The following is a 43,983-nucleotide window of genomic DNA, read 5'->3' on the forward strand; positions in this document are numbered from 1 at the left end:
CCTGGACGCGTCGGTCCTTGCGAACGCACTCGCCGACGATGGCGAGGACGGCCGCCGAGCGCGCGAGGAACTCCTAACCCAGGAGCAGCTCGCGGCTCCGGACCTCATCGACGTAGAAACGGTCTCGGTGCTCCGGAAGCGCTGGCTCGAGGGCACGGTATCGGACTCACGTTTCGAGACCGCTCTTGACGACCTCGAGACCCTCGAGCTTGACCGCTATCCCACGCTTCAATTGATGAGGCGGGCATTTGAACTTCGTGCCAACGTCACGCCGTACGACGCGGCGTATGTTGCTCTTGCCGAGGCGATGGACTGCGAGTTGCTGACCGCGGATGAACGGCTGGCAAGGTCGCCCGGACCTCGCTGTCGGTTCCGCGTGCTGGCCTGACGGCAAGCTCGACACGCACTGCCCCCGAACGCTGCCGGATCGTCAACTCATGAGGATCGCGACTGGGAGCACGCGGAAGATTGTCGCTCAGGGGTGGATCGATTCGTTGCGCCCCGCGTCCCACAATGCCGGGGCGTAGGCCTTTTGCCCTCGCCAGGCCTACCACGAGGTGCCCCTGAACAGTGAGCACTGCACGCGTTCTGCTTGACCTCTTGATCAAGGAGGGCAGTCCTAGAGAGCACCCCGGGGTCAAGGACGGCCTCGTCGTAGTGCCTCGATCCAGGGGTGGCTCCGCGTTTGTGTCGGAAGGGGTAGCTCAGACGCCCGCCGCTCGATTGCGTCTTCAAGCCAGCCTCGCTCGCGTGCCGTGAGGAGGGGTAGAGCGGTTTCGAAATCTGCTTGGTCCTGGGCGCGGAAGGAGAAGGCGCGAAGGAACAAGATGACCGCGAGCGCGAGATGCGGTACGCCGCAACGGCTGGTGACTGCCTCGGCCATCGGAAGGCGAATCGCCGGTTCGTCGGTGAAGACCCAATCGGCACCATCGGGCTCGCAGAATGCGAACTGGGTCGGTAGCGGGAGCTCCGGCGCGACGATGACCAAACGGTCCCCCGGCTTCAGCGTCGGCGTACCACTACCCCAGGGTCGTGGCGGATCCCCGAGTTCGAAGGCGACACCGCTCAACTGTGCAGGCAGCGCCATTGCATCGCCCGCGACCATGTACAGGTCAATCCCGTTGTGGGGCCGGGAGACATAGCCAACGGCGAGGTCAATTGCCCATCCTCCGGTCAGCCACCACGGGAGGCGGAGCGCGGAAAGCAGGTTGAGAACCGGCCGGAGCGGCTGAAAGCCCTCCGGGAACTCAGGCTGCTGCATACAGGAAGTCTCGCCGGACCTCCCCGTGATCGCCACGGCCGCCAGCTCGCCCCAGCTGATCGCCGAATACTTCCCGGGGGTCAGGTCGGCAGCCCGCTGTTGTTCTGCGCGTCCTCGACCGAGTGCCCCTAAAGCTCTTGTCAGCTCCGGGGCGGTTGCCCGACGTTTATGTTCGCTTAGGCAGCCACGAAGAACTGCTGAACGTGACGCGGCGCGATGGGTGTGATGACCCTCTCAACGGATGAAAACGCCGGGGTCCTCGTAAAGATCCGCCTCGTACCGGGCAAGCGTGGTAGGTGAAAAGAGTTCAGCGAACAGCACGTCACCCTGCTCATCGACGGAGTACGCCACGCCGTCGCCCGCCGCTACGTAGCGGACACATCCCTTCCCCGCGCGCGACCTCAGTGCTACGGGCTCCGATCCGACTGCGGCCGAAAGATCACTCGCCGACGGACTCGTCCATCCGAGATCCGAAGACAGGTACGCGAGGACGACCTTCCCGTCGAGGGCGAAAATCCGCCCAGGAAAGGTCGTCTTCTGCTGATACGCGACAAGGCCAGAGAGCTTGCCGTAGCTGACGTCCCACCACGGTCGCTTTCGCGAAGGAAGGATCCTCGCCCGGCTGATGGAGCTCGCCACTGAAACGGAGTCCCGGCGCCTACAGCGATCGGTGGCTCCCAGCCACGTACGGCGTTCGGGATGCGTGATGAGCTGGGCGCTCGGGGATCCGCGAGTCGAAGGCCTCGAGCAAGTACGTAGCCTCGTCGGCCACGCATCGGAAGGAGCTACATGTCAGGAGTTCGGGTTCACAACTTCTCCGTCTCGCTTGAGGGCTATGCCACCGGCGAGGGTCAGAGTCTCGAGTCACCCTTCGGGCACGCGGGGGCCAAGCTCCACCAATGGTTCTTTCCGACGAGAACCTTCCGCGAGATGCAGGGCCAGGCAGGTGGAAGCACGGGAGTCGACGATGCCTTCGCGAGCCAATGGGCCTCAGGCATCGGGGCGGAGATCATGGGGCGGAACAAGTTCGGACCGCAACGCGGTCCTTGGGCCGATGAGGAATGGAAGGGCTGGTGGGGTGACGACCCACCCTTCCATTCCCCGGTGTTCGTGCTGACCCATCACCCGCGGCCCTCGGTCGAGATGGAGGGTGGCACCACGTTCCACTTCATCGACCTCAGCCCTCGGGAGGCCCTGCAGAAGGCACAAGATGCGGCCGGTGGCCTGGACGTCCGCATCGGCGGAGGAACGGCGACCGTCCGTCAGTTCCTCGCGGCGGACCTCATTGATCACCTCCACGTCGCGATCGTGCCGATCCTGCTTGGACGGGGGGAACGTCTGTGGGACGGATTCGAGGATCTCGAGCACCGCTTCGAGGTGGAGGCCGTCAGCTCGCCGAGTGGCGTCACGCACGTCACATTCAGTCGCTAATCGACGCCGCGTTCCGTTCGCCACGTAGATCGTTCCGTCGGGGACCGCTTCCGAGTCCGTGACGCGAAGGTGGGCGATCGTCGAGATCGACCCCGAGGGCGATACGGACTGCAGGGCGGTTGCCTCGCCGAGGTAGACGACGTTGCCTGACCCAGCAACTGCGCTCTGGATCGGGAGGCTCGCGTGGGCGAACGGGATCAACTGCGAACCAGCGAGCTTGAAGAGCTCCGAACCGCTTGCGACGTAGAAAGTGCCGAGTGCCTCGCAAGGCAGGCAGCGCCGTAGTCACGGGTTTGTATGAGCCGGTCCGTAGCGACGGCGCGTCAGGAGGTGAGCGTCACTGAAACCGGCGCGGGCGCGGGGACCTGGAAGCTGGCCCGGTACGTCACCGAGTACGTCCCCGCTGGCAACGACGGTGCCGGGCATGACGGCGACTTGGCGGTCGCTTGCGCCGGATTCTGGGTGCACTGCTGGTACGTCGTCGGCACGGTGATGCGCACGGTTGTCGTGCCCGGCTCGATGACGTACGTGCATCCAACTCCTCCGGATGCGCCACCGGTAGCCAACTGGCTGTTGCTCAGCGTGATTGTGGAATTCTCCGGGCAGCCACTCACGAGGACCGCTGCGCCGGGGTTGTCGACAACGAACGAGGCCGAAATCGGGGTGCCCGCCGCAACCGTTGCCTCATCCAGCTCGATCGACGTCGTGATCGGGGCGGTAGGTGTGGGGGCGATAAAGGTGAAGCGAGCCGACGTCGACCGAGCGCTCCTCCCGCCTGTCGTGACCACGCTCACCGGGGCAGTGCCCCGACGATGCGCGGGAGCGCGAACGGTGCACTGCGCCGTCGTCTCGCATACCGCGGGGACACTGACAGAGCCGAAGAGGACGTGGGGCCGGCCATTTCCCCTGGCCAGGCCGAGGCCCTGAACGGACATGAGACTGCCCCCGGCAGTTGACCCGAACGTCGGCATGACCTTCACGATCACGGGGGAGGATGGGGGCATTGCGAGCGCCCAGCGCTACGGCCGGTACCGCCGGCACGGCCATGGCGACGCCGATGGCGACGAGGAGGATCATCGACGTCCGATGCCGCTGCACGATCGCCTCCATCGTCGGATCGAGCGTTCGCGAGAGGGTAACAATCGACGCCCGGAGCTCCTCCTACTGAAGGACGCGATCGCGGACGAGGAGCTCGAGGAAGGGCTCCTTCGGGAGCGATCCGAGCTCCGCGAGGGAGATCCAGCGGACCTCGAGGGTCTCGTCGGCGTCCGGCGCTGCGTCTCCGCCGGTCACGTGACCGTCGTACACCACCGAGACGTAGGAGATCTCGTCGCCGTTGGCATAGGTCTTCCGGTAGTCGGGGCCACCGACGACCGCCCGCACGCCGTCGAGCCGCACGGTGAGGCCGGTCTCCTCGAGCGTCTCTCTCACCGCGGCCTCCTCCGGGCCCTCCCCGGGCTCGATCACCCCTCCGGGCGGGCACCACTTGCCGGAGTCGCGTTCGAGGACGACGAGCACGCGCCCCGCTGTGTCACGGCAGAGCACCGCCACGGAGGGGAGCTGGAGCAGCTGCTGGCCGACCTGCGAGCGCAGCAGCGCGACGTGCGGCGAGATCGGCATGGGACGAATGATGACCGAGTCCCGTTGTGCCGCGGGGCCGCCGATGGCGCGCACAGTGGTGAGCCCCCCGTCGCAGCCGCTGCGCCATCGGCGCCGCGCACGACGCGAAAGTGCCCCGGTCAGTGCGGGAACACCGCCGGGGCTATCGGCATCCAAACCACTGGAGGCGACCCCGCGATTCTACAGGCGAGCGCTCAGGAGGCGTCGAGCAAGAGCAGCAGGTTCAGCGATACGCCAACAGCTGTCGCCGCTCCTTGCCGGAGTGGAGCAGCGTCACGGTGACCGGGGCTTCTCCGCTCGGCCGCCCCCGACGCCGCCCAGTACCCTCGGCTCTTGTGACCGTCGACCCCGCTGCTCCTGACGGAGCGAGCGGCGGGGAGCCCCGAGGCACCGAGGTCACCGCGCCGGTGCCTCCGGAGCGCCCTCGGGAGGCGGTGGCCGAAACCCCGCCCGCGCGGCGCCTCGCCATCTTCGCGGTCGTCGCGATCGCCCTCCTCATGAGCTCGCTCGACGGGACCATCGTCGCCACCGCGCTGCACGCGATGAAGGAAGGTCTGCACTCGTCGATCAACTGGACGGCCTGGTCGATCACGGCCTACTCGGTCGGCATGGTCCTCATGTTGCCGCTCGCCGGCAAGTTGAGCGGGCGCTACGGCCGGCGGCGCTTCTTCCTCGCCTCGGTGGTCATCTTCGCCGGCGCCTCGCTGTGCTGCGGCCTGGCGAGGAGCATCTACGTCCTCGTCGCGTTGCGCGCCGTGCAGGCGGCCGGGGGCGCGGGCTTCACGCCCTCGGCGACCGGGATCGTCGTCGAGCACTTCGGTTCGTCGCGCGACAAGGCGGTCGGCCTCTTCGGCAGCATCTTCCCGATCGGTTCGATGATCGGGCCGATCTTCGGGGGTCTCTTCGTCGCCTACTGGTCGTGGCGAGGCATCTTCTTCGTGAATGTCCCGATCGGGATCCTGCTCGTGGTGCTGTGCCTGCGGTACGTCCCCCGTGATCCGCCGCGCGACGCCGTGGCGCGCCGCCCGCTCGACGTGAAGGGCATGGCGTTGCTCGGCGCCGGCGTGCTGGCCCTCATGACCGCGATCAGCTACCTCGGCCAGGCGGGGACCCGCGTCTCGTCGCCGCTGTTGATCGGTTCCTCGGTGGTCGCCGTGCTCGCGCTGGCGCAGTTCGCGCGCCACATCAACCGCGCCACGGACCCCTTCATCGAGCCGCGCCTCATCCGCGGGCGGGGCTTCGCCGCGGTCAATGTGATCAACATCGTCTACGGGGGAGCGGCGAGCGGCCTCCTCGTGCTCGTCCCGCTCTACGCGGTCACCCGTTACCGGATCGACCCCCTCGGCTCGGGGACGCTCCTCACCGCCGAAGGGGCCTCGGTGATCGTCGTGTCGGGGCTCGCCGCGATGGCGTTGCGCCGCACCGGCTACCGGTCGCCGCTGTACGTCGGCTCGCTGTTGATCGCCGCCGGGATGGCCGCCCTCGCCGTGCGCCCCTCGGGGGTGTCGGCCTACGTCTGGCTGGCGTGCTGCTGCTGCGCGGTCGGCCTCGGGATGGGCTTCTCCTCCCCGGCGAGCCGCAACGCCGGCCTGCAGCTCGCTCCCGAGCACTCCGCCTCCCTCGCCGCGCTGCGCACCACCGGGCGGCAGGTGGGGTCGATCGCGGCGATCTCGATCACCACCGCGATCCTCGCCCAGGCGCTCCATCCGGGCGAGGTGCAGGCCAAGGTGTACGCGGCGTTCGCCCTGCTGCTGATCCTCTGCCTGCCGGTGATCTCACGCATCCCCGAGCACCGGGGGTCATGGTGACGGCGGGTGGGGTTGCCTCGGGAAAGGCGGACGACGATGGGTCGACACAGCGCGCGGCGAGCTGAGCGGCGCCAGCGCAAGCACGAATTACGTTGGGTCCGGCGCTTCCGGAGGGCCCTCTGGTTCGTCCCGCAGACGCGGTGGCTGAGGGTTCTCGGCTTCGTCCTCTCGGTGCCCGTGCCGATCGCCTGGCGTTTCCTCCGAAAGCGCAGGAGCGCCCCCCCGAGCGGCGGGACGCCGTGAGGGGCGGACGACGCCGGTGCCCGCCTGCCGGTCGGCGGGGACCCGGAAGTCGATGCTGAGCGTCACCGGCCCGTCGAGGACGAGGTGGTGCGCGACCTCGGGTGGGATCGCCTGACGGTCGCCAACGCCGACGAGCCGGGCGAACGGTGGGTCGACCGCCATCACGAACCGCACGGACCCTTCGAGCACGAGTAGCTCGCCCCAGGTGCCGCGCGCCACCCGGTGATCCCTGAGCAACCCCCCCGGGAGGGTGCTCGCGTCGAAGGGCCCCGCCGTTCTCGCCAACGCGAGCCCTTCCGGCAGTTCCGCGCGGTCGCAGAGCGGGCAATCGATCTCCGAGCCGATGTGCGAGCTCCTCCCGGCTGCGCTCAGCACCCAGGGCCGCTCGAGGAAGGGCGGGCGGTGGCGGACGTGCTGGTTGTGCAGGCAGGAGAGCTCCGCGACCCAGTCACACGACTCGTCCTCGTGCAGGCCGACGATCATGCGCTCCACCGCCTAAGCATGTCCGATTCGGGCACCGATCTCGCGGCGCTCAGTCGGCAGCGAGGGCGTCGAGGCCCGCCATCTGCGTCGGGGTGAGGGTGAAGCCGAAGAGATCGCGGTTCTCCGCGATGCGCTCACGGCGGGCGCTCTTCGGGAGGACGACGACGCCGTGCTGGAGGTGCCAGCGGAGCACCACCTGGGCGGGGGTGACCTCGTGGGCCGTCGCGGCCGCGACGAGGACGGGGTGCTGCAGGCTGCTGAGGGCGAGCGGGCTGTAGCCTTCGAGGCAGACCTCGCGCTCGTCGAGGTCGCGACGGATCGCCTCGTCGTGGCGAAAGGGGCTCCAGGGGATCTGGTTCACCTCGGGCGCCTCCCCCGTCGTTGCGATCAGCTCGTCGATCTCCTCGGTGCCGTAGTTGCTCACCCCGACGGCGCGAGCCAACCCTTCGTCGCGGAGGGCGAGCATCTCCGCGAACAGCCTCGGTGAGGAGCCCTCCGACGGTCGGTAGGACTGGGCGGGCGGCCAGTGGATGAGCCACAGGTCGACGAAGTCGACGCCGAGGTCCGCGAGGCTCCGCTCGAGGGTCCTTCGGACCTCGGTCGCGTTCCCCGGGAGCTTCGTGGTGACGAAGACCTCGGTGCGCGCGAGGCCGCTGTCGGCGAGCGCGTCACCGACCTCCCGCTCGTTTCCGTAGACGGTCGCGGTGTCGAGGTGCCGGTAGCCGAGCTCGAGGGCGGCGGCCACCGCAGCGTGCGCCGCGGCTCCGGTGATCTGCCAGGTCCCGAAGCCGACGAGAGGGATCTGCGAACCCCGTCGGAGCAGGCGGGCGTCGGTCTCGGCGGGTCCCTGGTCGGTCACGGGGGCACCTTACGCGGGGCCGCGCCCCCGTCCGGCCACCGATCCCCTCCGCCCGACGGCGCTCGGCTGACGGTCGGGGCTCACCGCGCCTCCGCCGCTTCGCACGGTTCGGGTCCTGGGAGCAGATCACAAGAGGCGAAGCCCTCACGCTCGAGCTGTTCGCCCGCTCCGATCGCGACGGGCGAGGAGAAGCCGGGGCCGTCCCAGACGAAGGTGTGGAACTCACCGCGCTCGCCGCAGGGATCGACCGCGGCCGGCAGCTCGTCGAGCAGTGCTGCGTCAAAGGCGCGCCCCACGAAGCGGGCGTCGAGCTGCGCGGTGTCCACGCAGGTGAGCACGGCCCGCAGCCCCGACGCCAGCATCTCCCGAGCGAGCGCCGGGGTGGGTCGCTGCCACAACGGGAAGACGGGCTGGACGCCCGTGCCCGCGAGCTGCGCCTCTCGGTAGGCCCGCACGTCGCGGAGGAAGAGGTCGCCGAAGGCGATGTGCGTGACCCCGTCGGCGACCGCCGCGGAGACGGCTTCGGCCATGCGGGCTTGGTAGAGCTCGTTCGGGCACGGTGAAGGGATCTCGACGGTAACGAGGGGGAGGCCGACGGCGCGAGCCTGCGCCTCGAGGAGCGTGCGCCGGACCGCGTGCATGGCCACCCGCGCCGCTTCCGCGTTCACGGTGCACAGCAGCGCCGTGACGTCGAGCTCGCCGCCCGCACGAAGGGCAGCCAGTGCGGTGGCGCTGTCCTTCCCGCTGCTCCAGCTCATCCAGGCACGGGCGCGTGCGGTCAACGGTGCGTCGCTCAGCGCGCCGGCGTGCAGTCGACGGCGATGGCCTCGATCTCGACGAGCACCTCGGCGCGGCCGAGCCGGCTGACCACGCAGAGCGTGGCGGCGGGGAACGCGCCGTCCGGGAAGAGCACGGGCCAGAGCTCCTCGCGGAGCGTGACGAGCTCGGGCATGTGGTCGGCGTTCACCAGGTAGTAGTTCAGCTTCACGACGTTCCCGAAGTCCATGCCCGCCTCGGCGAGCACGGCACCGATGTTCTCGAAGACGCGCCGCGTCTGCGCCGTGAAGTCGTCGCTCACGATCCGGCCCTCGCTGTCGCTCGCGGTCTGGCCGGCGACGTAGAGGATGCGGCCCGGCGCCTCGGCGAGGACGCCTGGCGAGTAGGTGCCCCTCGGCGGGCCGAAGCTCGCCGGCCGCAGCATTGACAGTCCTTCCGCGGGCATCGCGCCTCCCTTGGTCCGTCGGGTACACCGTCGAGTCTCGTCGAGCGCACGGTCGCGGTGGACGTGGCCGCCGCCTGCCGGCCGATCGCGGCGGGGCCGCCTCAGGTGGTTGCGGCGGCCCTCACGCACTCCGCGCGGCGCGCACGATCACGGTCGCGTGCCAACGCTCGACCGCACCGCAGGTGGGCGCACCCGAAGGCGCCGGCCCACAGGCGGGACGCGCCGCGCTCAGCACGACGGTCCCGGCGCGCACCGCTCGGAAGTTCGTCCCGGTGCTGCCTCGCCTGAACATCAGCGTCAGCGGAGCGATCTGCAGCACGCCGGCCCTCGAAACGTGGATCGCGCGCCACGGCGCAGCGCTCGGGCTCGGTCCGCTCAGCACCACCAAGAGCCGCTCGCCGGTCGCCACACAAACGCTCCGGCCGTTCTGTCGGTTGCCGATCGACGCGTCGTATCCGGGGCCACCCCCGCGCGGCGTGCTGCAGGTGACGGTCGACGCAGACGCTCGCGGCGCCGGGCTCGCGCTGTTCGTGGCCGCTAGGAGACCGCCCGCGATCGCGGCCGCCGCGAGGACTGCCACGAGGGCGGCGGTCCTCGTCGTCATCCCCGGACCGCCCCGCCGGCCGCGGTCATCGGCCCGGCGCGCTGCCGCTCGGTCGGCCGGGCGGGGCCGCGAACCCGTCGGGCGGGGCGCTGCGCCGGCACGTCACAGTCGGCTTGCCGCCACTGCCGTCAAGTGTCGCGAGAGCGATCCCGGAAAGGAGGCCCCGATCGCCGTCAGGGTGAGCGTCTGCTCCTCGTCGCCCCTCACGTAGTCGGTCACCGTCAGCTGGACCTTCAACGTCGTTCCCTGGGAGGTCACCGGGAAGCTCATCACGAAGTTGGCGGTCGAGGGTGCGAAGTCCGCGGCGGGGGCCCTCGTCACCGCGACCTTCCCGAGGTGAGTCCCCGCGCCTAGCTGGCCGACGAGTTGCGACCTCGCCGTCCCGTTCATGAGTGTGGTGAGACAGGACGGCGCCTTCGGGTTGGCGAGGCTCTCGTAGTCCGCCCTCGCCGAGGCCGCCGAGGAGTACACCGACGCCGAGTCCGAGACGGTGAGGAGGCCGTCCGCACTGTTGAAGTCCGGGCTGGTCGCGCTCGGAGGGTTGCTCGTGACCACGCTCGTCGCGACGCCGAGGCACCGCGCCAGCTGCGACGACCCCGGAAAGGCACCGCCGCCACCGGACGAGGACTTCGAGGAGGTCCAGCCCTTCGGCATGTCCGTGAGGCGAAGGAGCGCCTTGCCCGCGGTCGCGACGGGGGAGGTGCGGGCGGTCGCGACGGCGCCCGCAGGGCTACTCGCGGCGCCGACAGCGAGGACGAGGGCCACCCCGCACGCGAGCGCGATGCCTGCCGGGTTTCGTCCGCTTCGCCGCATCTCGTTCCCCCCGATTCGTAGACGAAGCCGCGCCGCGCGCTCCGTCGCTCTGATCCGTCGACCGCCCGGCAACCTCGCGGCCGGGGGTGACCGCAGGCTACGCGCCTTCTAGCGGCACGGCCCCGGGTCGGCCGTGCGGTTCCCGGCCGGCCGCCGCCGGCCGGGAACCGCACGCCGACGCCGGCGGTGCATCCTCGCGGTCGGCGCCCATAGGCTGAGCCGCTATGAGCACCGAGACCACGCCGCCGGCCAACCTGAAGATCCGCAGCCACGAGGTCACCGACGGCCCGCGGCGCGCCGCGGCGCGGGCGATGCTGCGCGCCGTCGGGATGCGCGACGAGGACTTCGACAAGCCGCAGATCGGCATCGCTTCGACCTGGAACGAGGTCACACCCTGCAACCTCTCGCTGGCGCGCCTCGCGCACCGCGCGAAGGACGGGGTGCGCGCCGCGGGCGGCTTCCCCCTCGAGTTCGGGACGATCACCGTCTCGGACGGCATCTCGATGGGCCACGAGGGGATGCGGGCCTCGCTCGTCAGCCGCGAGGTGATCACCGACTCGGTGGAGACCGTGATGCACGCCGAGCGCTTCGACGGCTTCATCGGCCTCGCCGGTTGCGACAAGTCGCTCCCGGCGATGCTGATGGCGGCGGCGCGCCTCGATCTGCCGATGGTCTTCGTCTACGCGGGGACGATCCTCCCCGGCCACTGGCGCGACCAGACCCTCGACGTGGTGAGCGTCTTCGAGGCGATCGGCGCGCACGCCGCAGGGCAGATCGACGACGAGACGCTCTACCAGATCGAGCGCAACGCCTGTCCCGGCGAGGGCGCCTGCGCCGGCATGTTCACGGCGAACACGATGGCGGCGATCGGCGAGGCGATCGGGATGTCGCTGCCCGCGGGAGCCTCGGCGCCGGCCGTCGACCGCCGTCGCGACGACAACGCCTTCGACTCCGGCAGGGCCGTGATCGGCCTCCTCGAGAAGGGCATCCGCCCCCGCCAGATCATGACCCGCGCCGCCTTTGAGAACGCGATCGCCGTGACGATGGCGCTCGGCGGCTCCACCAACGCCGTGCTGCACCTGCTCGCGATCGCCGCCGAGGCCCACGTCGACCTCTCGATCGACGACTTCGCCCGCATCGGGGCGCGCGTCCCGCACCTCGCGGACATGAAGCCGCACGGCAAGTTCCACATGGTCGACCTCGACCGCGTCGGTGGCCTCCCCGTGGTCTTGAAGGCGCTCCTCGACGCCGGCCACCTGAACGGTGACTGCCTCACCGTCACCGGCTCGACGCTCGGGGAGAACATCGAGCGCCTCGACCCGCCGGCCCCGGACGGGGTCGTCGTCCACCCCCTCGAGGCGCCGATCCACCGCCGCGGCGGCATCGTCATCCTCCGGGGGTCGCTCGCGCCCGCGGGGGCGGTCGTGAAGATCGCCGGCACCGACCTCATGCGTTTCGAGGGCACGGCGCGGGTCTTCGACGGGGAGGACGGCGCGATGGACGCGATCCTCGCCGGCTCGGTCGTGCCGGGCACGGTGCTCGTCATCCGCTACGAGGGGCCGAAGGGGGGCCCGGGGATGCGCGAGATGCTCGCCGTCACCGGGGCGCTCACCGGGGCGGGGCGCGGCGGCGACTGCGCCCTCATCACCGACGGCCGCTTCTCGGGTGGGACGCGCGGCTTCTGCGTCGGCCACGTCGCCCCCGAGGCGAGCGTCGGTGGCCCGATCGCCTTCGTCGCCGACGGCGACCGCATCGTGATCGACGCCGAGAACGGCTCGATCGAGCTGCTCGTGGACGAGGCCGAGCTCGACCGGCGCCGAGAGCGCTTCGACCCGCCGCCGCCCCGCTACACCTTCGGCGTGCTCGCCAAGTACGCCCGCCTCGTCACCGGCGCCGAGCGGGGCGCGATCACCGAGGCCTGAGGACGGCTTTACAGTGGCGCGGCGGGCTGGCAAGATCGGGGCCGTGACTGTTTCGCCCGCGCACCTGGTAGTCCTTACGTAGCAACGACGGCATCTCCGTCGTTGCCCCGCGGCCTCCCGAAAGGGAGGTCGTTTTGTTTCCCCGGAGCGCCCTCCGGGACGCGGAGCCCGAGACCCAGCCAACCCATCGACCGACACGACGAGGGAACAGGAAGGAGTGGAGCGAGTGGAGCTCACCGGCGCGCAAGCACTCATCAAGAGCCTCGAGCACGAGGGGGTCGAGGTCGTCTTCGGTCTCCCCGGCGGGGCGATCCTGCCCGTCTACGACCCGATCATCGACTCTTCGATCCGTCACATCCTCGTCCGCCATGAGCAGGGCGCCGGTCACGCCGCCGAGGGCTACGCGCAGGTGACGGGCCGCCCCGGGGTGGCGATGGTCACCTCCGGCCCAGGGGCGACGAACATCGTCACCCCGCTCGCGGATGCCTACATGGACTCGATCCCGCTCGTCGTCATCACCGGCCAGGTGGCGACCGCGGCGATCGGCACCGACGCCTTCCAGGAGGTGGACACCACCGGCATCACGATGGGGGTGACCAAGCACAACTGGCTCGTCACCGACGCCGCCGAGATCCCGAACGTCGTCGCGGAGGCCTTCCACGTCGCGACGAGCGGTCGCCCGGGCCCGGTGCTCATCGACTTCCCGAAGGACGTCGCCAACGCGAAGATGACCTGGCACTGGCCCGAGCAACTCGACCTCCCCGGCTACCACCCGGTGCGCGAGCCCGAGGCCGCGGCGATCGCCGCCGCCGTCGAGCTGATCACCGCGGCCGAGCGCCCGGTGCTCTACGTGGGCGGCGGCGTGCTGAAGGCCGACGCCTCGCCGGCGCTCGCCGAGCTCGTCGAGCTCACCGGCATCCCGGTCGTCACGACGCTGATGGCGCGCGGCGCCTTCCCGGACTCGCACCGCCGCCACCTCGGGATGCCCGGCATGCACGGCAGCTACGCGGCGGTCACCTCCCTGCAGCGCGCCGACCTCCTCGTCGCCCTCGGCGCGCGCTTCGACGACCGGGTGACCGGCAAGATCTCCGCCTTCGCGCCCGGGGCCAAGGTGATCCACGTCGACATCGACCGCGCCGAGCACGGCAAGGTCCGCCGCCCCGACGTGGCCGTGGCCGCCGACTGCCGGCTCGCGATCGAGGCGCTCATCACCGGGATCGCCGCCGCTCACGACCGCGGCGCCGGGGAGCGCCTCGGGCCCTGGGTGGCGCAGTGCGAGGCCTGGCGGGAGCGCTTCCCCTTCACCTACGACGCCTCCGGCGAAGCCGGCGTGCTGAAGCCGCAGTACGTGATCGAGCAGCTGCGCGCCGCCAACGACGACGACACGATCCTCGTCTCCGGCGTCGGCCAGCATCAGATGTGGGCGGCCCAGCACTGGCGCTTCGAGCGCCCGCGCAGCTGGGTGAACTCGGGCGGCCTCGGGACGATGGGCTTCGCCGTGCCGGCGGCGATCGGCGCCAAGGTCGGCCGCCCGGACCGCACGGTGTGGGCGGTGGACGGCGACGGCTGCTTCCAGATGACCGCCCAGGAGCTCGTCACCGCCTCCTCCGAGCGGATCCCGGTGAAGATCGCGATCCTCAACAACGCCTATCTCGGCATGGTCCGGCAATGGCAGCACATGTTCTACGAGGAGCGCTACTCCGAGGTCTACCTCTCGCCCGACCTCCCCGACTACGTGCGCTGGGCCGAGGCGATGGGCTGCGTCGGGCTGCGGGTCACCGAGCCCGAGGAGGTGGCGCCGGCGATCGACAAGGCGAACTCGATCGACGACCGCCCGGTGGTGATCGACTTCCGCACCGACTCGATGGAGCAGGTCTTCCCGATGGTCGCCGCCGGCTCCTCGAACGACGACATCATCGTCCACCCGAGCCAGCGCGAGCTGCCGCGGTGAACGCCGTCGCCACCCACCACCTGCTCACCCTGCGGGTGGAGAACAAGGCGGGGGTCCTCGTGCGGGTCGCGGGCCTGTTCGCGCGCCGCGGCTACAACATCTTCTCCCTCGCCGTGGCGCCGACCGACGACGAGCGCTTCAGCCGCATCTCGATCGTCGTCGACGTCGAGTCCGCCCCCCTCCAGCAGGTCCTCGACCAGCTGAACAAGCTGATCCCCGTCGTCGAGATCTCCGAGCTGCACCCCGCCGACGCGCACGAGGCCGAGCTGCTGCTGGCGACGGTGTCCGTCGAGCGCGCCGCCGTCTCTGACCTCGAGGGCCGCTGCGCGGCGGTCGGGGCGACCATCGCCGAGCGGGGCGAGGGGGCCGTCACGGTGAGCTTCGCCGCCTCCCCGGAGGCCCTCGACGCCTTCGAGGCCGAGCTCGCCACCTATCCGATCCGCGAGCTCCAACGCACCGGCCGGATCGGTCTTCCTAAGCTGACCGCTGCCCGCTGACGGGCTATCGAGAGGAGCACCAAGGCAATGCCGACGCTGTATTACTCCGCCGACGCCGATCACGGCCTGATCGCCGACCGAAAGGTGGCGATCCTCGGCTACGGCTCCCAGGGCCACGCGCACGCGCTGAACCTGCGCGACTCGGGGATCGACGTGCGCGTCGGCCTCCGTCCGGGCTCCTCCTCGAAGGAGAAGGCCGAGGGTGCCGGGCTGCGCGTGCTCTCCATCGCCGACGCCTCCCGTGAGGCGGACCTCGTGATGATCCTGCTCCCCGACACCGAGCAGGCCGCCGTCTACGAGGCCGAGATCGCCCCCAACCTGAGTGACGGCGACGCCGTCTTCTTCGCGCACGGCTTCAACATCCGCTACGGGACGATCACGCCCGCCGCCGGGCTCGACGTCGCGATGGTCGCCCCGAAGGGCCCCGGCCACCTCGTGCGCCGCACCTACACCGAGGGCGGCGGCGTGCCGTCGCTCATCGCGGTCGAGGCCGACGCCTCCGGCAAGGCGATGGACCTCGCCCTCGCCTACGCCGACGCGATCGGCGCCACCCGCGCCGGCGTGCTCGTCACGACCTTCCGCGAGGAGACCGAGACCGACCTCTTCGGGGAGCAGGTCGTCCTCTGCGGCGGGCTCACCTCGCTCATCACCGCCGGTTACGAGACCCTCGTCGACGCCGGCTACGAGCCGGAGTCGGCCTACTTCGAGTGCCTGCACGAGGTGAAGCTGATCGTCGACCTGATGTACGAGCAGGGGATCGCCGGGATGCGCTTCTCGATCTCGGACACCGCTGAGTACGGGGACCTCACCCGCGGGCCGCGGGTGATCAACGACGCGGTCCGCCAGGAGATGCGGCGGATCCTCGACGAGATTCAGGACGGCCGCTTCGCGGAGGAGTGGATCGCCGAGAACAAGGCCGGGCGCAACCGCTTCAACGCGCTGCGCCAGGCCGCCCAGGTGCACCCGATCGAGAAGGTCGGCGGCGAGCTGCGTGCGCTGATGCCCTTCATCGCCGGTGGCCGGGAGCGCTTCGAGGACGTCTCGGGGGGCTGAGCGCCGCGGGCGCCCGCGCCCGCACTCGCCCGACACGCGGGCCGTCTTCGGGCGGCCCGCGTGGCGCGCACGGGCGCGACCGCCGGGGGAGCCCGCAGAGGGGCCGCCACTACGATCGGCACTCGCCGGGGAGGGCGTTCATGCACGAAGCGACCGAGCACGACATCTTCAGCCAGGGGGGCGGTGGGGCGCAGCTGCGCGGCCGCCAGCTCGTGACGATCGGCGTCGATGTCGGCTCGACGACCTTCCACTTCCTCTTCGCCCGCCTCGTCTTCGGCAAGGGCGGGGGCGAGGAGGGCGGCGACGGCGGCCACGGCGACGGCGTGCGCCGCGAGATCCTCTGGCGCTCGCCGATCCACCTCACCCCCTACCGCGGCAAGCGCATCGACGCGATGTCCATCGGCCTCGCGATCGAGCTCGGCCACAAGGCGGCGCGCATCGCCCCGGAGCGGATCGACAGCGGCGCGATCATCTTCACCGGCGAGGCGCTGCGCGCCGAGAACGCCCGCGCCCTCGCCGACACGATCGCCACGACCGCGGGGAAGTTCGTCTCGGTCTCCGCGGGCCACCACCTCGAGTCGATGCTCTCCGCCTACGGCTCGGGGGCGGTCGGCGCCGCCCGCGAGCACGGCGAGACGCTGCTGCACGTCGACATCGGCGGCGGCACGACCAAACTCTCCGTGATCGACGAGCGCGGCATCCGCCAGACGGCGGCGATCAACGGCGGCGGCCGGCTGGCGGCGATCGACGACAAGCGCCGCATCGTGCGCCTCGCCGCGGGGGCGAGGCCGCTCGCCCGCCACGCGGGGATCGTGCTCGAGGTGGGTGGCATCCTCTCCGAGGACGCGGCCCGCGCCCTCGCCGACGGCCTCGCCGACGCGATCGCCGGCATCGTGGACAAGGACACCTCCGGCACCGCCGAGCGGCGGCTGCGTCTCACCGAGCCCCTCGAGGAGCACTGGAAGCCGACCGCGATCTCCTTCTCGGGAGGGGTCTCGGAGTACATCTACGGGCGCGAGCAGCGCGACTACGGCGACATCGGCAGGGTGATCGCGGCGGCGATCAACGCCCGCCTCGACGACGGCCGCATCGCGCTCCCGGTGATCGACCCCGGCGAGGGGATCCGCGCCACGGTGATCGGCGCCGCGCAGTCGACCGCCCAGGTCTCGGGGAACACAGCGCTCGTCTCGGGCGCCGACCTGCCGATCACCGACGTGCCCGTCGTCCACCCGCACTTCGACGCCGACGACGTGCGGGCCGACGACGTCGCCGCGGGGATCGCCCACGAGCTCGCCCTCTACGGGATCACCGGCGCCGACCCGGTCGCGCTCTCGATTTCCTTCGAGGGCTCCGCCTCCTACGCGCGCCTGCGCGAGCTGGCGGCGGGGATGGAGCGCGCGCTCGGGGCCGAGCGCACCGCGCCGACGGTCGTGCTCATCGACGTCGACATCGCGCACGTCTTCGGCAACCTCCTCGTCGAGGAGTTCCCGGCGGTGAAGGGCATCATCTGCCTCGACGGCCTCCACCTCTCCTCCCTCGACTACGTCGACGTCGGCGAGCCGCTCGAGTCCTCGGGCGTCTTCCCGGTGGTGATCAAGTCGCTGCTCTTCGACGTCCACGACCACGAGCATGTCCACGACCACGACCACGACCACGACCACGAGGACGGGGAGCACGACCACGACCACGGGGACGGCCACGACCACGGCCACCACCACGAGGGCCACGACGAGTCCTGAGCCCGGGCGGCGCCCGGAGCGCTGAGGGGCGCGGGCACCGCGACTCGACGGCGCCGAGGGCGCGCGTCAGTGCTTACCGAAACCGCCCTGCCAGGCCGGGGGGGCGTCGGTCGCGGCGGCGGTCGCCTTCTCCTTCTCGGGGAGGGCGTAGATGCCGTTGCGGGAGATCATCAGACCACCCGGGCCGTGCACCCCGATCTTGTCCCACAGGCTCGGGAGCTCCTTCGCGAGGTGGACGTGGCCGGAGAGGTCGCCGGGGCCGTGGCTGTGGTCCTCCCCCTCGCCGTGGTCGTGGTCCTCGGCGGCGTCACCGACGGGGTAGCGCATCGAGGAGTAGTAGCGGTGGGCGCCCGGGTGCAGCGGCACCCCGTAGCTCATCCCGACGTTCAGCGGGTCGTAGGAGAGCGCGACGTTGCTCACCCGCAGCATCGCCCGGTTCTCGTCGAGCGCCTGCGCGACGAGGCGCGCGAAGCCGCTCGGCATCGCTGCCGAGCCGTAGACGGCGTAAGGGTGGCGGGCGACCGAGGCGCACTCCTCGCCCTGGCCGCGCACCATCCACGCCGGGAGCGTCGACCATTCGCCGAGGCCGAGCTTGAAGGCGGCGCGCGCCACCTCGTCGGGGACGGGGAGGAAGTGCAGGTCGGTCGCCGCGCTCGCGGCGTGCCAGTGGCGGACGCGGGGTGCGTAGCCGGTGTACAGGTGGTCGACGATGACGTCGAACTCGCCGCGCGCCGCCCAGGCGTGGCCCTCCTCGCCCTCCGACAGCGGGAGGAGCGCGCCCCCCTGGAAGGCGAGGGTCTCCTCGTCGAGGCCGAAGTGCTCGAGGAGGAGCGCGGCGAGCCCCCCCGTCGCGGCGCGCAGGCGCACCGGGAGGCGGCGGGCGGTGATCTCCCCGAGGTCGCCGATCCCGAGCTCGGCACGGGCCGCGACCGCGAGCCACGAGGGGTGGTTGACGTGGGCGAGGACGCGCAGGTCGGCCCCGCCGACGGCGGAGAAGACCCCCGTCCCCTCGCGCGCCGCGAGCAGGAGCTCGATGTTCATCACCCCGAGGTCGCACTCGCCGAGGGCGACCGCGCGCGCGTTCCCCGGCCCGATCCCGGTCGGCACGACCTCGATCGAGGAGACGTAGGGGCGCAGCACCCGGTGCAGCACGTCGACGATCGCGCCCCCCGGCGAGCCGCCCCCCGGGGTCGACTCCCCGGCGAGGACGATGCGACGGACGTCGAAGGCCATCGTCCCCTCTCGGTCGGTCGGCCTAGAGCGCGCCGATGACGTGGTCGATGCAGGCGGTGAGCGCCTCCACGTCGTCGGGGTCGATGCCGGGGAACATCGCGATGCGCAGCTGGTTGCGACCGAGCTTGCGGTACGGCTCGGTGTCGACGATCCCGTTCTCGCGCAGCACCTTCGCCACCGCCGCGGCGTCGATCCCCTCGTCGAAGTCGATCGTGCCGATCACGTGGCTGCGCTCGTCGGGCTTCTCGACGAAGGGGTGGGCGTGCGGCGAGCGCTCCGCCCAGCCGTAGAGGATCTCTGCGGAGCGGTCCGAGCGCGAGGCCGACCACTCGATGCCGCCGTTCGCGTTGAACCACTCGATCTGCTCGGCGGCGAGCAGCAGCGTCGCGAGGGCGGGGGTGTTGTAGGTCTGCTCGAGGCGGGAGTTCTCGATCGCGATGTTGAGGTCGAGGATCGCCGGGATGAAGCGTCCCGAGGCGCCGATCGCCGCCGAGCGCTCGAGCGCCGCAGGCGAGCAGGCGGCGAGCCAGAGCCCGCCATCGGAGCCGAGGCCCTTTTGGGGCGCGAAGTAGTAGACGTCGGTTTCGAGCGGGTCGAAGCGCAGGCCACCGGCCGCCGAGGTGCCGTCGACGAGCACGAGGCCGTCGGCGACGCGCCCGTCGGAGTGGCGGGGGCGCGCGAGCGGCATCGAGACGCCGGTCGAGGTCTCGTTGTGGGTCAGCGCGTAGGCGTCGACGCTGTCGTCGGCGACCGCCTCGGGGCGCGTCCCGTAGTCCGCGTTCTCGACGCGCGGCTCGTCGAGGAAGGGCGCCTGCTCGGCGGCGATCGCGAACTTCGAGGAGAACTCGCCGAAGCTCAGGTGCTCGGACTTGCGCTCGATTAGGCAGAACGTGGCGACGTCCCAGAAGGCCGTCGAGCCGCCGTTGCCGAGGATCACCTCGTAGCCCTCGGGGAGGCCGAGGAACTCGACGATGCCGCGGCGCACCCGCGCCACCAGCTCCTTCACCGGGGCCTGGCGGTGCGAGGTGCCGAGAACGGTCGTGCCGGCGTCGCGCAGCGCGTCGACGCCCTCCGCGCGGACCTTGGAGGGCCCGGCACCGAAGCGGCCGTCCTTCGGGAGCAGGTTCTTCGGGATCTCGATCGTCGCCATCTCCACCTCCGCGGCGCCCCCGCGCCCACGCCGTCTGGCCCCCTTGTCGGTCTGTGCCAGCATGACAGGTATGCGAGCCTCACCTCACACCGCTCCCGCCGTCGGGCGCGAACTTGCCCGCCTCTCACGGCGCGTCGCGTCGGTTTCACCCTCCGCGACGCTCGCGATCGACGCCAAGGCCAAGGCGATGAAGGCGCAGGGCCTCGACGTCGTCGGCTTCGGCGCGGGGGAGCCGGACTTCCCGACCCCCGCGACGATCGTCGAGGCGGCGGCGAAGGCCTGCTTCGACACCGTGAACCACCGTTACACCCCCACCCAGGGCCTCCCCGAGCTGCGCGAGGCGATCGTCGAGAAGACGCGGCGCGACTCCGGCCTTGTGATCAGCGCCGCCGAGGTGCTCGTCACCAACGGCGCCAAGCACGCGATCGCGAACGCCTTCGCCGCGCTCCTCGACCCCGGTGACGAGGTGCTCATCCCGGCGCCGTACTGGACGACCTACCCCGAGTCGGTGCGCCTCGCGGGCGGCGTGCCGATCGAGATCCCGACCGGCACCGCGAGCGGCTTCAAGGTCACCCCCGCGGAGCTCGAGGAGCACTTGAGCGAGCGCACCAAGGTGCTGCTCTTCGTCTCCCCCTCGAACCCGACGGGCGCGGTCTACAGCGAGGCGGAGATGACCGAGATCGGCCAGTTCGCGCTGGAGCACGGCCTGTTCGTGCTCACCGACGAGATCTACGAGCACCTCGTGTACGGCGAGGCCACCCAGCACTCCCTCCCGGTGCTTGTCCCCGAGCTCGCCGAGCGCTGCGTCGTGGTGAACGGCGTCGCCAAGACCTACGCGATGACCGGTTGGCGGGTGGGGTGGATGATCGGCCCCCGCGACCTCGTCGACGGCGCGACCAACCTGCAGAGCCACGAGACCTCCAACGTCGACAACGTCGCCCAGCGGGCGGCGGAGTGCGCGCTGCGCGGCGACCTCTCCGCGGTGGCCGAGATGCGCACCGCCTTCGACCGCCGGCGCCTCATCATCCACACGATGCTGAACGAGGTCGCCGGCACCGAGTGCCTGCTGCCCGAGGGCGCCTTCTACGCCTTCCCGAGCTTCGAGGGCCTGCTCCACAAGGAGATCCGCGGCCACCGCCCCGCCACCACGCTCGAGCTCGCCGCCGTCGCGCTCGAGGAGGCGAAGGTCGCCTTCGTGCCGGGCGAGGCCTTCGGCGCCCCCGGCTACGCCCGCTTCTCCTACGCCCTCTCCGACGAGGAGATGATCGAGGGGGTGCGCCGCCTCGGCGAGCTGTTCGCCGACGCCCGGGACTGACCCCGGCCGCCGGGAGCCCCTAATCCCGACTGGCGATCGACCCCGCCGTCGGTTTTCATGCCCGTAGTCGACAGGAGAGCGCAATGACCCGGATCCTCGTGACCGAGAAACTGGCCGACAACGGCCTGCAGGCGATGGCGGCGGCCGGCTACGAGGTCGACGTGCAGCTCGACCTCACCCCCGAGAGTCTGCTGCAGGCGATCGCCGGCGCGGCCGCCCTCGTGGTCCGCTCGGCGACGAAGGTGACCGCGGACGTCCTCGAGGCGGGGCGTGACCTGCAGGTCGTCGGCCGCGCCGGCGTCGGCCTCGACAACGTCGACGTCGAGGCGGCGACGCGCGTCGGGGTGATGGTCGTGAACGCCCCGGAGTCGAACATCCTCTCGGCCGCGGAGCACGCCTTCGGGCTGATGCTCGCGCAGGCCCGCAACATCCCCCAGGCCCACTCGGCGCTCGTCGCCGGCCGCTGGGAGCGCTCCAAGTGGGAGGGCGTCGAGCTGCACGGCAAGACGCTCGGCGTCGTCGGCCTCGGCCGTATCGGCGCCCTCGTCGCGCAGCGCGCGCTCGCCTTCGGGATGCGCCTCATCGCCTACGACCCGTACATCTCCGAGGAGCGGGCCAAGCGCATGGGCGTCGAGCTGATGACCCTCGACGGCCTCGTCGCCGCGGCGGACTTCATCACCATCCACCTCCCGAAGACCAAGGAGACGACCGGTCTCTTCAACGCCGAGATGCTCGCCAAGTGCAAGCCCGGCGTGCGCCTCGTGAACGCGGCGCGTGGTGGGCTCATCGAGGAGCAGGCGCTCGCCGACGCGATCGTCTCCGGCCACGTGGGCGGGGCGGCGATCGACGTCTTCGACGCCGAGCCGACCACCGAGTCTCCGCTCTTCGCGATCCCGAGCGTCGTCGTCACCCCCCACCTCGGCGCCTCCACCGAGGAGGCACAGGACAAGGCGGGCGAGCAGATCGCCGAGCAGATCGTCCTCGCGCTGCGCGGCGACTTCGTGCCCTACGCGGTGAACATCGCGGCCCGCGGCGCCTCCGAGGCGGTCCGCCCCTTCCTCGGTGTCGCCGAGAAGCTCGGCCGCTTCCTCGCCGCGCTCTGCGGCAGCCTCCCCGAAACTCTCGAGGTCGAGTACCAGGGCGAGCTCGCCGGCGAGGACACCTCGATCCTCACGCTCTCGGTGCTGAAGGGCTTCTTCGCCGCCGCGAGCGAGGAGCCCGTCTCCTATGTGAACGCCCCCCGCCTCGCCGAGGAGCGGGGCCTCGCGGTGCGCGAGAGCCAGACGACCACCTCGGACCGGGTGAACCTCATCGTCGTGAGCGCCGCCGCGCACTCCGTCGCCGGCACGCTCTCCGGGGAGGGGGCGGCGCGCATCGTCTCGGTCGACGCCCACGAGGTCGAGGTGCCCTCGGCCGAGCACATGCTCATCGTTCGCAACGACGACCGCCCCGGCATGATCGGCGTCGTCGGCACGGCGGTCGGCGCGGCAGGGATCAGTATCTCCAACATGGCCGTCGGGCAGAGCCCGACCGGCGGCACCGCCCTCATGGTGCTCGCCCTCGACCGCCCCCTCGACGACGCGGCGCGCGCCGCGCTCTCGGGCGCCCCGGGGATCCTCGACCTGCACCTCGTCTCGGGGGTCTGAGCGCCGCCCCCTCGGGAGCGCGAGGTCCCGGCCGGCAGCCGCCGGTCGCGGCCCGAGGGGAAGTTCATCCTCTCGGCGCGCGAGGTCGTAACCTCGCTTGCAGGGATGTTGTTGCGGCGCGGGAAATGTTCTTGCCGCGCCGTACATCTCTATGAGGGCAGGGCCAAGCCGAAGGGTGTCGAGCCCTGCAGTTGAACCGAAGGGACAACGCCGATCTCGACTGAGCCTGCCAGTCGGCGCGAACGGCTCCTCGTCCTCGACGAGGAGGCCCGTCTCGACGCGCTCCGGTGGCGGCTCCCCGAGAGCGTCGAGCTCCTCGTCGCGGGCACCGTCGAGGAGGCGCTCGGCGCCGCGCACGAGTGGCTCCTCGACGTCGACCTCGTCGTCATCGCCCTCGGCGCTCCCGGCGAGCATGCCTTCGACGCCGTGGTGGACCTCGCGGTCGCCCTCCCGGGAACGGGGATCGTCGTCGCGGCCGAGGACCCCGAGCTGCGCGCCGAGGCGCTCGCGCGCGGCTGCGTCGGCGCGTGCTCGTTCGCCGAGCTCGCAGGCGAGGAGGGCGGGGAGCGCGTCGCGTCGGCCCTCGCGGCGCGCGACCTGCACGACCAGTGGGGGGCGCGCTTCGCGCAGATGCGCACGCTCTTCGGTTCGCTCGACCTCGGCATCGTCGTCATCTCGCCGACCGGGCGGGTCGTCGTCGCCAACCTCCTCGCCAACGAGCTCGTCGGCACGCCACGCGCCGACCTCCTCTACCGCCGCGACCCCGACCTCGGCCTGAAGACCCTCGCGGGCAACGAAGTGACCCCCGAGGAGCGGATCGTCGAGCAGGTGCTCGCCACCGGCCGCCCCTCCGAGCCGGCGCAGCGGGTGGTCCGCCTCCCGAACGGCGGGGACCGCATCCTCGAGGTGCGCGCCGCCCCCGTCGCGGCGCCCGCCGGCCCGGGGGCGATGGCGGTCGTCATCACCGGCCGCGACGTCACCGAGCAGCTGACGGTGCAGCGCGCGCTGCTCTCCGCGGAGCGGCGCGACAGCCTGCTCCTCGAGCACGCCGCCGAGGGCTACCTCGTGCTCGACGAGCACGGCCACGTCACCGAGGCGAGCCCGACCCTCAACCGCTACTACCCGGCGGAGTGGCTGCTCGGGATCGACGCCCGCCTCCTGCTGCACGCCGAGGAGCGCGAGCGTGCGGCTGCGATGTTCGCCGCGGTGCGCGAGCGCGCCGGCGTGCCCGTGCGCGCCGAGCTGCGCTTCGTCGACCGTGACGGCGAGGAGCGGTGGGCGGAGCTCACGATGACGAACCGCCTCGCGGAGGCCTCGATCGGCGGGATCGTCCTCAACCTGCGCGACATCACCGAGCGCAAGCTCGCCGAGCAGTCGATGGCGCAGCTCTCGGCGATCGTCGAGTTCTCCGAGGACGCGATCATCGCCGAGACCCTCGACGGCACGATCACCGCCTGGAACCCGGCCTCGGCCCGCCTCTACGGCTACTCCGCCGCCGAGGCGATCGGCCGACTCTCGATGGAGCTCATCGTGCCCTCGGCGCGCCGCGCCGAGCTGCAGGAGATCTGGGACCGCATCCGCCGCGGCGAGCACGTCGAGCGCCGCGACTCGCTGCGCGTCCGCAAAGACGGCACCCGGGTCGTCGTCTCGCTGCACGTCTCGCCCGTCTTCAACGCCAACGGCCAGCTCGTCGGGACCTCGACGATCGCCCGCGACGTCTCCGAGCGCCGTCGCCTCGAGGAGGAGCGCTCGATGTTCGAGGAGCGCTTCCGGATCGGCTTTGAGCAGGGGGCGATCGGCATGGCGATGCTCGACCTGCGTCGCCGCTTCACGCGCGTCAACAAGGCGCTGTGCACGATGCTCGGCCGCACCGAGGAGGAGCTCATCGGGCACGTGGTCGAGACCTTCGTCCACCCCTTCGAGATCGAGCTCGCGATCCAGGCCTCCTCCGCCCAGGTCGTGGGCGGGGTCGACCACTTCCACGGAGAGCGCCGCTACCTGCGCAAGGACGGGACCGACGTCTGGGCGACCGTCGACTCGACCGTCGTGCGCCAGCCCGACGGCTCGCCGATCTACGTCTTCTCCCAGCTCCAGGACATCACCGACCGCAAGCGCTCCGAGCAGGCGCTCGCCCACCAGGCGCTGCACGACGCGCTCACGGGGCTGCCGAACCGGGCGCTCCTCGGCGACCGCCTCGGTCAGGCGATCGACCGTGGCCACCGCAACGTGACCCAGGTCGCCCTGCTCTTCCTCGACCTCGACCGCTTCAAGCTCGTGAACGACGGCCTCGGCCACGCGGCGGGCGACCGCCTCCTCGTCGATATCGGCGAGCGCCTCGTCGGCTCGCTGCGGCGCTCGGACACCGTCGCCCGCTTCGGCGGCGACGAGTTCATCGTGATGCGCGAGGACGTCGACGCCACCGAGGCGGTCGACCTCGGCGACAAGGTGATCGGCCTGTTCCAGGAGGCCTTCGTCCTCGACGGCGTGGAGCTGCACGTCTCGACCTCCTGCGGCGTCGTCCTCGTCACCGGCGACACGACGGTCGACGAGGCGCTGCGCGACGCGGACGCCGCGATGTACCGCGCAAAGGAGCGCGGTGGGGCGCGCGTCGAGCTCTTCAACCCCGAGCTCCGGCGCGCCGTCTCCCAGCGCTTCGACCTCGAGCGGGCGCTCGCCTTCGCGATCGAGCGCAACGAGTTCCGCGTCGTCTACCAGCCCATCGTCTCGCTAGAGGACGGGCACCTCGTCGGCACCGAGGCGCTCGTGCGCTGGGAGCAGCCGCAGTGGGGGCTGCTCCACCCGGCCGAGTTCATCCCCGCCGCCGAGGAGACGGGGCACATCGCGGCAATCGGCGCCTTCGTGCTGCGCGAGGCGCTCTCGCAGGTGATGCGCTGGCGCGAGGGGCTGCCCGGCTCGGAGGGGCTGTGGGTCTCGGTGAACCTCTCCTCCCGCCAGCTCGCCCTCGCCGACCCCGTCGAGCTCTCGGCCTTCGCGCTCCGCGAGGCCGACGCGCCGCCGGACGCGCTCCGCCTCGAGCTCACCGAGTCGGCGGTCATGGAGGACGTCGACGCGGCGATCTCGCTCTTGCGCCAGCTACGCCTGCTCGGGATCAAGATCGCGATCGACGACTTCGGGACGGGCCACTCCTCGCTCAGCTACCTCTCGCGGCTGCCGATCTCGTCGCTCAAGATCGACCACTCCTTCGTCTGGGCGCTCGGCCCGGCGCTCGAGGACTCGGCGATCGTGCGGGCGATCATCTCCCTCGCCGACACGCTGAGCATCGAGCCCTGCGCCGAGGGCGTCGAGACCGAGGAGCAGCGGCAGGTGCTGAGCGAGCTCGGCTGCAACCTCGCGCAGGGCTTCCTCTTCGCCGCGCCGATGGCGCCCGAGGAGTTCGAGGCCTGGCAGCGGGGGAGGGTGGCGCCGGCCGGCGTCGCCTGAGGGGGCGCCGGGAGCCCCGTCAGGGCGCCGCGTGCTCCTCGGTCCGCCGCCCGTTCAGCGCCGAGACCACCGCCTGCAGCGAGGCGGTGACGATGTTCGCGTCGATGCCGACGCCCCAGCGCGTCGTGCCGTCGGTGGCGGCGGTCTCGACGTAGGAGACGGCCTTGGAGCTCGCCCCCGAGCTCACCGCGTGCTCGGAATAGTCGACGACGTCGATCGCGAGGCCGAGGCCGTCGCGCACCCCGGCGACGAAGGCGGCGATCGGGCCGTTGCCCTCGCCGGTGATCGTCACATGCTCCCCGTCGACGAGCAGCTGCGCGGTGACCTTGTCCGAGTCCCCCGAGACGGCGCTCTCGTGGGAGAGGAGGCGGATCGCGCTCCCCGAGAGGTACTCGGCGGAGAAGACGTCCCACATCGCGCCGGGCGAGATCTCGGTGCCGATGTCCTCGGTGACGTGCTGGATCGCCTGGGAGAACTCGATCTGCAGCCGCCGGGGGAGGATCAGCGAGTGCTCGGCCTCCATGATGTAGGCGACGCCGCCCTTCCCGGACTGGGAGTTCACCCGGATCACCGCCTCGTAGCTGCGACCGACGTGGTGCGGGTCGATCGGCAAGTAGGGGACCTCCCACAGCTCGTAGTCGTCGGGGAGGGCGGCGATGCCCTTTTTGATCGCGTCCTGGTGCGAGCCGGAGAAGGCGGTGTAGACGAGGTCGCCGACGTAGGGGTGGCGGGGGTGCACGGGGAGGCGGTTGCAGTATTCGGCCACCCGTCGCAGGCCGTCGATGTCGGTGACGTCGAGGCGCGGGTCGACGCCCTGGGAGAACAGGTTCATCGCGAGCGTCACGAGGTCGACGTTGCCGGTGCGCTCGCCGTTGCCGAACAGGCAGCCCTCGACGCGGTCGGCGCCGGCCATCTGGCCGAGCTCCGCGGCGGCCACCGCGCAGCCGCGGTCGTTGTGCGGGTGGAGGCTGAGCACGACCGCCTCGCGGCGGCCGATGTGGCGGTGGAAGTACTCGATGAGGTCGGCGTAGACGTTGGGGGTCGACATCTCCACCGTCGCCGGGAGGTTCAAGATGATCGGCCACTCGGCGGTGGCGCCGATCTCGTTCATCACCGCCTGGCAGATCTCGACCGAGTAGTCGATCTCGGTGCCGGTGAAGGACTCCGGGGAGTACTCGTAGCGGATGCTGGTGCCGGGGAGGCGCCCCTCGAGCTCCCGGCAGAACCTAGCGGCGTCGACGGCGATCTTGGTGATCCCCGCCTTGTCGAGGCCGAAGACGACCCGCCGCTGCAGCACCGAGGTCGAGTTGTAGAAGTGGACGATCGCGTGGTTCGCCCCCTCGAGGGCCTCGTAGGTGCGCTCGATGAGGTCCCTGCGGCACTGCACGAGAACCTGGATGGTCACGTCGTCGGGGACGAGGTCCTCGGTGACGAGGGTGCGGACGAAGTCGAAGTCCGGCTGGGAGGCCGAGGGGAAGCCGACCTCGATCTCCTTGAAGCCCATCTGCACGAGGGCGTCGAACATCCGCCGCTTGCGGGTCGGGTCCATCGGGTCGATGAGCGCCTGGTTGCCGTCGCGCAGGTCGACGGCGCACCACAACGGCGCGCGCGTGATCGTCTTGGTCTGCCAGGTGCGGTCCGGGAGGTCGACCGGCGTGTAGGCGCGGTAGCGCTCGAAGGGCATCGGCTTCGGGACCACGTTCTCGGGAGGCATCTGGACTCCTTGTACGGACTGCGGCGGCGGAACTTGAGCAACAAAAAACCTCCCGGCCCTAGGGCGCAGGAGGTCGTGGTGAGCACCGGGAGGGCGCTCACCGCTAGGTAAGGAGGAGGACCGTGTGCAGGCGGAGGGTGCTGCTCATCCCCACCAGCTTCTACCCCTCGCCCATCGCCGTCAAGGCGGCGGGGTCAGGCGCGGACGGTGACCGCCGGGTAGGCGCCGCTGCGGGTGGCCTCGAAGCGGTCGATGTCGGCCTCGTAGCGGAGCGTCACGCCGATGTCGTCGAGGCCGTTCAGCAGCCGCTCACGGGCGTCGTCGTCGAGGGAGAAGGGGGCGGTGAGGCCGATCGCCGGTGCCTCGACGAGCCTGCGCTCGACGTCCACGGTGATCTCGAGGTCGGGGTCGGCGTGGATCGCGTCGAGCAGGGTGCGGGCCACCTCGGGCTCGACCTGCGCGGGGACGAGGCCGGTGCGGGTCGAGTTGTTGCGGAAGATGTCGCCGAAGCGCGCGCTCACGACGGCGTGGAAGCCATAGTCGACGAGCGCCCAGACGGCGTGCTCGCGCGAGGAGCCGATGCCGAAGTTCGGGCCGGCGACGACGATGCGCGCCCCGGCGTGCTCGGGCTGGTTGAGGACGAAGTCGCGGTCATCACGCCACTCGGCGAAGAGCCCCGCGCCGAAGCCGGTGCGCTCGATGCGCTTCAGCCACTCGCTCGGGATGATCTGGTCGGTGTCGACGTCGGCGCGGTCGAGCGGGAGGGCCTTGCCGGTGACGGCGCGTACGGGGTCCATGGCGTGTCCTTTTAGAGCTGCTCGGGAGCGGCGAAATGGCCGGCGATGGCGCTCGCCGCGGCGACCTGCGGGGAGACGAGGTGGGTGCGGCCGCCCCGCCCCTGGCGTCCTTCGAAGTTGCGGTTCGAGGTGGAGGCGCCGCGTTCGCCCGGCGCGAGGGTGTCGGGGTTCATCCCGAGGCACATCGAGCAGCCGGCCTCGCGCCACTCGAAACCCGCGGCGGTGAAGATCGCGTCGAGGCCCTCGGCCTCGGCCGCCTTCTTCACCCGCTGGGAGCCGGGCACCACGAGCGCCCGCACCCCGCCGTGCACGCGCCGGCCGCGCGCCACCTCGGCGGCGGCGCGCAGGTCCTCGATGCGGCTGTTGGTGCACGAGCCGATGAAGACGGTATCGACGGGTACGTCGACGATCGCGGTGCCCGGCCGGAGGTCCATGTAGCGCAGCGCCCGCTCCGCCGCCTCGCGCTCGAGGGGGTCGGCGATCGCCGCCGGGTCGGGGACGACGCCGTCGATCGGGATCACCTGGCCGGGGTTCGTTCCCCAGGTGACGTGCGGCGTGAGGCTCGTCGCGTCGATGCGGATCGTGGTGTCGAAGACGGCGTCGTCGTCGGTGACGAGGGTCTTCCAGTCCGCGACGGCGGCGTCGAAGTCCGCGCCGGAGCCGACGTGGTCGCGCCCCCGCAGGTACTCGAAGGTCTTCTCGTCGGGGGCGACGAGGCCGGCGCGGGCGCCCGCCTCGATCGACATGTTGCAGACGGTCATCCGCCCCTCCATCGAGAGGTCGCGGATCGCGCTGCCGCGGTACTCGATGACGTGGCCGATGCCGCCACCGGTGCCGAGGCGGCCGATGATCGCGAGGACGAGGTCCTTCGCGCTCACCGAGTCCGGGAGGGTGCCCTCGACCTCGACGGCCATCGTCTTCGGCCGTCGCTGCGGGAGGGTCTGGGTGGCGAGCACGTGCTCCACCTCGGAGGTGCCGATGCCGAAGGCGAGCGCCCCGAAGGCGCCGTGGGTGGAGGTGTGGCTGTCCCCGCAGACGATCGTCATCCCGGGCTGGCTGAGGCCCTGCTCGGGGCCGATGACGTGCACGATCCCCTGGTCGGGGTCACCCATCGGGAAGTAGGTGAGGCCGAAGTCCTCGGCGTTCTCCGCCATCGCCTCCAGCTGGCGGCGGGAGATCTCGTCCTCGATCGGCTTGTCGATGTCCTTGGTCGGGACGTTGTGGTCGGCGGTGGCGACGGTGAGGTCGGGGCGGCGGACGCGCCGACCCGAGAGGCGGAGGCCCTCGAAGGCCTGCGGCGAGGTCACCTCGTGGACGAGGTGGAGGTCGATGTAGAGCAGGTCCGGCTCGCTGCCCGTCCCGGCGTGCACGACGTGCCGCTCCCAGACCTTCTCCGACAAGGTGCTTCCCACGAACTCTCCTCCGCTAGTCGAGCGAGACGATCTCGACGCTCAGCTTGCCGTTCGGCGCCTCGTACTCCACGTGGTCGCCGACCCCGTGGCCGAGGAGGGCCTGGCCGAGCGGCGAGCCGGGCGAGATCACCGAGACGTCCTCCCGGCGCTCCTCGATCGAGCCGAGAAGATAGCGCTCCACCTCGTCGTCGCCCTCGTAACGGATGCCGACGACCGCCCCCGCCACGACCACGCCGCTCGCGCTCGCGCTCGGGTCGACGATCACCGCGTACTCGAGCATCGCCTGGATCTGCCGGATGCGCGCCTCCATCTTGCCCTGCGCGTCCTTCGCGGCGTGGTAGTCGCCGTTCTCCGAGAGGTCGCCGAGGGCGCGCGCCGCCTCGATCTGGCGGGCGATGTCGATCCGCCCGCGGGTCGTCAGGTCTTCGAGCTCCTCGCTGAGGCGCTGGTGGGCCTCGGGGGAGAGTTGCGTCTCGGGCATCCGAGGAAGGGTAGCGCCCGCCCGCGGCGGCCAGTCCGGGCGGCTCCCGGGATCCGGCCCTCAGCCGGCGCGGCGCTCGGCGCGCTCGCGGCGGCGCGCCCGGTGGAGCTGCTCGCGCAGCACCCGGCGGAGATAGAGGAAGGCGGTGATGAGAAGGATCCAGCCGGGCCAGAAGCTGCCGTGGTGGCCGGAGAGGAGCCAGGCCGTCACGAAGAAGGCGTCGACCACGGCGAGCTCGCCGCCCATCAGCACGAGCGGCCGGCGCCAGGCCGCGAGGCGCGGCTCGGGCGCGGCCTCGACGGGCAGGTCGGCGGTCACCGCGTCGAGCTCGGCGAAGGTCCTCGCCGAGAGAGCGCGGCCGATGCGCTCGCCGAGCTCGTCGAAGTCGAGGCGGCCGAGCGCGGCGTGGCGGCGGAGGGCGTCGACGACGGCCTCGCGGTCTGCCTCCGCGGTGCGCAGCCGGGCGCGCTCGGGGAGGTGGTCGCTCACGGCTCAATGATCGCGCGGCGGACGCCGCGCGCCAGTCGGGGGCGGGTTGACGGGGCCGGTGTCGTGGACGAGACTGAAGCCCAGCATGAGGGACAAAAAGCGGCAGACGAAGCAGGTCGTAATTCCCTAGAGGCGCTCACCTCATGGTGCGCGTCGTCGACCGTCCACCTGGTGGGCGGTTTTTTTGTTGCTTGTTTTGGTTCCTGGGCACAGGTTGACGAAGAAGGGCTGGAGGGCGATTCGGGTGGCAGCGTTCAAGGTCGCGGTGATCGGTGGGGACGGGATCGGCCCCGAGGTCACCGCCGAGGCGCTGAAGGTCGTCGCCGCGGCGGGGGTCACCCTCGACACGACCAACTACGAGCTCGGTGCCGCCCACTACGTGGCGACCGGCGAGGTGCTGCGCGACGAGGTCCTCGAGGAGCTGCGCGGCTACGACGCCATCGTCCTCGGCGCGATCGGCCCGCCGATCGGCTCGACCGAGGTGCCCTCCGGCGTCCTCGAGCGCGGCCTGCTGCTCCGCCTGCGCTTCGAGCTCGATCTCTACATCAACCTCCGCCCCTTCAACTCCTCCCCCGGGGCGATCGCCCCGGGCGCCGACTTCGTCGTCGTGCGTGAGAACACCGAGGGCCCCTACGTCGGCGAAGGGGGCGTGCTGCGGCGCAACACCCCCCACGAGGTCGCCACCCAGGGCTCGGTGAACACCCGCTTCGGTGTCGAGCGCTGCGCCCGCTTCGCCTTCGCCCTCGCCGAAGCCCGTCCCGCACGGCACCTCACCCTCGTCCACAAGACCAACGTGCTCACCTTCTCCGGCGACCTCTGGTCACGGGTGGTCGACGAGGTGAAGGGGGAGTTCCCCGAGGTCGCGGTGGACTACAACCACGTCGACGCGGCCTGCATCTACTTCGCGACCGACGCCGCCCGCTACGACGTGGTGGTCACCGACAACCTCTTCGGCGACATCCTCACCGACCTCGGCGGCGCCGTCACCGGGGGCATCGGCCTCGCCGCCTCGGCGAACCTCAACCCGGCCCGCACCGGCCCCTCGCTGTTCGAGCCGGTGCACGGCGCCGCCCACGACATCGTCGGCACGGGTGCGGCGAACCCGCTCGCCGCGATCCGGTCGGCGGCGATGATGCTCGAGCACCTCGGTGAGGCCGTCGCCGCCGCCAAGGTGACGGCTGCTGTGCTCGAGGTCCAGCGGGAGCTCGCGACGAGCGGGACCAAGCTGGAGACGACCGCGATCGGCGATGCCGTCGCAGGGAGGTTGTGAGATGCCGATTACCCCGACGGCCAAGATCTGGATGGACGGCGAGCTCGTCGACTGGGAGGACGCCACCGTGCACGTCCTCACCCACAGCCTGCACTACGGCACCGGCGTCTTCGAGGGCATCCGCGCCTACGCGACGCCGGACGGGCCGGGAGTCTTCCGCCTCTCGGACCACATCTCCCGGCTGCTCCGCTCGGCGCACATCCTCGCCCTCGAGGTCCCCTTCAGCCACGCCGAGCTCTCGGCCGCGGTGCTGGACACTGTGCGCGCCTCCGGCCTCGACGCCTGCTACATCCGCCCCCTCGTCTACCTCGGCTACGGCGAGATGGGCCTCAACCCGCTCTTCTCCGAGGTCAAGGTCTCCGTCGCGGTCTGGCCCTGGAGCGCCTACCTCGGCGAGGAGGGGATCGCGAAGGGCATCCGCTTGAAGGTCAGCTCCTGGGCCCGCCATGACCCGCGCGCGATGCCGACAGCCGCCAAGGCGACCGGGATGTACATCAACTCCTCGCTCGCCAAGGTGGAGGCGGTGCGCGCCGGGTACGACGAGGCGCTGCTGCTGACGACCGACGGCTACCTCTCCGAGGGCACCGGCGAGAACCTCTTCATCGTGCGCGACGGGGTGCTCTACTCGCCGTCGACCTCGGCGGTCGCCGCCCTCGAGGGGATCACCGCCGACAGCGCGCAGGTGATCGCCCGCGACCTCGGCTACGAGGTCCACCACGAGCTCCTCCGCCGCCCCGACCTCTACCTCGCCGACGAGGCCTTCCTCACCGGGACCGCGGCCGAGATCGTCCCCATCGCCTCGGTCGACGACCGCACCGTCGGCGCCGGGGAGCCGGGGCCGGTGACGCGCGCCATCCAGGAGACCTACTTCTCGGCCGTCCGCGGCGGGGTCGACCGCTACAAGGACTGGGTCGAACTTGTCGACTGAGGTCCCTGCCGGCGGGGGCGTGCTCGCGCGCCCCGCGCTGCCGGCGAGCGTCGAGATCTACGACACGACGCTGCGCGACGGCTCCCAGCAGGAGGGCATCTCGCTCACCGTCGAGGACAAGCTGCGCGTCGCGCAGCAGATCGACCACCTCGGCGTGGCCTACATCGAGGGGGGCTGGCCGGGTGCCAACCCGAAGGACGGCGAGTTCTTCGCCCGCGCCCGCGACGAGCTGAAGCTCGAGCACGCCGTCCTCGCGGCCTTCGGTTCGACGCGCCGCGCTGGGGCCGCCGCCGCCGGGGACGAGACCCTCGGCCAGCTGCTGCGGGCCGCGACCGACACGGTCTGCATCGTCGCCAAGGCCTCCGACCTGCACGTCACCGAGGCGCTGCGGACGACCCTCGCCGAGGGCGTGGCGATGGTCCGCGACTCGGTCGCCCTCCTCGTCGGCGAGGGTCGGCAGGTCTTCTTGGACGCCGAGCACTTCTTCGATGGCTTCCGCCGCGACCCCGCCTTCTCCCTCGAGGTCCTCGCCGCCGCCGAGGAGGCGGGCGCCTCGGCGCTCGTGCTCTGCGACACCAACGGCGGCGCGCTGCCGCACGAGGTCGAGGAGATCGTGGCCACGGTGCGCGCCGCGACGCGGGCGGTGATCGGGGTGCACTTCCACAACGACTCGGGCTGCGCCGTCGCCAACAGCCTCGCCGCGGTGCGTGTCGGCGCGACCCAGGTGCAGGGCTGCGTGAACGGCTACGGGGAGCGGGCGGGCAACGCCGACCTCTGCGTCGCGATCCCCGACCTCACCTTGAAGATGGGCATCAGCACGGTCCCCGCGGAGAAGCTCCCTCTCGTCACGCCGACCGCCCGCCACATCGCGGAGATCGTCAACCTCACCCTCGACCCGCAGAAGCCCTACGTCGGCACTGCCGCCTTCGCGCACAAGGCGGGGCTGCACACGAGCGCGATCGTGCGCCGCGCCGACGCCTACGAGCACGTCCCGCCGGACTCGGTCGGCAACGGCACGCGCGTCGTCGTCTCCGAGCTCGCCGGCCGCTCGACGCTCGCGATGAAGGCCGCCGAGCTCGGCATCGACCTCGACGCCGAGGCGACTGGCCGCGTCCTCGACGCGCTGAAGCGCCTCGAGCACGCCGGCTACCACTTCGAGGTCGCCGACGGCTCGCTCGAGCTGCTGATGCGCGCCGCGTCGGGGGGAGGGCCGGAGGAGCTCGCCAGCTTCTTCACCGTCGAGTCCTTCCGGGTGGTCACCGACTGGCGCCAGCTCGACCACCCGGTCCCGGACCCTGAGCGCCTCGTGCACGGCTGGGGCGAGGAGGGCGAGCTCACCACTGAGGCGACCGTGAAGGTGCACGTCGGCGGCGACCGCGTCGTCGAGACCGCGGAGGGCAACGGCCCGGTGAACGCCCTCGACTCGGCGCTGCGCAAGGCGATCGGCCGCTACTTTCCCGAGCTCGCCGCGCTGCATCTCACCGACTACCGGGTGCGCGTCCTCGACACCGGGAAGGGCACCGGGGCGGTGACGCGCGTCCTGCTCGACACCGCCGACGAGGAGGGCAGCTTCTCGACGATCGGCGTCTCGGAGAACGTCATCGAGGCCTCCTGGCAGGCGCTCGTCGACTCGATCGTCTTCGGCCTGCTGCGCGCCGGCGGCGTGCGCGGCGGCGCGTCGGATACCCTCGGCGCTCGATGACCCAGCCGAAGTTCGCGCCGATCGCCGCTCCCGACGAGGTCCGCCCGGCCTACCGCGTGGACACGCCGCGCCCCTGGCGGCCGCACCGCCCCGGTGAGCTCGTGAAGGCGACGGCCGGCGGCAAGGGCCTCGGTACCCCCGGGCCGGACCAGGGCTACGCCCTCGGCCTCGCGGAGCGCCTGCGCGGGCGCCTCGTCCTCACGAGCGGCGAGCACGCCGAGGACGCCCTTACCGCGGGCGTCGTCCTCGGCCTGCGCCGCGCCGCGAGCTACGGGCGGGCGCCGATCCTCGCCGACGTCGAGGTCGGCCTCGAGCTCCTCGGCTTCCTCTCCGACGCCCCCGCCGAGCTCATCGCGCACCGCCGGGAGCTCGTCGACGGCGTGACCCACGACTACTGGCGCCAGCGCCTCCTCGCCGAGTCGGCCCCCCTCGGATCGCTGCGCGGCTCGCCGGGCGAGAGCGCGGCGACCGGCTGGCGGGAGCGCCTCGGCGTCTGAGCCCGCTCAGCCGAGGGCGCGGAAGCCCTCCACGCCCGACTGCGTCGGCACGAGCAGCATCGAGTCGCCGACCGCCGGCGTGGCGAAGTGCTCGAGGGCGTCGGTCGGCCGGCTGAGCACGACCCTCCCGCTCGTCGGGCTCATCGCGTAGAGCGCCCCGCCGTTCCAGTCGAGGGCGAAGACGAGGCCGCCGGCGAGGATCGGCGGGCCGTTGGCGGCGCCGGAGGACTGCCGCCAGGCGAGGTGGAAGCTCGCGCCGGCGACGCGCACCGCCGTGGTGCCGCTGCCGCAGGGCGCGAAGACGAGCACCCCGGCCGCGGTGGGATCGACGGCGGGGGCGCCGTAGACGCCGCCGCTCGCGCACAGCGCACCGGTGAAGGCCGGGCCGCCGACCCCGCCGAGGTGCTGCTCGTCGAGGAGGTAGCCGACGCTCCCGTTGCTGGCGGGCTTGCCGGCCACGAACAGCCGCGAGGTGCCGGGGATCTGTACCGGCCCACCCGAGCCGAGGTCCCAGTCGTCGTCGTTCAGCTGCACCCAGTTCGCGGGCGCCCACACCCCGAGGCGCGACAGCGAGGGGCTGAGGGCGATCACCGAGTTGCCCTCGTCGAAGTCCGTGGCGCTCGAGGAGGCGCCGTTCCCCGTCGCCACGTAGAGGTCACCGCCCGGGGCGACCGTCGCGCCGCTCGTCGCCCAGATCGCTCCCTCGCGGGCGCTCGCGACCTGGTAGCTCTGGAGCGCCCCGCTCCCGCTCTCGGGGAGCGCGACGACGAAGCCGTGGTACTGGCCGCAGTCGCCGTAGAGGCCGCCGAGCTCGACGTAGAGGTGGCCGTTTGCCACGGTGAGGGCGCTGCGCTGCTGCTCGGCGCCGATGTAGTAGCGGTTCGGGTTGTTGCCCCCCGGCGGGTCGACGCGCCGCTTCCAGAGCACCCGGTGGCTCGTGAGGGAGACGGCGAAGAGCTCGTGGCGGATGTACCGCCAGTTGGCGTGGCCGCCGAGCTCGACCTCGCCGACGACGAAGAGCTCGTTGTTCGCCGGGTCGATGGCCGGGGTCCCGGTGATGCCGAGGGGGGCGATGTCTCCGCAGCCCGCGGTGGGAGTGCTGTGCAGCACGCTGCCGCTCACGGCGGTGCCGAGGTGCAGCGACCAGCGGAGCGCGCCCGAGCGGGCGTTCAGGGCGTAGAGGGTGTCGTTCTCGGTGGCCACGTAGGCGCTGCCGGCGTCGAGGAGCGGCTCGGCGTAGACGCCGCCGTCGAGGTGGCGGTCCCAGCGCGCCGCTGCCGAGAGGCCGGCGATCGCGGGGTCGGCGGGGTCGTCCCCGGAGCGGGCGATGTCGTAGTCGTAGGTGAGGAGGTCACCGAGGCGGGGTGAGGCGGGCACCCCGGCGCGCGGGGTCGAGCGCTGCGGGGCGCTGCTCGCGGTGGCGGCCGCGCCGCCGGCGGCCGTCAGCCCGCCGAGCAGCCCCACGAGGGCGGTGGCGAGCGGCAGGCGCCCGTTTCGCAGTGCCGCCATCGTCCACTCCTCTGCTCGAAAGGCGCGCGCCGCCGGGCGCCGGCGGCGATGCGCCTGGTCTACCCGGTCGCCGCCTCGACCACGCACCACATCACGACGTGCACGCCGATGCGCTCGATCTCGAACTCCGCGCCGGCGCGCGCGAGGCCCATCGTCGAATAGAAGTCGACGGCGCCGGCGCGCGCGTGGCACCACAGCACCCCGCCACCGCGGCGGGCGACCTCGGCGAGCACCGCCGTGAGCACGGCGGTGCCGACCCCGGTGCCGCGGTGCTCGGGGGCGGTCGCCATGCTGCGCAGGCGGAAGCCGGGGAGGCGGCGCGCGGCTTCGGGGACGCTCTCGGGAGCGGCCTCCTCGAAGAGGGTGGCGCAGCCGACGACCTCTTCGTCGGGGCCGGCGAGCGCGGCGAAGGTCGGCGCGCCCTCGTCGTCCGCCGCGAGCTCGTCGAGGCGCAACCAGGGGCGGAGCACGGCACGGCGCAGCGCGAAGGCGCGCGCCGGCGCGACCTGCTCGACCCGCAGCTCGCCGGATCGTTCAGCCACTCAGGCCTCGATCACCGGCTCGCAGCCGACGGGGAGGAACACGCTGCTCCCGCTCTTCCACTCGCTGCGGCTGCCGTCCCTCCGGAGCCACCAGGCCGAGCGGCGCCCCATTACCGTGTAGTGCTCCGGCCCGCCGACGAGCGCCGTCTCCTCGTCGACACCGACGATGCCGACCCCGGGCGGGACCCGCCCGGCGAACTGCGCGGCGAGGCCCGGGTCGCGGCCGTCGAAGCGGTCGAAGTGCGGGATCACCGCGAGGTGCGCGACGACGGCGAGGCCGGGACGCGCCGCCGTGGAGCGCTCTCGGAAGCCCCCGGCGACGCGGGTGAGCGCGCACGCGCCGGCCGAGCAGCCGGCCAGCGCCGCACCCGCCTCGTGGGCGTCGAGGATCGCCCGCCAGACGGCGGTGTCGCGGAGGGTGTCGGCGAGGTAGGCGGGGCTCCCGCCCGAGAGGTAGACGAGGCCCGCGCCGGCGATCTCGGCGGCGAGCTCCTCGCGCTCGGCGTCGCTCCGGTCAAGGACGCGCAGCGGCACGGCCTCGACGCCGAGTCGCTCGTAGTGCCTGCGCCCGAGATCGAGCCAGTAGTCGACGCGCTCGTCGCCCTCTTGGCCGGCGGCGGTGGGGAGGAAGACGGCGCGGCGCGGGCGCCCCTCGAGGAGGTGGCGGTCGACCTCGGTCATGACCTGCAGGAACTCGCCGCTTCCGACGAGCCCGAGCGGTCCGCGCACCGTGTGGAGGCTACCCGGGGAGGTCCTGCACCGGTGGCGGCGCGATTTCCTGAAGAATGGGGGGGTCACCGACCGCTGAAGGGAGCCCCAACGTGCTGCGCGCCAACGCGCTTGAACTCGCCGTCGGCGGGAGGACGTTGCTGCGTCCAGCGACTTTCGAGGTCGGGAGCGGGGACCGGATCGGCCTCGTGGGGCGCAACGGCGCCGGGAAGACCACCCTGTTGAAGGTGCTCGCCGGGGAGGCGCTCGCGCAGGGCGGGAGCGTGCAGCACAACGCCCCCATCGCCTACCTCCCCCAGGACCCCCGCACCGGTGACCTCGGCGTCATCGCCCGGGACCGCGTCCTGTCGGCCCGCGGCCTTGACGTCGTCGCGCGCGACCTCGCCGACATGGCGGCGAAGATGGGGACCGCCGATGACGAGGCGCGCGAGCAGGCGATCGCCCGCTACGGCCGCCTCGAGCAGCGCTTCGAGAGTCTCGGCGGGTGGGGCGCGGAGTCCGAGGCGGCGGCGATCGTGTCGAGCCTCGGCCTCCCTGAACGGGTCCTCGCGCAACCCCTCGAGACGCTCTCGGGCGGCCAGCGCCGCCGCATCGAGCTCGCCCGCGTGCTGTTCTCCGGCGCCGCGACCCTGCTCCTCGACGAGCCGACGAACCACCTCGACGCGGACTCGATCGCCTGGTTGCGGGGCTACCTGAAGAGCTACGACGGCGGCCTCATCCTCGTCACCCACGACGTGGAGCTCCTCGAGGCGACCGTGAACCGGGTCTTCCACTTCGACGCCAACCGCCAGGAGGTCGACCTCTACAACGTCGGCTGGCGCGCCTACCTCGACGGGCGGGCCGCCGACGAGCGCCGCCGCACCCGTGAGCGCTCCAACGCCGAGCGCAAGATCGGGGCGTTGCGCTCGCAGGCCGACAAGATGCGGGCGACCGCCACCAAGGCTCGCGCCGCCCACCAGTTCGACCGGCGCGCCGAGCGCCTCGCGGCTGGCCTCGCCCCCGAGACGGTGCGCGATCAGGTGGCGCGCCTCACCTTCCCCGACCCCGCTCCGTGCGGGCGGGTCCCCCTCGAGGCCGAGGGCCTCTCCAAGTACTACGGATCCCTCGAGGTCTTCAGCGAGGTGGGCCTCGCCATCGACCGCGGCAGCCGGGTGGTCATCCTCGGCCTGAACGGCGCCGGCAAGACGACGCTGCTGCGGCTGCTCGCCGGGGTCGACGAGCCGGACAGCGGGGAGATCACCCACGGCCACGGCTTGCGGATCGGCTACTACGCGCAGGAGCACGAGTCCCTCGACCCCTACGCCTCGGTCTTCGACAACCTGCGGCGCGCCGCCCCCGCTGCGACGACCGACGTCGAGCTGCGGCGGATCCTCGGCGCCTTCCTCTTCGGTGGCGACCGGGTGGGCCAGACCGCGGGGACGCTCTCCGGCGGGGAGAAGACCCGTCTCGCCCTTGCCACGCTCGTGGTCTCCTCCGCGAACCTGCTGCTGCTCGACGAGCCGACGAACAACCTCGACCCGGCGAGCCGCGCCGAGGTGCTGCGCGCGCTGCACAGCTACAAGGGGGCGATCATCCTCGTCACCCACGACCCCGGCGCGGTGGCGGCGCTCGCGCCCGAACGCGTGCTCCTCATGCCCGACGGTGTCGAGGACCTGTGGAGCGACGAGCTCGCCGACCTCGTGGCGCTGGCCTGACCCCTAGGCGGGGCGCGATCGTCCGCACCCGGTCCTAGGAGCGGCTCATCGGGTAAGGACCGACCGGCGCCCGCGTTGGCGCCGTGACACACTCGCCGCGCCTGTTCGGCGCGGTCGGGCACCAGGCCGGGCTGCCGGCCGGAGGGAGCCATATGGACGACGAGGCGGAGCGACAGGGAGAGCGCCCCGGGCCGCCCCCGCCGCCCCCGCGGCTGTTCGACGGCGAGGCGCTCGCCCCGTCGGCGGCGCCGCGCCGCAGGTTCCTCGCCGTGCTGCTCGCGGTCGCCCTCCTCGCGGGGGGGATCGGTGCCGCACTCGGGGCCTCCGTCATCCGTCCGCAGGCGGCCGCACACCCGACGCGCCCGCGCACCGCGGCGCGCCCGAGCCTTCGCACCCTTGCCGCCACCGTCGCCGCGGTGGAGCCCTCGGTGGTCGACATCCGCAGCGCCCTCTCCGAGGGCGGTGCGGCGGCCGGCACCGGGATCGTGCTCGACGGCGACGGTCTCGTCCTCACCAACAACCACGTCGTCCTCGACGCCGCCTCGCTGACCGTCACGACCGGCGGCTCGGCGAGCTACCCGGCGCACGTGATCGGGGTCGACCCGGCGAAGGACATCGCCCTCGTGCAGATCGACGGCCTCCACCGTCCGCTCGCCCCCGCACACCTCGGCGACTCCTCCGGGCTGCGGGTTGGGACGGCGGTGGTCGCGCTCGGGAACGTCCTCGGCCGCGGCGGGGTGCCGACACCGGCGACGGGCGTGGTGACGGCCAAGGGCCGCAGCATCTCCGCTTCCGACGACCTGTCGAGCAAGCCGGAGAAGCTCACCGGCCTCCTCGAGACCACCGTCGACATCCAAGAGGGCGACTCCGGTGGCCCGCTCGTCGACCTGCGGGGCCGCGTCGTCGGGATGGACACCGCGATGGCGACGGCCGACGGCGGCGACGCGGTGATCGGCTTCGCGATCCCGATTAACGAGGCGCGCGCCATCGCCCGGCTGATCACGCGGGGGAGGGCGGGGGACGGCATCGTCCTCGGGACCTCGTCGTTCCTCGGCGTCGAGTTCCCGCCCTCCGGCACGCTGCTCGCGAGCGCGCCGAAGGTGCCAGGGGCGCCGATCGAAGGGGTCGTCACCGACGGGCCGGCCGCGAAGGGCGGGCTCGAGGAAGGCGACGTGATCACCGCGCTCGGCGGCCGCCCGGTCACCAGCCCCGATGCCCTCCAGCAGCTCCTCCTCGCCTACCGTCCGGGCATGGCTGTCGGCATCGGCTACGTCGACCGCAGCGGGCGGCACACGGTGACGGTGACGCTCGGATCGACCGTCAAGTAGGTGGGCGCGCGCCGCGCCCGCCCCGAGGCGTGACCGCGGTGCCGCCGGCCGCGGAGGTACCGCGGACGCTGCGCCTGCACGCCGCGCGCTCGGGGGCGGTGCTCTCGCTCGCCCTCGTCTCGCTCACCGTCGGCTTCGCGCAGTTCGGCGCGGTCGCGTCCCTCGGTGAGGTGGCGCGCGCCTTCGGCCACCCGACCGGCGGCACGACGATCGCCGAGGAGGCCGGCCTCTCCGGCACCGAGCTCGGGATCGGACTCGCCATCCTGCGCCTCGCCTCGCTCGGCGCCCTCGCCTCGACGGCCGCCGCCGACCGCTACGGACGCCGCCGCTGCCTGCTCGGGAGCGCCGCCGCTGGCCTCGCCTGCACCGCGGCGGTCGCGCTCTCGCCGAGCTACTGGTCCTTCGTCGCGATCTACGCCCTCGGCCGCCCGCTGCTCTCGAGCGCGAGCGCGCTCGCGCAGGTGATGGCCGCGGAGCAGACCGCGGCTTCGGACCGCGCCCTCGCGATTGCGCTCGTGAGCGGCGGCTACGGCCTCGGCGCCGGCGTCTCGGCGCTCGCGCACACCCTCCTCGGCGGCGGTGCGGGCTTCCGCGCGCTCTTCGCGCTCGCGCTGGTGCCGCTCGTCCTCCTGTGGCCGCTGCGCCGCGCGGTGAGCGAGCCCGACCGCTTCGCGCTCGTCGCGCCGCGGCTCAGCCGCCATCTCGTCGCGACCCTCGGCCCCGCCTACCGCCGCCGGCTGCTCGTCGTGCTCGTGCTCGCCTTCTCCATCGCCTTCATGGCCGGGCCGGTGAACAGTTTCGTCTACCTCTACGGGGAGAACATCCTCGGCCTGCCGAGCGGCGAGATCGCCGCCTTCGTGCTCGGCGCGGGGGTCGCCGGCCTCTGCGGCCTGCTCCTCGGCCAGCACCTCGCCGACCGCATCGGGCGCCGACCGACGGGCGCCGGGGCGCTCGTCGCGATGGCCGGCTGCGCGGTCGCCACCTATTCGGGGAGCGAGCTCGGCCTCGGCCTCGGCTACGTCCTCGGCATCGGCGCCGCCTCGGTGCTCGCCCCCGCGGTCGGGGCGCTCGGCAACGAGGTCTTCCCGACGGCGGTGCGCGCCTCGGTGGCCGGCTGGCTGGTGGCGGCGAGCGTGCTCGGCGCAGTGGCGGGCCTGCTGCTCTTCGGCGCCGTCGCCGACGCGGGTCGCGCCTTCGTCACGGTGCCGTGGTGGTCGCCGCGGTCGCCGCGACGTCGGGGGTGCTGTTCTTCGCGCTCCCCGAGAGCGCCGGCCTCGAGCCCGAGGAGCTCGTCCCCGGGCCGTGAGCTCAGACCGCCGAGATGTCCGCGGCGAGCGACTGGTGGCGGGCGAGACGCAGCCGCACCTCGTCGACCGCCGTCGCGAGCTCGCTGTCGGTGGTGAGCACCCGGTGGGCGAGGGCGGTGAGCAGCCCCTCGAGGGGCTCCGCGATCTCGGGGTCGATGGCGTGCGCCTCGGACCACACGTTGAGCAGCGGGTTGATGATGCGGCTGACCGAGGTCACGTTGCCGGCGAACTTCTTGGTCAGGTCATCGAGCGCCGTCGTGAGCTGCTCTTCCTCGATCGTCCCCACCGTTCCTCCTCGCGTTGCCCCGGAACCCGGGCACCACGGCGAGGCACCCGTCCCCTTCCACCGTAGTGGTCTGCGCGGCCTGTCGTGACGACAGCGTGACGAAATACGACGGGGTGACGCCCCCGCTACCGTGCCCGGGTGGCCCGCCGGCTCATCCTCTGGGACATCGACGGCACCCTGGTGCGCGCCGGCGACGTCGGCGGGCGCGTCTTCGAGGTCGCCCTCGAGCGGGTCCTCGGCCGCCGCCCGCAGGCGCGCGTCGCGATGTCGGGGAAGACCGACCCGCAGATCGCCCGCGAGTTCCTCGTCGCGATGGCCGAGGACGACATGACGCTCCTCCCCCTCGTCCTCGAGCACCTGGAGCGCGAGCTCGCCGCCGCGGCCGAGGAGATCGCCACGCTCGGCGCCGCCTGCCACGGGGCGGAGGCGGTGGTCGCCGCCCTCGCCGCCGTGCCGGAGGTGCACCAGTCGGTGCTCACCGGGAACCTCGCGGCGAACGCCCTCGTGAAGCTCGCCGCCTTCGGCCTCGACCGCCATCTCGACCTCGAGGGCGGCGCCTTCGGGAGCGACGAGGAGGATCGTTGCCTGCTCGTCCCCGTCGCGCTCGGCCGCCAGCGCGAGCGGGGGCGCCGCTTCACGCCCGAGGAGACCTGGATCGTCGGTGACAGCCCCCGCGACCTCGAGTGCGCGCGGGCAGGCGGTGCCCACTGCCTCCTCGTCGGGACCGGCCGCTACCCCCTCGACGAGCTCGCCCCCCTCGGTGCCGACCACGCGCTCGCCGACCTCGGCGACCTCGACGAGGTGCTCGGCATCCTCCTCCCCGCGTGAGGCTCAGCGGCAGAGGGCGCTCACGAGGTCGGCCCCGACCGGCGAGCCGAGCCCCGAGGCCCGGTCGTAGCCGACGGTCGCCCCGTAGGCGCCGGGGTGGTCGCCGAGGTAGTCGTTGTCGCCGCTCGTGATGTCGTGGAAGTGCGCGGCGGGGGCGCGCCCCGCGAGGCGGTAGAGGA

39 protein-coding genes and 1 pseudogene are annotated in these 43,983 nt (G+C 72.1%); 20 read left to right on the forward strand and 20 right to left on the reverse strand.

What is annotated here, in order from left to right; translation table 11 throughout:
* Positions 1 to 388, forward strand: a 388-nt coding sequence (locus tag VNF07_13065) for a type II toxin-antitoxin system VapC family toxin (protein ID HVB07168.1), incomplete at its 5' end; no start/stop codon positions are given.
* A gap of 249 nt (positions 389 to 637) precedes the next feature.
* On the opposite strand, the gene VNF07_13070 is transcribed toward VNF07_13065, so the two are convergent.
* Together VNF07_13070 and VNF07_13075 are read right to left on the reverse strand one after the other, a co-directional pair.
* Positions 638 to 1,261: a hypothetical protein gene (locus VNF07_13070; protein ID HVB07169.1), complete on the reverse strand. Its 624-nt coding sequence runs from the start codon at positions 1,259 to 1,261 to the stop codon at positions 638 to 640.
* Positions 1,262 to 1,495: 234 nt separating this feature from the next.
* Complete coding sequence (locus tag VNF07_13075) at positions 1,496 to 1,900, reverse strand: hypothetical protein (protein HVB07170.1); 405 nt, start codon at positions 1,898 to 1,900, stop codon at positions 1,496 to 1,498.
* Positions 1,901 to 2,050: 150 nt separating this feature from the next.
* On the opposite strand from VNF07_13075, the gene VNF07_13080 reads away from it, so the two are divergent.
* A complete protein-coding gene (locus tag VNF07_13080) occupies positions 2,051 to 2,692 on the forward strand; it encodes a dihydrofolate reductase family protein (protein ID HVB07171.1) in 642 nt (213 codons plus the stop codon).
* Between the two features lie 330 nt (positions 2,693 to 3,022).
* Positions 3,023 to 3,619, forward strand: a complete 597-nt coding sequence (locus tag VNF07_13085; protein HVB07172.1) for a hypothetical protein — start codon at positions 3,023 to 3,025, stop codon at positions 3,617 to 3,619.
* A 234-nt stretch (positions 3,620 to 3,853) separates the two neighbouring features.
* Here VNF07_13085 and VNF07_13090 read toward each other — a convergent pair whose 3' ends face one another.
* Positions 3,854 to 4,312: an NUDIX domain-containing protein gene (locus VNF07_13090; GenBank protein ID HVB07173.1), complete on the reverse strand. Its 459-nt coding sequence runs from the start codon at positions 4,310 to 4,312 to the stop codon at positions 3,854 to 3,856.
* Positions 4,313 to 4,746: 434 nt separating this feature from the next.
* Here VNF07_13090 and VNF07_13095 point away from each other — a divergent pair, with 434 nt between their 5' ends.
* Complete coding sequence (locus VNF07_13095) at positions 4,747 to 6,120, forward strand: MFS transporter (protein HVB07174.1); 1,374 nt, start codon at positions 4,747 to 4,749, stop codon at positions 6,118 to 6,120.
* Between the two features lie 87 nt (positions 6,121 to 6,207).
* Here the strand turns inward: VNF07_13095 and VNF07_13100 are convergent, their stop codons facing one another.
* The 6 genes from VNF07_13100 to VNF07_13125 all read right to left on the reverse strand — a co-directional run bounded on the left by VNF07_13100 (position 6,208) and on the right by VNF07_13125 (position 10,296).
* The gene (locus VNF07_13100) at positions 6,208 to 6,846 is read right to left on the reverse strand and encodes a DUF3565 domain-containing protein (protein HVB07175.1); all 639 of its coding nucleotides are present in this window, start codon (positions 6,844 to 6,846) and stop codon (positions 6,208 to 6,210) included.
* A gap of 49 nt (positions 6,847 to 6,895) precedes the next feature.
* Positions 6,896 to 7,705, reverse strand: coding sequence for an aldo/keto reductase (locus tag VNF07_13105; protein ID HVB07176.1), 810 nt, complete (start codon positions 7,703 to 7,705; stop codon positions 6,896 to 6,898).
* Positions 7,706 to 7,785: 80 nt separating this feature from the next.
* Positions 7,786 to 8,463, reverse strand: coding sequence for a hypothetical protein (locus tag VNF07_13110; protein ID HVB07177.1), 678 nt, complete (start codon positions 8,461 to 8,463; stop codon positions 7,786 to 7,788).
* Between the two features lie 35 nt (positions 8,464 to 8,498).
* Complete coding sequence (locus VNF07_13115; protein HVB07178.1) at positions 8,499 to 8,927, reverse strand: RidA family protein; 429 nt, start codon at positions 8,925 to 8,927, stop codon at positions 8,499 to 8,501.
* Between the two features lie 121 nt (positions 8,928 to 9,048).
* Entirely contained in the window at positions 9,049 to 9,336 is a 288-nt protein-coding gene (locus VNF07_13120; GenBank protein ID HVB07179.1) for a hypothetical protein, read from the reverse strand.
* A gap of 297 nt (positions 9,337 to 9,633) precedes the next feature.
* On the reverse strand, positions 9,634 to 10,296 hold the full coding sequence (locus VNF07_13125; GenBank protein HVB07180.1) for a hypothetical protein: 663 nt from the start codon (positions 10,294 to 10,296) through the stop codon (positions 9,634 to 9,636).
* A gap of 272 nt (positions 10,297 to 10,568) precedes the next feature.
* On the opposite strand from VNF07_13125, the gene ilvD reads away from it, so the two are divergent.
* From ilvD to VNF07_13150, 5 genes and pseudogenes are all read left to right on the forward strand, one after another.
* Positions 10,569 to 12,266 carry a dihydroxy-acid dehydratase gene (gene ilvD / locus VNF07_13130; GenBank protein HVB07181.1) on the forward strand — a complete coding sequence of 566 codons (1,698 nt, stop codon included), beginning with the start codon at positions 10,569 to 10,571 and terminating at the stop codon, positions 12,264 to 12,266.
* 196 nt (positions 12,267 to 12,462) lie between these two features.
* Positions 12,463 to 14,187, forward strand: a pseudogene (locus VNF07_13135) (acetolactate synthase large subunit).
* Positions 14,188 to 14,213: 26 nt separating this feature from the next.
* Positions 14,214 to 14,714, forward strand: a complete 501-nt coding sequence (gene ilvN / locus VNF07_13140) for an acetolactate synthase small subunit (GenBank protein ID HVB07182.1) — start codon at positions 14,214 to 14,216, stop codon at positions 14,712 to 14,714.
* Between the two features lie 27 nt (positions 14,715 to 14,741).
* A complete protein-coding gene (gene ilvC, locus VNF07_13145; protein ID HVB07183.1) occupies positions 14,742 to 15,767 on the forward strand; it encodes a ketol-acid reductoisomerase in 1,026 nt (341 codons plus the stop codon).
* Positions 15,768 to 15,907: 140 nt separating this feature from the next.
* Positions 15,908 to 17,506, forward strand: coding sequence for an ethanolamine ammonia-lyase reactivating factor EutA (locus tag VNF07_13150; protein ID HVB07184.1), 1,599 nt, complete (start codon positions 15,908 to 15,910; stop codon positions 17,504 to 17,506).
* Positions 17,507 to 17,572: 66 nt separating this feature from the next.
* Here VNF07_13150 and VNF07_13155 read toward each other — a convergent pair whose 3' ends face one another.
* Both VNF07_13155 and serC read right to left on the reverse strand, forming a co-directional pair.
* A complete protein-coding gene (locus tag VNF07_13155; protein ID HVB07185.1) occupies positions 17,573 to 18,739 on the reverse strand; it encodes a TAXI family TRAP transporter solute-binding subunit in 1,167 nt (388 codons plus the stop codon).
* A gap of 22 nt (positions 18,740 to 18,761) precedes the next feature.
* Positions 18,762 to 19,952 (reverse strand): phosphoserine transaminase, encoded by a 1,191-nt coding sequence (serC, locus tag VNF07_13160; protein HVB07186.1) that lies wholly within the window; start codon positions 19,950 to 19,952, stop codon positions 18,762 to 18,764.
* Positions 19,953 to 19,959: 7 nt separating this feature from the next.
* Between serC and VNF07_13165 the strand changes: the two genes are divergently transcribed.
* The 3 genes from VNF07_13165 to VNF07_13175 all read left to right on the forward strand — a co-directional run bounded on the left by VNF07_13165 (position 19,960) and on the right by VNF07_13175 (position 26,291).
* Complete coding sequence (locus VNF07_13165) at positions 19,960 to 21,204, forward strand: pyridoxal phosphate-dependent aminotransferase (GenBank protein HVB07187.1); 1,245 nt, start codon at positions 19,960 to 19,962, stop codon at positions 21,202 to 21,204.
* 83 nt (positions 21,205 to 21,287) lie between these two features.
* A complete protein-coding gene (gene serA / locus VNF07_13170; GenBank protein ID HVB07188.1) occupies positions 21,288 to 22,850 on the forward strand; it encodes a phosphoglycerate dehydrogenase in 1,563 nt (520 codons plus the stop codon).
* 426 nt (positions 22,851 to 23,276) lie between these two features.
* Complete coding sequence (locus VNF07_13175) at positions 23,277 to 26,291, forward strand: PAS domain S-box protein (GenBank protein HVB07189.1); 3,015 nt, start codon at positions 23,277 to 23,279, stop codon at positions 26,289 to 26,291.
* A gap of 19 nt (positions 26,292 to 26,310) precedes the next feature.
* Here VNF07_13175 and leuA read toward each other — a convergent pair whose 3' ends face one another.
* The 5 genes from leuA to VNF07_13200 form a co-directional block, all read right to left on the reverse strand.
* Positions 26,311 to 28,005 carry a 2-isopropylmalate synthase gene (gene leuA / locus VNF07_13180; protein HVB07190.1) on the reverse strand — a complete coding sequence of 565 codons (1,695 nt, stop codon included), beginning with the start codon at positions 28,003 to 28,005 and terminating at the stop codon, positions 26,311 to 26,313.
* A gap of 194 nt (positions 28,006 to 28,199) precedes the next feature.
* Positions 28,200 to 28,802, reverse strand: coding sequence for a 3-isopropylmalate dehydratase small subunit (leuD, locus tag VNF07_13185; protein HVB07191.1), 603 nt, complete (start codon positions 28,800 to 28,802; stop codon positions 28,200 to 28,202).
* 11 nt (positions 28,803 to 28,813) lie between these two features.
* Entirely contained in the window at positions 28,814 to 30,214 is a 1,401-nt protein-coding gene (leuC, locus tag VNF07_13190; GenBank protein ID HVB07192.1) for a 3-isopropylmalate dehydratase large subunit, read from the reverse strand.
* 13 nt (positions 30,215 to 30,227) lie between these two features.
* On the reverse strand, positions 30,228 to 30,695 hold the full coding sequence (greA, locus tag VNF07_13195; protein HVB07193.1) for a transcription elongation factor GreA: 468 nt from the start codon (positions 30,693 to 30,695) through the stop codon (positions 30,228 to 30,230).
* 60 nt (positions 30,696 to 30,755) lie between these two features.
* The gene (locus tag VNF07_13200) at positions 30,756 to 31,184 is read right to left on the reverse strand and encodes a DUF1707 domain-containing protein (GenBank protein ID HVB07194.1); all 429 of its coding nucleotides are present in this window, start codon (positions 31,182 to 31,184) and stop codon (positions 30,756 to 30,758) included.
* A gap of 244 nt (positions 31,185 to 31,428) precedes the next feature.
* Between VNF07_13200 and VNF07_13205 the strand changes: the two genes are divergently transcribed.
* Genes VNF07_13205 through VNF07_13220 form a run of 4 tightly spaced genes read left to right on the forward strand, consistent with a single transcriptional unit; the run spans position 31,429 to position 35,581 of the window.
* Positions 31,429 to 32,454 (forward strand): 3-isopropylmalate dehydrogenase, encoded by a 1,026-nt coding sequence (locus VNF07_13205; GenBank protein HVB07195.1) that lies wholly within the window; start codon positions 31,429 to 31,431, stop codon positions 32,452 to 32,454.
* A gap of 1 nt (position 32,455) precedes the next feature.
* Positions 32,456 to 33,382 carry a branched-chain amino acid transaminase gene (locus VNF07_13210; protein HVB07196.1) on the forward strand — a complete coding sequence of 309 codons (927 nt, stop codon included), beginning with the start codon at positions 32,456 to 32,458 and terminating at the stop codon, positions 33,380 to 33,382.
* Positions 33,372 to 35,084 carry a citramalate synthase gene (gene cimA, locus VNF07_13215; GenBank protein ID HVB07197.1) on the forward strand — a complete coding sequence of 571 codons (1,713 nt, stop codon included), beginning with the start codon at positions 33,372 to 33,374 and terminating at the stop codon, positions 35,082 to 35,084. Before VNF07_13210 ends, cimA begins: the two co-directional genes overlap by 11 nt.
* The gene (locus tag VNF07_13220; protein HVB07198.1) at positions 35,081 to 35,581 is read left to right on the forward strand and encodes a hypothetical protein; all 501 of its coding nucleotides are present in this window, start codon (positions 35,081 to 35,083) and stop codon (positions 35,579 to 35,581) included. Before cimA ends, VNF07_13220 begins: the two co-directional genes overlap by 4 nt.
* Positions 35,582 to 35,587: 6 nt before the next feature.
* Here VNF07_13220 and VNF07_13225 read toward each other — a convergent pair whose 3' ends face one another.
* The 3 genes from VNF07_13225 to VNF07_13235 are packed head-to-tail and all read right to left on the reverse strand — an operon-like array spanning position 35,588 to position 38,361.
* Positions 35,588 to 37,090, reverse strand: coding sequence for a PQQ-binding-like beta-propeller repeat protein (locus tag VNF07_13225; GenBank protein HVB07199.1), 1,503 nt, complete (start codon positions 37,088 to 37,090; stop codon positions 35,588 to 35,590).
* Between the two features lie 59 nt (positions 37,091 to 37,149).
* A complete protein-coding gene (locus VNF07_13230) occupies positions 37,150 to 37,632 on the reverse strand; it encodes a GNAT family N-acetyltransferase (protein HVB07200.1) in 483 nt (160 codons plus the stop codon).
* Positions 37,633 to 38,361, reverse strand: a complete 729-nt coding sequence (locus tag VNF07_13235; GenBank protein ID HVB07201.1) for a Type 1 glutamine amidotransferase-like domain-containing protein — start codon at positions 38,359 to 38,361, stop codon at positions 37,633 to 37,635.
* Between the two features lie 92 nt (positions 38,362 to 38,453).
* On the opposite strand from VNF07_13235, the gene VNF07_13240 reads away from it, so the two are divergent.
* From VNF07_13240 to VNF07_13250, 3 genes are all read left to right on the forward strand, one after another.
* Positions 38,454 to 40,055: an ABC-F family ATP-binding cassette domain-containing protein gene (locus VNF07_13240; protein ID HVB07202.1), complete on the forward strand. Its 1,602-nt coding sequence runs from the start codon at positions 38,454 to 38,456 to the stop codon at positions 40,053 to 40,055.
* Between the two features lie 152 nt (positions 40,056 to 40,207).
* Entirely contained in the window at positions 40,208 to 41,383 is a 1,176-nt protein-coding gene (locus VNF07_13245) for a trypsin-like peptidase domain-containing protein (protein ID HVB07203.1), read from the forward strand.
* Between the two features lie 38 nt (positions 41,384 to 41,421).
* A complete protein-coding gene (locus VNF07_13250) occupies positions 41,422 to 42,786 on the forward strand; it encodes an MFS transporter (protein HVB07204.1) in 1,365 nt (454 codons plus the stop codon).
* Here VNF07_13250 and VNF07_13255 read toward each other — a convergent pair.
* Positions 42,692 to 42,976: a hypothetical protein gene (locus VNF07_13255; GenBank protein ID HVB07205.1), complete on the reverse strand. Its 285-nt coding sequence runs from the start codon at positions 42,974 to 42,976 to the stop codon at positions 42,692 to 42,694. The genes VNF07_13250 and VNF07_13255 overlap by 95 nt on opposite strands.
* Positions 42,977 to 43,114: 138 nt before the next feature.
* On the opposite strand from VNF07_13255, the gene VNF07_13260 reads away from it, so the two are divergent.
* A complete protein-coding gene (locus VNF07_13260; GenBank protein HVB07206.1) occupies positions 43,115 to 43,804 on the forward strand; it encodes a haloacid dehalogenase-like hydrolase in 690 nt (229 codons plus the stop codon).
* The last annotated feature ends 179 nt before the right edge of the window (positions 43,805 to 43,983 follow it).

It is taken from the genome of Acidimicrobiales bacterium (assembly GCA_035533595.1).
GTDB lineage: Bacteria > Actinomycetota > Acidimicrobiia > Acidimicrobiales > Bog-793 > DATLTN01.

Excerpts from the sequence above, each read along its gene's own strand:
- VNF07_13115 (HVB07178.1), bottom strand. The coding sequence starts at position 8,927 with ATGCCCGCGGAAGGACTGTCAATGCTGCGGCCGGCGAGCTTCGGCCCG.
- VNF07_13150 (HVB07184.1), top strand. The coding sequence starts at position 15,908 with ATGCACGAAGCGACCGAGCACGACATCTTCAGCCAGGGGGGCGGTGGG.
- greA (HVB07193.1), bottom strand. The coding sequence starts at position 30,695 with ATGCCCGAGACGCAACTCTCCCCCGAGGCCCACCAGCGCCTCAGCGAG.
- serC (HVB07186.1), bottom strand. The coding sequence starts at position 19,952 with ATGCTGGCACAGACCGACAAGGGGGCCAGACGGCGTGGGCGCGGGGGC.
- serA (HVB07188.1), top strand. The coding sequence starts at position 21,288 with ATGACCCGGATCCTCGTGACCGAGAAACTGGCCGACAACGGCCTGCAG.
- leuA (HVB07190.1), bottom strand. The coding sequence starts at position 28,005 with ATGCCTCCCGAGAACGTGGTCCCGAAGCCGATGCCCTTCGAGCGCTAC.
- VNF07_13100 (HVB07175.1), bottom strand. The coding sequence starts at position 6,846 with ATGATCGTCGGCCTGCACGAGGACGAGTCGTGTGACTGGGTCGCGGAG.
- VNF07_13245 (HVB07203.1), top strand. The coding sequence starts at position 40,208 with ATGGACGACGAGGCGGAGCGACAGGGAGAGCGCCCCGGGCCGCCCCCG.
- VNF07_13110 (HVB07177.1), bottom strand. The coding sequence starts at position 8,463 with ATGAGCTGGAGCAGCGGGAAGGACAGCGCCACCGCACTGGCTGCCCTT.
- VNF07_13165 (HVB07187.1), top strand. The coding sequence starts at position 19,960 with ATGCGAGCCTCACCTCACACCGCTCCCGCCGTCGGGCGCGAACTTGCC.
- VNF07_13070 (HVB07169.1), bottom strand. The coding sequence starts at position 1,261 with ATGCAGCAGCCTGAGTTCCCGGAGGGCTTTCAGCCGCTCCGGCCGGTT.
- ilvC (HVB07183.1), top strand. The coding sequence starts at position 14,742 with ATGCCGACGCTGTATTACTCCGCCGACGCCGATCACGGCCTGATCGCC.
- leuD (HVB07191.1), bottom strand. The coding sequence starts at position 28,802 with ATGGACCCCGTACGCGCCGTCACCGGCAAGGCCCTCCCGCTCGACCGC.
- ilvD (HVB07181.1), top strand. The coding sequence starts at position 10,569 with ATGAGCACCGAGACCACGCCGCCGGCCAACCTGAAGATCCGCAGCCAC.
- VNF07_13155 (HVB07185.1), bottom strand. The coding sequence starts at position 18,739 with ATGGCCTTCGACGTCCGTCGCATCGTCCTCGCCGGGGAGTCGACCCCG.
- VNF07_13220 (HVB07198.1), top strand. The coding sequence starts at position 35,081 with ATGACCCAGCCGAAGTTCGCGCCGATCGCCGCTCCCGACGAGGTCCGC.
- VNF07_13210 (HVB07196.1), top strand. The coding sequence starts at position 32,456 with ATGCCGATTACCCCGACGGCCAAGATCTGGATGGACGGCGAGCTCGTC.
- VNF07_13090 (HVB07173.1), bottom strand. The coding sequence starts at position 4,312 with ATGCCGATCTCGCCGCACGTCGCGCTGCTGCGCTCGCAGGTCGGCCAG.
- VNF07_13225 (HVB07199.1), bottom strand. The coding sequence starts at position 37,090 with ATGGCGGCACTGCGAAACGGGCGCCTGCCGCTCGCCACCGCCCTCGTG.
- VNF07_13080 (HVB07171.1), top strand. The coding sequence starts at position 2,051 with ATGTCAGGAGTTCGGGTTCACAACTTCTCCGTCTCGCTTGAGGGCTAT.